63 protein-coding genes and 2 other annotated features (2 of these 65 cut by a window edge) are annotated in these 57671 nt (G+C 36.5%); of the genes, 24 read left to right on the top strand and 39 right to left on the bottom strand.

Annotated features, from left to right (window positions below; translation table 11 throughout):
• On the top strand, window positions 1-161 hold the 3' portion of the coding sequence (locus AC3WTA_RS13875; protein WP_000424503.1) for a hypothetical protein. It extends 673 nt beyond the left edge of the window; only the last 161 of its 834 coding nucleotides appear in the window; the start codon falls outside the window, past its left edge; its stop codon occupies window positions 159-161.
• Between the two features lie 14 nt (window positions 162-175).
• Here the strand turns inward: AC3WTA_RS13875 and AC3WTA_RS13870 are convergent, their stop codons facing one another.
• The 10 genes from AC3WTA_RS13870 to trpE all read right to left on the bottom strand — a co-directional run bounded on the left by AC3WTA_RS13870 (window position 176) and on the right by trpE (window position 9362).
• On the bottom strand, window positions 176-859 hold the full coding sequence (locus AC3WTA_RS13870; RefSeq protein WP_070168553.1) for a DUF2278 family protein: 684 nt from the start codon (window positions 857-859) through the stop codon (window positions 176-178).
• Window positions 860-949: 90 nt separating this feature from the next.
• Window positions 950-2449, bottom strand: coding sequence for an L-lactate permease (locus tag AC3WTA_RS13865; RefSeq protein ID WP_000996218.1), 1500 nt, complete (start codon window positions 2447-2449; stop codon window positions 950-952).
• 110 nt (window positions 2450-2559) lie between these two features.
• Window positions 2560-2919 (bottom strand): DUF4029 domain-containing protein, encoded by a 360-nt coding sequence (locus tag AC3WTA_RS13860; RefSeq protein WP_000946155.1) that lies wholly within the window; start codon window positions 2917-2919, stop codon window positions 2560-2562.
• Between the two features lie 74 nt (window positions 2920-2993).
• Window positions 2994-3770, bottom strand: coding sequence for a tryptophan synthase subunit alpha (gene trpA, locus AC3WTA_RS13855; RefSeq protein WP_000537818.1), 777 nt, complete (start codon window positions 3768-3770; stop codon window positions 2994-2996).
• Window positions 3771-3773: 3 nt separating this feature from the next.
• Window positions 3774-4967 carry a tryptophan synthase subunit beta gene (trpB, locus tag AC3WTA_RS13850; RefSeq protein WP_001105013.1) on the bottom strand — a complete coding sequence of 398 codons (1194 nt, stop codon included), beginning with the start codon at window positions 4965-4967 and terminating at the stop codon, window positions 3774-3776.
• Window positions 4964-5578 carry a phosphoribosylanthranilate isomerase gene (locus AC3WTA_RS13845; RefSeq protein WP_000865134.1) on the bottom strand — a complete coding sequence of 205 codons (615 nt, stop codon included), beginning with the start codon at window positions 5576-5578 and terminating at the stop codon, window positions 4964-4966. The genes trpB and AC3WTA_RS13845 overlap by 4 nt, the downstream gene beginning before the upstream one ends.
• Window positions 5575-6336: an indole-3-glycerol phosphate synthase TrpC gene (trpC, locus tag AC3WTA_RS13840; protein WP_000536681.1), complete on the bottom strand. Its 762-nt coding sequence runs from the start codon at window positions 6334-6336 to the stop codon at window positions 5575-5577. The genes AC3WTA_RS13845 and trpC overlap by 4 nt, the downstream gene beginning before the upstream one ends.
• 1 nt (window position 6337) lies before the next feature.
• Window positions 6338-7363 carry an anthranilate phosphoribosyltransferase gene (gene trpD / locus AC3WTA_RS13835; RefSeq protein ID WP_001067358.1) on the bottom strand — a complete coding sequence of 342 codons (1026 nt, stop codon included), beginning with the start codon at window positions 7361-7363 and terminating at the stop codon, window positions 6338-6340.
• Window positions 7360-7947, bottom strand: a complete 588-nt coding sequence (locus tag AC3WTA_RS13830) for an aminodeoxychorismate/anthranilate synthase component II (protein ID WP_000636339.1) — start codon at window positions 7945-7947, stop codon at window positions 7360-7362. The genes trpD and AC3WTA_RS13830 overlap by 4 nt, the downstream gene beginning before the upstream one ends.
• Window positions 7944-9362 (bottom strand): anthranilate synthase component I, encoded by a 1419-nt coding sequence (gene trpE, locus AC3WTA_RS13825; RefSeq protein WP_002096790.1) that lies wholly within the window; start codon window positions 9360-9362, stop codon window positions 7944-7946. The genes AC3WTA_RS13830 and trpE overlap by 4 nt, the downstream gene beginning before the upstream one ends.
• A 52-nt stretch (window positions 9363-9414) precedes the next feature.
• Window positions 9415-9659 (bottom strand) — a binding site (T-box leader).
• 42 nt (window positions 9660-9701) lie between these two features.
• Window positions 9702-9939 (bottom strand) — a binding site (T-box leader).
• Between the two features lie 306 nt (window positions 9940-10245).
• On the opposite strand from trpE, the gene putP reads away from it, so the two are divergent.
• Both putP and AC3WTA_RS13815 read left to right on the top strand, forming a co-directional pair.
• The gene (gene putP, locus AC3WTA_RS13820) at window positions 10246-11724 is read left to right on the top strand and encodes a sodium/proline symporter PutP (RefSeq protein ID WP_000107194.1); all 1479 of its coding nucleotides are present in this window, start codon (window positions 10246-10248) and stop codon (window positions 11722-11724) included.
• 162 nt (window positions 11725-11886) lie between these two features.
• Window positions 11887-12285 (top strand): Ig-like domain-containing protein, encoded by a 399-nt coding sequence (locus tag AC3WTA_RS13815; RefSeq protein ID WP_000878738.1) that lies wholly within the window; start codon window positions 11887-11889, stop codon window positions 12283-12285.
• A 24-nt stretch (window positions 12286-12309) separates the two neighbouring features.
• On the opposite strand, the gene AC3WTA_RS13810 is transcribed toward AC3WTA_RS13815, so the two are convergent.
• Window positions 12310-12705, bottom strand: a complete 396-nt coding sequence (locus tag AC3WTA_RS13810; protein WP_000395654.1) for a PH domain-containing protein — start codon at window positions 12703-12705, stop codon at window positions 12310-12312.
• A gap of 76 nt (window positions 12706-12781) precedes the next feature.
• Window positions 12782-13693 (bottom strand): DMT family transporter, encoded by a 912-nt coding sequence (locus AC3WTA_RS13805; protein WP_000808256.1) that lies wholly within the window; start codon window positions 13691-13693, stop codon window positions 12782-12784.
• 203 nt (window positions 13694-13896) lie between these two features.
• Here AC3WTA_RS13805 and AC3WTA_RS13800 point away from each other — a divergent pair, with 203 nt between their 5' ends.
• From AC3WTA_RS13800 to exsF, 6 genes are all read left to right on the top strand, one after another.
• Entirely contained in the window at window positions 13897-14628 is a 732-nt protein-coding gene (locus tag AC3WTA_RS13800; protein ID WP_001076857.1) for an alpha/beta hydrolase, read from the top strand.
• Window positions 14629-14720: 92 nt separating this feature from the next.
• Window positions 14721-15239, top strand: a complete 519-nt coding sequence (locus tag AC3WTA_RS13795) for a YjcG family protein (protein WP_000765870.1) — start codon at window positions 14721-14723, stop codon at window positions 15237-15239.
• 1 nt (window position 15240) lies between these two features.
• Window positions 15241-15663 carry a GNAT family N-acetyltransferase gene (locus AC3WTA_RS13790; RefSeq protein ID WP_000543285.1) on the top strand — a complete coding sequence of 141 codons (423 nt, stop codon included), beginning with the start codon at window positions 15241-15243 and terminating at the stop codon, window positions 15661-15663.
• Between the two features lie 99 nt (window positions 15664-15762).
• A complete protein-coding gene (locus AC3WTA_RS13785) occupies window positions 15763-17829 on the top strand; it encodes an ATP-dependent helicase (protein ID WP_000191182.1) in 2067 nt (688 codons plus the stop codon).
• 143 nt (window positions 17830-17972) lie between these two features.
• On the top strand, window positions 17973-18449 hold the full coding sequence (cotY, locus tag AC3WTA_RS13780; RefSeq protein ID WP_002096791.1) for a spore coat protein CotY: 477 nt from the start codon (window positions 17973-17975) through the stop codon (window positions 18447-18449).
• Window positions 18450-18616: 167 nt separating this feature from the next.
• Window positions 18617-19120 carry an exosporium protein ExsF gene (gene exsF, locus AC3WTA_RS13775; protein WP_000492937.1) on the top strand — a complete coding sequence of 168 codons (504 nt, stop codon included), beginning with the start codon at window positions 18617-18619 and terminating at the stop codon, window positions 19118-19120.
• 77 nt (window positions 19121-19197) lie between these two features.
• On the opposite strand, the gene AC3WTA_RS13770 is transcribed toward exsF, so the two are convergent.
• Together AC3WTA_RS13770 and AC3WTA_RS13765 are read right to left on the bottom strand one after the other, a co-directional pair.
• Window positions 19198-19383, bottom strand: coding sequence for a hypothetical protein (locus AC3WTA_RS13770; protein WP_033657682.1), 186 nt, complete (start codon window positions 19381-19383; stop codon window positions 19198-19200).
• Between the two features lie 101 nt (window positions 19384-19484).
• Window positions 19485-19844 carry a DUF1360 domain-containing protein gene (locus tag AC3WTA_RS13765; RefSeq protein ID WP_000899661.1) on the bottom strand — a complete coding sequence of 120 codons (360 nt, stop codon included), beginning with the start codon at window positions 19842-19844 and terminating at the stop codon, window positions 19485-19487.
• Between the two features lie 125 nt (window positions 19845-19969).
• Here AC3WTA_RS13765 and exsY point away from each other — a divergent pair, with 125 nt between their 5' ends.
• Window positions 19970-20428, top strand: coding sequence for an exosporium assembly protein ExsY (exsY, locus tag AC3WTA_RS13760; RefSeq protein WP_001277728.1), 459 nt, complete (start codon window positions 19970-19972; stop codon window positions 20426-20428).
• A 60-nt stretch (window positions 20429-20488) separates the two neighbouring features.
• Here the strand turns inward: exsY and AC3WTA_RS13755 are convergent, their stop codons facing one another.
• The 10 genes from AC3WTA_RS13755 to AC3WTA_RS13710 form a co-directional block, all read right to left on the bottom strand.
• Window positions 20489-21019, bottom strand: a complete 531-nt coding sequence (locus tag AC3WTA_RS13755; protein ID WP_070168550.1) for a spore coat CotO family protein — start codon at window positions 21017-21019, stop codon at window positions 20489-20491.
• Between the two features lie 141 nt (window positions 21020-21160).
• On the bottom strand, window positions 21161-21931 hold the full coding sequence (gene fabI, locus AC3WTA_RS13750) for an enoyl-ACP reductase FabI (RefSeq protein ID WP_000421885.1): 771 nt from the start codon (window positions 21929-21931) through the stop codon (window positions 21161-21163).
• A 109-nt stretch (window positions 21932-22040) separates the two neighbouring features.
• Window positions 22041-22895, bottom strand: a complete 855-nt coding sequence (gene rfbD, locus AC3WTA_RS13745) for a dTDP-4-dehydrorhamnose reductase (protein WP_000664405.1) — start codon at window positions 22893-22895, stop codon at window positions 22041-22043.
• Between the two features lie 11 nt (window positions 22896-22906).
• A complete protein-coding gene (gene rfbB / locus AC3WTA_RS13740) occupies window positions 22907-23878 on the bottom strand; it encodes a dTDP-glucose 4,6-dehydratase (protein ID WP_070168548.1) in 972 nt (323 codons plus the stop codon).
• Window positions 23879-23894: 16 nt separating this feature from the next.
• Complete coding sequence (gene rfbC / locus AC3WTA_RS13735; protein ID WP_000869423.1) at window positions 23895-24440, bottom strand: dTDP-4-dehydrorhamnose 3,5-epimerase; 546 nt, start codon at window positions 24438-24440, stop codon at window positions 23895-23897.
• Between the two features lie 8 nt (window positions 24441-24448).
• A complete protein-coding gene (locus AC3WTA_RS13730) occupies window positions 24449-25186 on the bottom strand; it encodes a sugar phosphate nucleotidyltransferase (protein ID WP_000676171.1) in 738 nt (245 codons plus the stop codon).
• Between the two features lie 14 nt (window positions 25187-25200).
• A complete protein-coding gene (locus AC3WTA_RS13725; RefSeq protein ID WP_000651509.1) occupies window positions 25201-25881 on the bottom strand; it encodes a glycosyltransferase family protein in 681 nt (226 codons plus the stop codon).
• 12 nt (window positions 25882-25893) lie between these two features.
• The gene (locus tag AC3WTA_RS13720) at window positions 25894-26580 is read right to left on the bottom strand and encodes a glycosyltransferase family protein (RefSeq protein ID WP_000100683.1); all 687 of its coding nucleotides are present in this window, start codon (window positions 26578-26580) and stop codon (window positions 25894-25896) included.
• Window positions 26577-27266, bottom strand: a complete 690-nt coding sequence (locus tag AC3WTA_RS13715; RefSeq protein WP_001087871.1) for a class I SAM-dependent methyltransferase — start codon at window positions 27264-27266, stop codon at window positions 26577-26579. Before AC3WTA_RS13715 ends, AC3WTA_RS13720 begins: the two co-directional genes overlap by 4 nt.
• Window positions 27267-27418: 152 nt before the next feature.
• On the bottom strand, window positions 27419-28519 hold the full coding sequence (locus AC3WTA_RS13710; protein WP_000932898.1) for a glycosyltransferase: 1101 nt from the start codon (window positions 28517-28519) through the stop codon (window positions 27419-27421).
• Between the two features lie 165 nt (window positions 28520-28684).
• Between AC3WTA_RS13710 and AC3WTA_RS13705 the strand changes: the two genes are divergently transcribed.
• From AC3WTA_RS13705 to AC3WTA_RS13675, 7 genes are all read left to right on the top strand, one after another.
• On the top strand, window positions 28685-29572 hold the full coding sequence (locus AC3WTA_RS13705; RefSeq protein WP_492332909.1) for a BclA C-terminal domain-containing protein: 888 nt from the start codon (window positions 28685-28687) through the stop codon (window positions 29570-29572).
• A gap of 122 nt (window positions 29573-29694) precedes the next feature.
• Window positions 29695-30540, top strand: coding sequence for a TylF/MycF family methyltransferase (locus AC3WTA_RS13700; RefSeq protein ID WP_000428853.1), 846 nt, complete (start codon window positions 29695-29697; stop codon window positions 30538-30540).
• A gap of 140 nt (window positions 30541-30680) precedes the next feature.
• Window positions 30681-31439 carry a class I SAM-dependent methyltransferase gene (locus AC3WTA_RS13695; RefSeq protein ID WP_001004746.1) on the top strand — a complete coding sequence of 253 codons (759 nt, stop codon included), beginning with the start codon at window positions 30681-30683 and terminating at the stop codon, window positions 31437-31439.
• A 6-nt stretch (window positions 31440-31445) separates the two neighbouring features.
• A complete protein-coding gene (locus AC3WTA_RS13690; protein ID WP_001059625.1) occupies window positions 31446-32381 on the top strand; it encodes a glycosyltransferase family 2 protein in 936 nt (311 codons plus the stop codon).
• Between the two features lie 146 nt (window positions 32382-32527).
• Window positions 32528-33688, top strand: coding sequence for an FtsW/RodA/SpoVE family cell cycle protein (locus AC3WTA_RS13685; protein WP_000654714.1), 1161 nt, complete (start codon window positions 32528-32530; stop codon window positions 33686-33688).
• A gap of 74 nt (window positions 33689-33762) precedes the next feature.
• Entirely contained in the window at window positions 33763-34503 is a 741-nt protein-coding gene (gene prpE, locus AC3WTA_RS13680) for a bis(5'-nucleosyl)-tetraphosphatase PrpE (protein ID WP_000667004.1), read from the top strand.
• Between the two features lie 154 nt (window positions 34504-34657).
• On the top strand, window positions 34658-36046 hold the full coding sequence (locus AC3WTA_RS13675) for a peptidase G2 autoproteolytic cleavage domain-containing protein (RefSeq protein WP_000730491.1): 1389 nt from the start codon (window positions 34658-34660) through the stop codon (window positions 36044-36046).
• Window positions 36047-36094: 48 nt separating this feature from the next.
• On the opposite strand, the gene AC3WTA_RS13670 is transcribed toward AC3WTA_RS13675, so the two are convergent.
• The 4 genes from AC3WTA_RS13670 to AC3WTA_RS13655 are packed head-to-tail and all read right to left on the bottom strand — an operon-like array spanning window position 36095 to window position 38860.
• Window positions 36095-36988: an RluA family pseudouridine synthase gene (locus AC3WTA_RS13670; protein ID WP_001079117.1), complete on the bottom strand. Its 894-nt coding sequence runs from the start codon at window positions 36986-36988 to the stop codon at window positions 36095-36097.
• Between the two features lie 15 nt (window positions 36989-37003).
• Entirely contained in the window at window positions 37004-37801 is a 798-nt protein-coding gene (locus AC3WTA_RS13665; protein WP_000673190.1) for an NAD kinase, read from the bottom strand.
• Between the two features lie 18 nt (window positions 37802-37819).
• Window positions 37820-38458 carry a GTP diphosphokinase gene (gene yjbM / locus AC3WTA_RS13660; protein WP_001081480.1) on the bottom strand — a complete coding sequence of 213 codons (639 nt, stop codon included), beginning with the start codon at window positions 38456-38458 and terminating at the stop codon, window positions 37820-37822.
• Window positions 38459-38488: 30 nt separating this feature from the next.
• Window positions 38489-38860 (bottom strand): UPF0738 family protein, encoded by a 372-nt coding sequence (locus tag AC3WTA_RS13655; RefSeq protein WP_001180000.1) that lies wholly within the window; start codon window positions 38858-38860, stop codon window positions 38489-38491.
• Between the two features lie 146 nt (window positions 38861-39006).
• On the opposite strand from AC3WTA_RS13655, the gene AC3WTA_RS13650 reads away from it, so the two are divergent.
• From AC3WTA_RS13650 to AC3WTA_RS13635, 4 genes are all read left to right on the top strand, one after another.
• Window positions 39007-39585, top strand: a complete 579-nt coding sequence (locus tag AC3WTA_RS13650) for a CYTH domain-containing protein (protein ID WP_000191104.1) — start codon at window positions 39007-39009, stop codon at window positions 39583-39585.
• Between the two features lie 180 nt (window positions 39586-39765).
• Entirely contained in the window at window positions 39766-40164 is a 399-nt protein-coding gene (locus AC3WTA_RS13645; RefSeq protein WP_000043382.1) for a globin domain-containing protein, read from the top strand.
• On the top strand, window positions 40164-41057 hold the full coding sequence (locus tag AC3WTA_RS13640) for a ClpXP adapter SpxH family protein (protein ID WP_000360654.1): 894 nt from the start codon (window positions 40164-40166) through the stop codon (window positions 41055-41057). The genes AC3WTA_RS13645 and AC3WTA_RS13640 overlap by 1 nt, the downstream gene beginning before the upstream one ends.
• A 230-nt stretch (window positions 41058-41287) precedes the next feature.
• Window positions 41288-41461, top strand: a complete 174-nt coding sequence (locus tag AC3WTA_RS13635) for a hypothetical protein (protein WP_002096793.1) — start codon at window positions 41288-41290, stop codon at window positions 41459-41461.
• Window positions 41462-41590: 129 nt separating this feature from the next.
• Here AC3WTA_RS13635 and pepF read toward each other — a convergent pair whose 3' ends face one another.
• From pepF to mecA, 4 genes are all read right to left on the bottom strand, one after another.
• On the bottom strand, window positions 41591-43417 hold the full coding sequence (gene pepF, locus AC3WTA_RS13630) for an oligoendopeptidase F (RefSeq protein WP_000003387.1): 1827 nt from the start codon (window positions 43415-43417) through the stop codon (window positions 41591-41593).
• A 50-nt stretch (window positions 43418-43467) separates the two neighbouring features.
• The gene (locus AC3WTA_RS13625; RefSeq protein WP_070168541.1) at window positions 43468-44712 is read right to left on the bottom strand and encodes a competence protein CoiA; all 1245 of its coding nucleotides are present in this window, start codon (window positions 44710-44712) and stop codon (window positions 43468-43470) included.
• Window positions 44713-44792: 80 nt separating this feature from the next.
• Window positions 44793-46337 (bottom strand): cardiolipin synthase, encoded by a 1545-nt coding sequence (locus AC3WTA_RS13620; RefSeq protein WP_000799207.1) that lies wholly within the window; start codon window positions 46335-46337, stop codon window positions 44793-44795.
• Between the two features lie 72 nt (window positions 46338-46409).
• Window positions 46410-47093, bottom strand: a complete 684-nt coding sequence (mecA, locus tag AC3WTA_RS13615; RefSeq protein ID WP_000350712.1) for an adaptor protein MecA — start codon at window positions 47091-47093, stop codon at window positions 46410-46412.
• 342 nt (window positions 47094-47435) lie between these two features.
• On the opposite strand from mecA, the gene AC3WTA_RS13610 reads away from it, so the two are divergent.
• Window positions 47436-48110, top strand: a complete 675-nt coding sequence (locus tag AC3WTA_RS13610; RefSeq protein ID WP_000362605.1) for a TerC family protein — start codon at window positions 47436-47438, stop codon at window positions 48108-48110.
• 49 nt (window positions 48111-48159) lie between these two features.
• Here the strand turns inward: AC3WTA_RS13610 and spx are convergent, their stop codons facing one another.
• On the bottom strand, window positions 48160-48555 hold the full coding sequence (gene spx, locus AC3WTA_RS13605; protein WP_000258267.1) for a transcriptional regulator Spx: 396 nt from the start codon (window positions 48553-48555) through the stop codon (window positions 48160-48162).
• 592 nt (window positions 48556-49147) lie between these two features.
• Here spx and AC3WTA_RS13600 point away from each other — a divergent pair.
• Window positions 49148-49351, top strand: a complete 204-nt coding sequence (locus tag AC3WTA_RS13600; protein ID WP_000559978.1) for a hypothetical protein — start codon at window positions 49148-49150, stop codon at window positions 49349-49351.
• 28 nt (window positions 49352-49379) lie between these two features.
• Here the strand turns inward: AC3WTA_RS13600 and AC3WTA_RS13595 are convergent, their stop codons facing one another.
• Entirely contained in the window at window positions 49380-51026 is a 1647-nt protein-coding gene (locus AC3WTA_RS13595; protein ID WP_000728618.1) for a peptide ABC transporter substrate-binding protein, read from the bottom strand.
• 353 nt (window positions 51027-51379) lie between these two features.
• Between AC3WTA_RS13595 and AC3WTA_RS13590 the strand changes: the two genes are divergently transcribed.
• On the top strand, window positions 51380-52825 hold the full coding sequence (locus tag AC3WTA_RS13590) for an MATE family efflux transporter (RefSeq protein ID WP_002096798.1): 1446 nt from the start codon (window positions 51380-51382) through the stop codon (window positions 52823-52825).
• A 131-nt stretch (window positions 52826-52956) separates the two neighbouring features.
• On the opposite strand, the gene AC3WTA_RS13585 is transcribed toward AC3WTA_RS13590, so the two are convergent.
• The 5 genes from AC3WTA_RS13585 to AC3WTA_RS13565 form a co-directional block, all read right to left on the bottom strand.
• A complete protein-coding gene (locus tag AC3WTA_RS13585; protein WP_000166352.1) occupies window positions 52957-53892 on the bottom strand; it encodes an ABC transporter ATP-binding protein in 936 nt (311 codons plus the stop codon).
• Window positions 53885-54928 (bottom strand): ABC transporter ATP-binding protein, encoded by a 1044-nt coding sequence (locus tag AC3WTA_RS13580; protein WP_000854348.1) that lies wholly within the window; start codon window positions 54926-54928, stop codon window positions 53885-53887. Before AC3WTA_RS13580 ends, AC3WTA_RS13585 begins: the two co-directional genes overlap by 8 nt.
• Window positions 54929-54946: 18 nt before the next feature.
• On the bottom strand, window positions 54947-55963 hold the full coding sequence (gene opp3C, locus AC3WTA_RS13575; RefSeq protein ID WP_000974097.1) for an oligopeptide ABC transporter permease: 1017 nt from the start codon (window positions 55961-55963) through the stop codon (window positions 54947-54949).
• Complete coding sequence (gene opp3b / locus AC3WTA_RS13570; RefSeq protein ID WP_000534165.1) at window positions 55960-56889, bottom strand: oligopeptide ABC transporter permease; 930 nt, start codon at window positions 56887-56889, stop codon at window positions 55960-55962. The genes opp3C and opp3b overlap by 4 nt, the downstream gene beginning before the upstream one ends.
• Before the next feature lie 127 nt (window positions 56890-57016).
• Window positions 57017-57671, bottom strand: the 3' portion of a protein-coding gene (locus AC3WTA_RS13565; protein ID WP_000727224.1) for a peptide ABC transporter substrate-binding protein. It continues 977 nt past the right edge of the window; only the last 655 of its 1632 coding nucleotides appear in the window; its start codon lies beyond the right edge, outside the window — the gene reads right to left on this strand; its stop codon occupies window positions 57017-57019.

The following is a 57671-nucleotide window of genomic DNA, read 5'->3' as shown; positions in this document are numbered from 1 at the left end:
TCGCAGGACTATTTCAGTACGACAGTAACCAGCTCATTGGAAAAATGATGAAGTATAATATGTATCTCATTGCATTTTCTAGTGTAGCATTGCTGTTCTCTTGTATTTCTACACTTGTTAGTTTTGGGTTTTATAAAATAAGAGAAGGGCGTTCGTTGTGAACGCCCTTCTCTTATCAATTATTTCCTTTATAATCACAATGTTCAACCGGAACACGAGCATGTCCCTCTTCATCGGTACACCATGACTGCGACTGGAAGGCAAGAAAGATACCGATCCATGATTCTTCCTTTTCGAAGTGAATGAGTATACCTCCGTCTTGCCATATACCATTATCACCTTTCCATTTCTCTACATTCCCTTGGTTCATATGAATATCGTGTATACCGTTTCCTGGTTCGAAATGGAAGTAAGAATCCGGTGTATTTTCTTCTGGCCCCCATCTTTCACCAAATGCGTAAATAATCGCTTTTTCTTCTATCGCTCGTTTTATATAACGTTCTATTTTTTCATTTAAATCATTATCAACACCTGCTTTTTCAGCAGGTAAAGGAATCATTTGTTTCGATTCAAATACATTACCTCTTACGTAGTCTAAAGCTACTTTCGGTTCATTGTTTTTTATTTCTGTAAAACCGAATGGTAATGTCGGTAAAATATTAATTGCTTCTGACCGAATATTGTCGCTCGCAAAATATAAAACTTCTGACGGATAACTTTGCGACTTTACGTTAATTGCAATACGATAATCTACTTCTGCTTCGCCTTGTAAATGAACTTGATAATGAGGTGTTTTCCCTTTTCCAATCTTTGATTGTATAACTGTACCTTTTAACACGCCGTAGTTTTTTAGGGGCATACATTTCATCTCCTATTCATTTAGTAGAAGCTTTTCATATTTAAAACATTATCCAATCATAAAGAAAATCCTCCTATGTTAGGAGGATTTTTAATTTCTCAACATATACCAAACAATAACCTCTACCACTACTAGCAAAATTGCACCAAAGATCATTAACGTCGTCTTCTTTAACAATTCATTTTCACGATAAGGAATGTTACATAAATACGCCCCTAGTGTAATCCGTGACGGGCAAGCGATTGTCGCTACTGACGATGCGGTGTTTTGCAGTGTTGTGACATATTGCCACGGAAGCGCTACGTTTTGCGCAGTTTGCATTTGTAGTTTTATAAACATCGCATTTGATCCGGCGTTACTACCTGTTAAAAAGCCACCGATTCCGCCGATAAATGGGGCAACGAAAACGAAAAACGTTCCAAATGTTTCACCAGCTGTTTTTGCCAGTAATGCATGCATGCCAGATGCACCCATTAGTTCTGAAATGGCGATAAACATCGTCGTTGTAATCGCAAAAGGAATCCATTGTTTTATCGTTTGCGAGAGTGATTGTTTAATAATATGAGATGGAATACGGAAGAAGATAATAGTAAATAAGCATGTCATACCGAGCCAAAATCCTGGTGAATATAGTAGCTCTAGCTTGTAAGAGTATGATTTCAAATCAAGAACGGCATATGATCTGAATACATCATGTAATGCTGGTACAAGGCGAGAAAGCAAAATACAAACAGTTAAGAATATATAAGGGCTAATAATTTTTATAATAGATACTTCTCTCTCCGTTGCTGCAGCATGTTCTGTTATTAAATTTTGCTCACTTTTTCCTTTTAATTTAATGATAAGAAAGCCAAATGTAATTGTAACGATAGAACTTAATATACCTGCTAGTTCAACACTTACGTATGCGTTAGAAAGATAGATTCCGAGAGAAAATAATAGAAAGAAACCAAATCCTTCTTTCCACTTTTCAATTACGGCCCGCCAGCCACCAACAACGTGTAAAGAAAGAATGACGAAATAAGCAAACATCGGAATACTTAGTAGTGCCGTATTTGTACCAAGTGTTGTAAGCGGCATATTTATTAGCTGCGAACCGATAATCGTACCAGTTGCCATTGCGCCCCACGAACTAGCTAGTAAACCGATAAATGAAAGCAGTACAGCCTGAAACGGTTTATAGCCCAATGAAAGAAAGATAGGTGCTGCAACCATGAAGCCAATTCCGAATCCACTTACTGATTCGATTAGCGGACAAATACCAAAACACATAAGGAGCATTTGTAATAAACGATCGTGCGTCACTTCTTCTAGAAAACGTGCTACTTGATCGATGTACCCCATTTTGTTCATGAGGTGAAATAAAAAAATACCGAAAAACAAAACGTACCCGACAATAAAACAAATTAACCAACCTTTAATCGTTGCGTGCACAGTTTCACTTATCCCTAGTTGAAACGTTGGCGAGAGTAAAACGATTCCAACAGACACAACGTAAGCAATTAAAGAGGACCTTAATGACGTTTGTTTAAATAAAAATAAACAAATGAAAATCATCATAATTGGGATAAGTGCCAACAATATGGCCATGTTATCATCTCTTTTCATTAAAAATACAATTTTTAACTATTATATAACAGATGTCATATTTTTCAATTGTTTTTACAACAGTTGTAAAAAAGAAGCCAAATGGCTCCTTTTCACTCCCATTTTCTATTATCCTGAAAAACCGTCTGCTGTCCGACTATTTTGTCTAACACAACAAGCACAAGATAAGCACATATTACTTGCAATACAACGTTACCAAATTTCATTAATTCAAATGCATGGATCCATCGGAATAATTCATTTAATAATACAATTGAAACGATACTAAATAGTTCTATGCTAATCGAAAATATACATATTTCTAAAATAGATTGCTCTTGAATGCGAGTTAAGTTGGAAAAGATGAATACATATCCTAAAAATAGAGCCATCAACTCTATTTTCGTCATGCTAATGAGCCAAGCGTATAGTGGTACGGTTAAAAGAAGATATAGTAGTTTTCGTCTTAGCATGCTTTTTCACCCTCTAATTTATATGTATTTTCTGTATATTTTAACATTTATTACACAAAACAAAAAGAAGAGACTCACGCCTCTTCTTTTTGTTTTACTGCCTGTATTAACTCACATATTTCTTCGCGTTTTTCATTTTCTAACAGCTCAATGACCTTACTTCCAACGACAACTCCGTCACATATTGTAATCATTTCTTCTACATGTTCCTTCGTTGAAATACCAAACCCTGCCACTACCGGTAAATGCGTATGTGATTTTACTTTTTCTAAGTAACTATGAATCTCATCTTTAAAGTTTTGACGTACTCCTGTTACGCCCGCTACTGTAACAGCGTAGACGAATCCTTCTGATTCACTCGTAATTTTTTCGATTCGCTCAATTGGGCTCGTTACTGTAACGAGTGGAATTATCGCAATGTTTGCCTCTCGAAGTAACGGGGCAATAATATTTTGTTCTTCATACGGTAAGTCTGGAACGATGATGCCGTCTACACCTGCTTCTATACAGTTTTCGATGAATCGTTCTTTTCCGAATGCGAGTACTGGATTTAAATATGTCATGAGTACAAACGGAATTTGTACTTCTTTCCTTACCTCTATTAATGCTTGAAAAATGCCTTTTAATGTTACACCGCTATCTAGCGCTCGTTTCCCTGCTCTTTGAATCGTTGGACCGTCTGCGACTGGATCTGAAAACGGGATGCCGATTTCAACGATGCTCGCTCCTGCTTCATCTAGAAAACAAATTCTTTCTTTTAATTTTTCAAGGCCACCATCTCCGCCCATTACGTACGGAATAAATGCTTTCTTACCATTTTCAAACGCTGCTTTTATTTTTTCTACTCCCATTTTTTACACCTCTTCCATATAACGTTTTATACTCTCTACATCTTTATCCCCGCGACCAGATAAACAAATGACAAGTCCTTCGTCTTTCTTCATTTGCGGCGCTAATTTTAATGCGTATGCGACAGCATGTGAGCTTTCTAACGCCGGAATAATCCCTTCTTTTTTCGTTAATAATTGAAATGCTTCTAACGCTTCATCATCTGTAATCGAATGATAAGAAACGCGGCCAATATCTTTTAGCAAGCTATGTTCTGGCCCAACACCCGGGTAATCGAGTCCTGCTGAAATAGAGTGAGCTTCTTGAATTTGTCCTTCTTCATTTTGCAGAAGATACATCATCGATCCGTGTAAAACGCCAACGCTTCCTTTCGTTAAAGTAGCTGCATGCTTTTCTGTATGAACGCCTTTTCCAGCTGCTTCTACGCCATAAAGAGCAACTTCTTCATCGTGTACGAACGGATAAAACATACCCATCGCATTACTCCCACCACCAATACATGCAACGACTGCTTCTGGTAACTTTCCTTCTAACGCTTCATATTGTTTTTTCGTTTCTTTCCCAATTACACTTTGAAAATCACGAACAATTTGCGGGAATGGATGCGGTCCAAGAACGGATCCCATAATGTAGTGCGTATCATGTACGTGTGAAACCCAGTAGCGAAGCGCCTCGTTTACCGCATCTTTTAATGTACCGCTACCTGCGGCTACGCTTTCTACTTTCGCTCCGAGTAATTCCATTCGGAACACATTTAATTTTTGACGTCTCACATCTTCTTCTCCCATAAAGATGACGCATTCTAATCCGAGTAGGGCACATACAGTAGCGGTTGCCACTCCGTGTTGTCCTGCCCCTGTTTCAGCGACAACTTTTTTCTTGCCCATTCGTACTGCAAGAAGTGCCTGACCAATTGTATTGTTAATTTTATGAGCTCCTGTATGGTTCAAATCTTCACGTTTTAAATAAATCTTTGCACCGCCGCAATACTTCGTCATATTGTCAGCGAAATAAAGCGGTGTTTCTCTTCCGATGTATGTCTTTAAATAATGATTTAATTCCTTTTGAAACGCTTCATCTTGCATCGCTTCTTTATATGCTTCTTCTAGTTCTAATACAGATTGCATTAACGTTTCTGGAACGTATCGTCCTCCGTATATACCGTAGTGACCTTTTTCATCTGGATATGCGTAATTCATTTGGAACACTCCTTCGCTTTTATAATAAATTGTTTTATTTTCTCTACATCTTTCTTTCCTTCTGTCTCCACTCCGCTACTTACATCGACCATGTATGGCTGAATAGTTCGAATCGCTTCTTCTATATTAAGAGCGTTTAATCCACCAGCTAATATCGTTTTCTCTCGCGACTCTTTTGACATATGTGCGAGTAACTCCCATGAAAATTTCTTTCCATTTCCCCCGTGAAACTTTTCTTTCGGACTATCAAACAATATATAATCCGCTTCATATGTTTGAGCGTTTTTCATATCTTCCTCCGAAGTCACTCCGAGCGCCTTTATAGACGGAATATTCAATCTTTCGATTTGATGATTATCTTCATCCCCATGTAGTTGCACATGCGTTAACCCACACTCATCTGCAATTTCCTGGATCACTTCTACTGATTCATTTACGAAAACACCAACCTTTAACACGTTTGCTGGAATCTCCTGAATGATTTCTTTCGCTAGCCTTGGAGTAATTTTTCGCTTACTTTCTGCAAAAACAAATCCGAGTGCATCAGCTCCGTATTCGCAAGCACGTTTTGCCGTTTCAACATCAGTGATACCGCAAATTTTCACTTTCATATGTTCACCTTACAATCTTCAAAAAAGGTAAGAATAGAAGATGATGTCATAAGTGCTTCTCCAACTAATACACCTTTCGACCCAGCTCGTTTGACGCGAATAATATCTTCTTTTGAATGAATCCCGCTTTCACTAATCCAAAGTAAATTCTCCTCGTTTAATCGTTTTCCAAGCTGTTCTGTTTGGCTTAAATCAACTTCGAATGTTTTTAAATTACGGTTGTTAATACCGATAACGTGCGGATTTAATTGGATCGCAATTTCTAATTCCTGTTCATCATGAACTTCAACAATTGCTTCTAATCCTTTTTCTAGTACGTAGCTATACAGTTCTTTTAACTTCTCTTTCGTTAACGCCGCTACGATTAGTAAAATAATATCTGCGCCAGCTTCATACGCCCTATCAATTTGAATCTTATCGATTATAAAATCTTTACATAAAAGCGGAATGTTGCTTTCTGCTCTTGCCGTTTGTAAATCATGAAATGACCCTTTAAAAAATTGACCGTCTGTTAAAACAGAAACTGCTCCTGCGCCGCATTCTTCATATGTTTTCACTTGTTTTCGTACATCAACGTGTAAATTGATATCTCCTTTTGATGGTGATGCTCGCTTTACTTCTGCAATGACAGTAAACTGCTGTAATGCTTCTACAAGTGAATGTGTCTTTCTATTTTCTTTTAATGGTGTATATGTTTCATATAATGCCGCAACTTCCTTTTTCTTTTGGTCTACAATTTTATCTAAAATCGTCCCCACTTTAATTCACCCTTTCTAATTTTTCATTACTTGCTGCAATTAATAAGTTTAGTTTGGCTAATGCTTTTCCTGAGTCAATACTATGCACCGCTAGTGTAATTCCTTCTTCAATCGTTTCTGCTTTTCCATTTGCGAAAAGAGCTAGACCTGCATTTAATAAAACAGTATCACGGTAAACACTCTTTTCTCCACTTAATACGCCAAGCGTAATCTTTGCATTTTCTTTCGAATCCCCACCTCTAATCTCTTCGTTTTTCACTATTGAGAAACCATATTTCTCAGGATCAATACTCGTTTCTACTATTTCATTATCTTTTAAAATGACAACATGATTCTCTCCTTGTAATGATGCTTCATCTAAAAATCCACTTCCGTTTACGACAAGCGCTTGTTTTCTTCCTAGTTTCTGTAATACTTGCGCAACTGGTAGTAACATATCTCGTTTATAAATGCCGACAAATTGTGTTTCTAAATTTACCGGATTTGTTAAAGGACCAATTAAATTAAAAATCGTCGGCACATTCAATTCTTTTCTTATTTTCATAATGCGTCTTAATGCTGGGTGCATCGCTGGCGCGAATAAAAATGCGATGCCGACATGCTCTAATAAATAATCAATTTCGTTTGGCGTACTGCTAATATTTACACCGAGTTCTTCTAATAAATCTGCACTTCCTGTTTTACTGGATACAGCACGGTTACCGTGTTTTGCAACCTTTACGCCAGCTCCTGCGAGTACAAATGCCGATGTTGTACTAATATTAAACGTTTGGGCACCGTCACCACCTGTCCCGCAATTATCCATTGCTCCTTGTATATGGTTCGAAAACGGTAATGCCTTTTCACGAAGAGCTCGAACAAGGCCGTATATTTCTTCTGCCGTTTCACCTTTCGCTTTCAGTAAGACTAAGAAAGCTGCAATTTCACTTTCTAATATGTTTTCACTTAATAAAAGTAGTCCTGCTTTATACATTTCCTCTTCTGTTAAATGTTGACCCTCTACTAATTTACGAAGATAGTTATTCATACTCTTTCCTCCTCTTTTACTTCTGTTAAAAAGGCACGTATTAACTTTCCGCCTTCTTCTGTTGCAATTGATTCCGGATGAAACTGTAGTCCGAATAGCGGATAATAATTGTGACGAACTGCCATAATTTCTCCATCGTCCATCGCTGTCGCAAGTATGTCAAAACACTCTGGCAAACTCGTTTGTGCTGCAACAAGAGAATGGTAGCGCATCGCTGTTAGCGGCTGTGTCACGTATGAAAAGATTGACGTTCCGTTATGTTTCACACGAGATGTTTTCCCATGTTTAATGCGCTCCGCTCTAACAATGTCTCCTCCGAATGCTGATATAATTGCTTGATGACCAAGGCAAATACCTAATATGGGAACGTTCTTATAAAAATGACGAATCACTTCGATACAAATGCCAGCATCCTCTGGTTTTCCTGGTCCTGGTGAAAGCACAATTCCTGTAGGATTCATCCCTTCTAGCTGTTCTATCGTTATTTGATCATTTCTTACGACTACAATATCTTCTTCGTATTCACCTAACAGTTGATACAAGTTATATGTGAATGAATCATAATTATCAATTAGTACAATCATTTCATTACCTCCAATAGTGCTCTCGCTTTATTTAACGTTTCTTCATATTCAGCTACTGGGTCTGAATCATAAACAATTCCCGCTCCTGCCTGAACGTATGCTTTTTCATCCTTTACGACCATCGTTCGAATGGCGAGTGCCATATCAAGATTTCCAGAAAAACTAACATACCCCACTGCACCGGCGTATACATTTCTTTTTTCATTCTCTAGCTCATTTATAATTTCCATCGCTCTAATTTTCGGAGCTCCCGACACTGTTCCTGCTGGTAGGCAATACGCTAATGCATCAAATCCACTCATTTGTTTTCGCAATGTTCCGTAAACTTCAGATACAATGTGCATAACGTGGGAGTATTTTTCTACTTTCATATATTTATCTATCGTCACGGATCCAATTTCACTTACTCTGCCAATATCATTTCGCCCAAGATCTACAAGCATCATGTGCTCCGCTCGTTCTTTCTCATCTTCTAACAGTTCTTTTTCAATTTCCGCATCTTGCTCCTTCGTTTTCCCTCTCGGCCTCGTACCCGCAATTGGATTCGTCATCACCTTATCTTCTCTAACTGATAACAAGCTTTCCGGCGAAGAACCGAGTACAACATAATCTTGAAAATCGATATAGAACATATATGGTGACGGATTGGCAATTCGAAGTTTTCGGTATAACGCGAATGGATCACCGATACATTCACTTTGCAAACGCTGAGATAATACGACTTGGAATATGTCCCCGGCCCCAATGTATTCTTTCGCCGTTTCTACCATCGTGCAAAATTCTTTTTCTGTTATAGAAGAAGTGAATGATAATGTTGATCTTATTTCAGTTACTTCTGCTTCTTCTCCTTGTAACACTTCCTCTTTGTATACTTGCAATCTTTCATATACTTCTTCATAAGAAGCTGCATCATCTTCCCTGCATACATATACAAATGATAATTTTTGGCGTAAGTGGTCATACACGATAAACTCACGGTACAGTAAAAGGTGTACTTCCGGAATATTCAATGGATCGTGTAAATCTTCTCCAATGTTTTCATATTGCCGAATGACGTCATAACCAATATAACCAACTGCTCCTCCGCAAAACGGGAATGGACTGTCTACTTGAGCTGACGCGATTTCTTCTTCTAACACTTGTAGTACGTTACCTTGCAACTTTTCTGTTTGGCCGTAAATCGTTCGTTCTACTTCCGTACCAACACTTTTCACTTCACCATATGGATTACATCCTAAGTAAGAATAGCGTCCTTTATCTTGATGAAGCTGCGAACTTTCTAATAAAAACTTTTTCTTTCCTTTCATACGTCTATATAAAGAAATTGGCGTAATGCTATCTCCTTCTTCTTCAGCGATTACTAAAAATGCTCTTCCCTGTTCTTTTTTCTTCATAAATTCCTCTTTTGTCATCATGCCTTTCACCTCAATCTGAAAAATAAAAAAGTCCCCTACATATCGAAAATATGTAGAGGACGATAAATTTACCGTGGTACCACCTCATGTTGGACGCAAAAGCATCCCGCTTTGTTCAGGTACAAAATATATACCTTATCCTTGTAACGGCGGAACCCGGGTTGCCTACTGAAAATAATTGTTCAGCATACCTCTCGTAAGCCCATTCCGTATATAGCACCGCACCGGGCTCCCACCTATCCCCGGCTCTCTGTAACGTCTCCAATATACGTACTCTTCTTACTTCAACGATTTCATTTATTTAATTTTTTGTACACAAAAAGGGAGTACTCATCCTATAGAAAGGACGGGTACTCCCGTGGTGCCACCTTAATTCGTTACGAATGTAACGCACTTTACCGTATCAAAAACAATACGTGTCTCTTGTATCGATGAGATCATGTCGCCAAAGCCTACTTCTTTCGTTTCGGTTTGGAAGCTCCGAAGCCCATTCCACATCAATCCCATACTGATTCGCACCAACCATCAGCTCTCTGACATGTTCATCATGTGTACTCTTCTTCATCAACGCTTGCATTTTTTTAAGTTGCACTCATTATAGACCTGACTTTTTTCACAAGTCAATACTTTTCAAAAAAAAATATTTTTCTTTCCTTTCAATATTATATTGACAAAACAACCTCTTTTTATGTAAATATAATAAATACTCTATTAAAAATAAGGTTTTTTGTATGAATATTATATATTAAAAAAATAAAATGATGTCAAAAAACGCTTACATTTCTGAAAATTCGTATTTCTGTATGGATTTTTCAGAATAATCATGATAGATTATAAATATGCATAACGCATCAAAAGACATGACAAAAGGAAGGGGAACTACATGAGTACGCAGATGTTAACTTTAACTTCTATCTCTATTTACATGCTCGGGATGTTAGTAATTGGCTATTTCGCCTATAAACGAACGTCCAACTTAACAGATTATATGCTTGGCGGGCGTACACTAGGCCCCGCAGTAACAGCATTAAGTGCTGGAGCAGCTGATATGAGTGGTTGGCTTTTAATGGGCTTACCCGGTGCAATGTTTAGCGTTGGATTAAGTAGTAGTTGGATTGCGATCGGCCTAACATTAGGCGCATACGCAAACTGGATCTATGTCGCTCCTCGCTTACGTACCTACTCTGAAATTGCAAACAACTCTATTACTATCCCAGAATTTTTGGAACACCGTTTCCACGACAAATCCCATATGCTACGCCTAGTATCTGGACTTGTTATTATGATATTTTTCACGTTTTATGTAGCTTCAGGATTTGTCTCTGGCGCTGTATTATTTGAAAATTCATTTGGACTCAATTACCATGTTGGTCTTCTTATCGTTGGTGGAGTTGTCGTAGCTTACACATTATTTGGTGGATTTTTAGCTGTAAGTTGGACAGACTTCGTGCAAGGAATCATTATGGTAGTCGCTCTTATTCTTGTTCCAGTCGTAACAATTATGCACGTAAATGGACTTGGTCCAGCATTTGAAACAATTAAATCTATCGATCCAGCATTATTAGATATTTTTAAAGGTACTTCTGTATTAGGAATTATTTCATTATTCGCATGGGGCCTTGGTTATGTTGGACAACCACATATTATCGTACGCTTTATGGCGATTTCTTCTGTAAAAGAAATTAAAAGCGCACGACGTATTGGTATGAGCTGGATGATTTTCTCTGTTGTCGGAGCTATGTTTACTGGCCTTATCGGTATTGCATACTATTCAAAAGCAGGTTTAAAACTTTCTGATCCAGAAACGATTTTCGTTGAACTTGGCACTATTTTATTCCATCCACTTATTACTGGATTTTTATTAGCAGCTATTTTAGCAGCGGTTATGAGTACAATTTCATCTCAGTTACTCGTTACTTCTAGTGCTATAACAGAAGATTTATATCGTACATTCTTTAAACGTTCTGCTTCTGATAAAGAACTTGTATTTGTCGGTCGTATGGCTGTACTTGTTATTGCATTAGTTGGGTGCGCATTAGCGTTTAAACAAAATGATACGATTTTAGCTCTTGTTGGATACGCTTGGGCTGGATTTGGTTCTTCATTCGGACCTGCTATTTTATTAAGCTTATATTGGAAACGTATGACGAAGTGGGGCGCACTTGCTGGCATGATTTCTGGTGCCACTACTGTTATTATATGGACTCAGTTTAAATTCTTAAAAGAATTCTTATATGAAATGATTCCTGGTTTCACTATTAGTTTACTAGTAATCGTAATTGTTAGTTTACTAACACAAGCTTCAAAAGAAATTGAAGAGCAATTTGAGGATTTCGAAAAACAACATAGTCATAATCTATAAAAGAAAGCTCTGCTGTTATCATATCAGCAGAGCTTTCTTTTTATGAAAGTTCGACAATCTTCTACTCGAATTTAACAATTTCTTTATGTTTCGTTAAATTAAACATAACACTACTCCTTTATAGTAGTACTATCAGCACTTATACAGAAAGGGGACTCCAACATGTTAGCAGCTTTCCAGCAACAACAAACACGAAAATTTTCACCTATTACAAATACTTCTGCGTCTTGTTTGAACGTACAACCTAATCCACCTAAAATTTCAATCGCTCCTTCTGTTATTTCAGTCATTGGTGTTCATATGGAAAAAAATAAGTTGAAAGTAAGAACTGGACAAAGCACTGATTTATCAGCTTCCGTTTTGCCAGTGCAAGCAACGAATAAAGAACTTATTTGGACAAATATGAATGCTGATGTTATCACAATGTATCCAAAAGGTGATACAGTAACGATTACTGGAAAAAGTGCCGGAAGAGCAGTCATAATTGTCACAACTGCTGAAGGAAAGTTCCGTGACTTATGTATTATTCATGTACAACCTTATATGACAAATCCAAAGTAAAAGAGTGGCTTTCTAGCCACTCTTTTACTTAATTTCAATGTGTGAATTTTTACTTGTAACAAGATTGATGAATTGGTCTTTATCTTTAGGAGAAATAATCTCTGTTTTATGTGCGCCGTAAACAATTTCAAGTCGATCAAATGACAATGCATGAGCAGCTATTGGATTTTTCGTATTTGAAATTTGTTTTATATCTTGTATAAATATGCGTTTTTTAACGAGACCTGATCTAATTGTAATTGTTTCTTCTCCGACGATGTATTTTGTCGAAAACCAACTCCACATAAATAATATTGCTAACGGAAGTGTAAAAAATAAAAGAAAATATTCTCTTCCTACAAATATGGGGGCAAAACACGCTCCAATGACAACGAAAAAAATCGGGTATAACCATACATCTTTTTTTGATGGAAATTCCACTAAACTCCCCCTCCTTCAACTAAATTTCTATAAAACAAAAAGAGAAGTATCACAACTTCTCTTTTCTCCTCTAACATTATATTTCCTGTGTATAAGCCGGTTCGTTCACTACATTTTTTGCTGTTCGTTTTTGTTGCTGTAGTAAGAAAACAGATACACCAAACAATACGAGCATGCTACCGATAATTTGCATGGCATTTAGTCTTTCACCTAGTAAAAAGAACGCTAATATAGATGCTCCAACTGGTTCTCCTAAAATACTCATTGAAATTGTTGTTGCATTTACGTAGTTTAATAACCAATTATTAATGACGTGTGACACTGTTGGCACAACTGCAAGTAAAAGAAAAACGGTCCAGTCCCACTTCGTATAACCTGTAAAAGGCACTTGCAATACTATATTATAAATCCCCATAAAAATACCTGCGAATGCAAAGACTGTAAAGCTGTAAATCCAGTGTGATACTTTCTTTACTGTCGTTTGCCCGATAAATAAATAACCAACAACCGCTATTACACTTAAAAAGGATAATATATCTCCATAAATTGCTTGTTCACTTAACCCTAAATCTCCCCACCCAATACACATTACGCCTAGTATCGCTATTCCCATTGTAGCAATGGCTGAGTATGTTGTTCTTTCTTTAAATAAGAAAAAACCTCCAACTAAAGATACGATTGGTTGAAGCGCTAAAATAATCGTCGAACTAGCAACTGTCGTATGCTTTAAAGATTCAAACCATAAAAGAAAATGAAGCGCTAAAAAAAAACCAGATCCAATTAAAAATCCCCAATCTTTTATTTGAATCTTACTAAACTCTTTCCGTTTTTTCCAAACGATAGGCAGCATAATAAGCACGATAATCCATAATCGATACATACTTAATATTGAAGATGGTGCTGAGGACATCTTTACAAAAACTGCTGCGAATGAAATGGCTATAATGGAAATTGCTAATGGTAGTGCGATTGATCTTTCTTGTTTCAAATTCAGTCTCCCCTCTCACCTGTCAAAAATCCCAATTCATTATATCCGTTTTCTTTCACAACTTAAATACTAATTTTTTAGATTCTTCGTACCATTATGGTAAAATAGAAACGAAAGCACCTATTAGTGAATATTTCTTTCTTTTTCACTACAAGCGTCGCTCTTACAATCATTACAGTAAATTTTTATTTAGGGGGATCCACATGAATCAAACAATAGGGAGAATTGAAGAAATTTCATTTTATAGCGCATCACTTCAAGAAGATGTTACACTTCTCGTTTACTTACCGGTAAATTACACACCACTGCACAAACATACAGTTGTAATTGCACAAGATGGTAGAGATTATTTTCAGCTTGGTAAAGCGCACCGTGTACTTGAGCGCCTTCGTGAAACTGAAGAAATTGACCGTACAATTATTGTCGGTATTCCATATAAAAATGTACACGATCGTAAAGAAAAATATTTCCCAAATGAAGTGAAAAACGCTGCTTATATTCGTTTCCTTGCTCATGAACTTGCACCATATATCGATGAAAATTATCCAACTTACCAAATGGGAAAAGGTCGTGTGTTAATTGGTGATTCTCTTGGCGGGACAGTTTCCTTCATGACTGCACTTATGTATCCGCATACATTCGGTAAAGTCGTTATGCAATCACCATTTGTGGATGAAACAGTGATGAGCTTAGCAAAAGACTTCAAAAATCCGGAGGCGCTAGACCTTTATCATGTCATTGGGACAGAAGAAACAGCTGTAAAACGCACTGATGGACAAGTTTCTGATTTTGTACAACCGAACCGTGAGCTCAATACGCTTCTGACAGGTAGAAATTTCATCACGCATTACGAGGAGTTTGAAGGTAACCACACGTGGAAATATTGGCAAACTGATTTACCGAAAGCTTTCTCTCATATTCTATCAATGAAATAATAGAGAGCAGTATTCAGAATAATTTGATATAATAGATTAAGAGATTTATTTTCTCAAAATCTAACTAGACTTACAAAGGGAGGAATTGGAACATGAAATTAGGCATTGTAATTTTTCCATCTAAAATGATTCAAGATAAAGCGAACGGATTGCGTAAACGTTATGATCCGCACTACGCATTAGTTCCGCCACATATTACATTGAAAACACCCTTTGAGACGCAAGATGAACAATTAGAATCGATTGTAAAAGAGTTACATACAATCGCAAGTAAAACGAACCCTTTCACCCTTCATGTCGGAAAAGTTGGTTCATTCGCACCTGTTAATAATGTTCTTTATTTTAAAGTAGAAAAAACACCTGAACTTACTTTCTTAAATGAGGAAATGCATAGCGAATTCTTTATACAAGAACGCGAGTACGCTTTCGTACCTCATTTAACAATCGGACAAGGCTTATCAGATGCAGAGCATGCTGATGTATTAGGTCGATTACGTATGAAAGATTTCTATTATGAACAACCAATTGATCGCTTCCATCTTCTATATCAATTAGAAAACGGAACGTGGACTGTATACGAAACATTCCACCTTGGAAAGGGGAACAACTAATTTGCACGCACAGATCGTACAAACGGACGAACAACTAAGAGATGCATTCTCTGTACGTAAACAAGTATTTGTAAATGAACAACAAGTTTCTGCTGACGAAGAGTATGATGAGTTTGAAGAAACTTCAACACACGTTGTTATATATGATAATGATGTTCCAGTTGGTGCTGGTCGTTTTCGCATACTGGATGGAATAGGAAAAATGGAACGTATTTGCGTACTAGCTTCCCATCGTAAAAAAGGCATTGGAAAAATTGTTATGGATGCACTTGAAGCGTATGCGAATGAAAACTCGCTACCAAAATTAAAGTTGCATGCCCAAACACATGCTGAAGATTTCTATAAGAAACTTGGATATGTAACGAATTCTGATGTATTCATGGAAGCAAATATTCCTCACATCGTTATGATAAAAGAATTGTAATTTGAAAACAGGAGGTATCCCCTCCTGTTTTTTACATTGCTATTTTCTTTTTCTTCCGCTAAAGTTAAATGTTGATGCTATAGTTTTGAAGGTGAATATATGACACAAGAAAAATTTTCACAAAAATCATTAACGCACGCTGATATTCCGCGTGCAACATACCATATTCCAAAAACATCTACCCATTTAATTATGGAAGAAGATGCAGATGCGGCGTATTTTCGCGCTCTCGAACAACAAAATGTTTTTTTAAATGAAAAACAATTAGAGGCCGTACGTACGACAGAAGGCCCTGTTCTTACATTAGCTGGTGCCGGAAGCGGGAAAACATCTGTTTTAACAACCCGCGTAGGTTATTTAGTAAATGTAAAACAAGTTCATCCACGAAATATTTTATTGCTTACATTTACACAAAAAGCAGCTGAAGAAATCCGAAACCGTGTAGCAAATTTACCAGGTATGAATCGTGCTGCAAGTAGCTACGTTGTTGCTGGTACATTCCACTCTGTCTTTTTAAAATTGCTTCGTAGTCAAGGATATAATCAGCAAATTTTAGCAAACGAAAAACATAAACAAATTATGATAAAGAAAATCTTGAAAGAATTGCGTCTAAAAGACGATTATGATGCTGAAACAATGCTCGCTATGATTTCACTTGAGAAAAACAAATTGAATCGTCCGAAAGATGTAAAAGCAAAAACACCCGTTGAACAAGAGTTTAAAGAAGTATACGAGCGTTTTGAAGAAGTAAAACAACGATATAATTATATTGATTTCGATGACATCTTATTAGAAACATATTATATGTTAGAAAATAACGTTCCTTTGCTTACCCAATTACAACAACGGTTCCACTATATTGAAGTAGATGAGTTCCAAGATACATCGTATGCACAATATGAAATTGTAAAATTGTTAGCCACGCCAAGAAATAATTTATTTATCGCAGGTGATGACGATCAGGCGATATATGGCTGGCGAGGAGCAAGTCACCAAATTATTTTATCTTTTCCAAAAGAATTTGATAACACTACGATTATCGCACTTAATACGAATTATCGATCCAATCCTTTTATCGTCGGACTTGGAAATGAAGTTATCAAACTAAATCAGGAGCGGTTTGATAAAGAGCTATATTCTGTGCGTGAAGAAGGTGTACAACCTTTTTACGCAAGACCTGCTACGACTCTTGATGAAGCAAATCAAATTTTGCAGCTCATTCAAGAAAAAGTAGATAGCGGCGAACGCAACTTTAAAGATTTTTGTTTACTGTATCGCACACATTCTGTAAGCCGTTCGTTACTTGATCAGCTTACAATTCACAAAATCCCGTTTATTAAGCACGGGGCGAGTCAATCATTTTATGAACATTCTTTAATTAAACCTGTATTAGATCATTTAAGACTGGTGATTGAACCGTTTCGACTAGAATCACTTTCAAATATATTGCCAACGATGTATATCGGGCGTGATGATTGTATTTCATTTATTGAACGTGAACAATGGAAATATGGTGAGGGGCGGTTCCCTTCTCTTCTTCATTTCTTATTATTAAATCCTAGCTTAAAACCTTTTCAAGTGAAAAAGGTAAATGAGCGTATCGATTTTATTAAATTTATAAAAGAATTAGAACCGAAAAAAGCATTAAAAGAAATTATTCATGGTAAAGGAAAGTATTTAGAGTACTTACAAAGTAACGATCGTTCTTCCTTTACGATGCATAAAGATATACAAGAAGAAATGTTAGAAGAATTAATGGAGTCAGCAACTCGTTTCACCGATATTCCAGCATACTTACAATTTATTGATGAAGCAATTCAAGGTCAAAAAGAAATGGAAGCATTAAAAACAATGCCGGAAAAAAATGCTGTTTCGCTTATGTCTATTCATAACGCAAAAGGCCTTGAATTTCCATGCGTCTTTTTACTTGGAGCGAGCGATGGTATTCTCCCCCATACTTCTTCTTTAAAAGATGCAAATGATCGTGTTACAGAGACTTCTGAAGCTTTAGAGGAAGAACGCCGACTACTTTATGTCGCAATTACACGTGCGAAAGAAGAACTTTACATTTCCTCTCCTCAATTTTTTAGAGGTAAAAAATTAGATATCTCTCGTTTTTTATATACTGCGCGAAAAGATTTATCTGAAAAGACATCCACTAAATAAGGATGTCTTTTTTTGTATTGCATTATGTACATCCCTCCTAATATAAATTACCTGTTTTCGTCATGATAATTAACGTAATATCAACCATATCTCATTCATATTGTAATAGTGTATGTCAGAACTCACGATAAGGAGTGAACATAATGAGCTGCAATTGTAACGAAGACCATCATCATCATCATCACGATTGTGATTTCAACTGTGTATCAAATGTCGTTCGTTTTATACATGAATTACAGGAATGTGCAACCACAACCTGTGGATCTGGTTGCGAAGTTCCATTTTTAGGAGCACATAATAGTACATCTGTAGCAAATACACGCCCTTTTATTTTATACACAAAAACTGGAGAACCTTTTGAAGCATTTGCACCAACTGCAAGCCTTTCTAGCTGCCGATCTCCAATTTTCCGTGTCGAGAGTATAGATGATGACGACTGTGCTGTATTGCGTGTATTAACTGTAGTATTAGGTGATACTTCTCCTGTACCACCTGATAATGATCCAATTTGTACTTTTTTAGCTGTACCAAATGCAAGATTAATATCGACCAACACTTGTCTTACTGTTGATTTAAGTTGCTTCTGCGCTATTCAATGCTTACGTGATGTTACGATTTAAAACTAAATAATGAGTTAAGCATGGATTGGGTGGCAGAATTTTCTGCCACCCAATCCATGCTTAAAAGGTATTATTATGTATTTTTTATAAAATTGGGAACTTGTCTAGAACATAGAACCTGTCCTTTTCATTAACTGAAAGTAGAAACAGATAAAGGAGTGAAAAACATGTTCTCTTCTGATTGCGAATTTACTAAAATCGATTGTGAGGCGAAACCAGCTAGTACACTACCTGCCTTCGGTTTTGCTTTCAACGCTTCTGCCCCTCAGTTCGCTTCATTATTCACACCATTACTATTACCTAGCGTAAGTCCAAACCCAAATATTACTGTTCCTGTAATAAATGATACAGTAAGTGTCGGAGATGGCATTCGAATTCTACGAGCTGGTATTTATCAAATCAGTTATACATTAACAATTAGTCTTGATAACTCACCTGTTGCACCAGAAGCTGGTCGTTTCTTCTTATCATTAGGTACGCCAGCTAACATTATTCCTGGATCAGGTACAGCAGTTCGTTCTAACGTTATTGGTACTGGTGAAGTAGACGTATCCAGTGGTGTTATTCTGATTAACTTAAACCCTGGCGATTTAATTCAAATTGTACCAGTTGAGTTAATTGGAACTGTAGACATCCGTGCTGCAGCATTAACAGTTGCACAAATTAGCTAGTAAAAAGCGGTATTTCTTCCTTAGAAATACCGCTTTTTATATTTATAATAAAAAACACTCACAGTAATATGAGTGTTTCATTCTTCATAATGTTTTATTGTGTTCTTCTTTTTCCCGCAATTACATCCCTTTTTCTTCACAAATCCTTGTTGTTGTAATTGTTCTTGGTATGCCTGTTGTTGTGCTTGGTGTTGTTGCTGTATATGATACCATTGCTGCAGGTCATATGAATTTTGCCTTGGACTATTACTCACAGCAAACATCTCCTCTACTGTCAATTCTGTCTATTTACTATATGAACAACTTTTTATTTCCGTTCCCTCATTCTTTTAAACTCCGCTTTTTCTCGTATTATGAAAATATATTATTCTCCTATAAAGTATCCTGTAATCGTTTCAATGATTGCTGCTGCTCCTGCAATAGCTAATAATGCAAGTAACGGCTCTGCAACGATAGGAATCCAATTATATAAAACTAATAAAAAAGCACTAACCCATACACCTGTACACCAATAACAGCTTAATAATTCTCCAATCCATTTTCTTAATCCTTTACCTTTTACTTTTGTAAAAGTTGATACACTTCCATCCGGCTCTGTAATCTCTAATTCATCAATAAACGGTCTTCGCAAAAAAGCTGTAATTTTATCATAAACAATTAAACGGGTGAGCCTAAAAGCAGCTAACGCGAAAATGAAAAATAAAAGCCAACTTGTAAACAGCATGATTCCACCTTCCCTTATCTTCTTTCGCCTATTTAAAAAAAAAGCTCTTGAGATTGTGACCAAATCTCCTCGACTCCAATATCTTATTAATGTAAATACAAACAAGAAGATAAGGAGTGACATTAATGAGTTGTAACGAAAATAAACACCATGGCTCTTCTCATTGTGTAGTTGACGTTGTAAAATTCATCAATGAATTACAAGATTGTTCTACAACAACGTGTGGATCTGGTTGTGAAATTCCATTTTTAGGAGCACACAATAGTGCTTCAGTAGCAAATACACGCCCTTTTATTTTATACACAAAAACTGGAGAACCTTTTGAAGCATTTGCACCAACTGCAAGCCTTTCAAGCTGCCGATCTCCAATTTTCCGTGTGGAAAGTGTAGATGATGATAGCTGTGCTGTATTACGTGTATTAACTGTAGTATTAGGTGATACTTCTCCTGTACCACCTGATAATGATCCAATTTGTACGTTTTTAGCTGTACCAAATGCAAGATTAGTATCGACTAACACTTGTCTTACTGTTGATTTAAGCTGCTTCTGTGCGATTCAGTGCTTACGCGACGTTTCTATCTAATAAGTGAAGTAAACTAAAAAACTATTGGGGTGGTAGAAGATTTCTACCACCTTTACATATTTAAAAGCCGGCCATACTAATCGATTGGATATCATCTATAGACAACTTAATATCTCTCATACTATTTTGCGGCATAATGGATACAATGCCATTACGATACGATATGATTGATCCAATATAAGAAACTGTAGCCGTTTTTATTCTGCACCTTACTTTCGGAATGTAATGAGGACGGTTTAATAAGAAATGAATTTTCTCATCATTATTCATATCCTTAAATGATTTATTATACGGAACAGTTCTAACTGGCTCTTGCTGTTCTTGTACTTGTTCCTCTTCTTCTATTTTTTCTTCTACTTGTTCTTCTTGTTGCTCTTCTTGTTGTTCTATTACTTCTTCCACAGCACTACTTACAGCATTTTCGTTTCTATTACTTCGCTCTTTTCGATCCTCATTTTCAAAGTTTGTTAAGATAATCCTTTTTATTTTCGGTGCAGCAAGTTCCATACTTACTTGCGCAATATATAACAACGGTTTTCCAACTGTTGAACTTTTATTTTTATTCTTCACACTCGTCCCTCCCACTTCCATACGTAGCTGAATAAATCGTGTACTATTATAGTTATATTCATAACGTGGTAAGAACTTTCGTTAAAAATCATTCTTTCTAAGAACAAATAAAAAGGACAATCTCAACATTTAGAGATTGTCCTTTAAAAATTAAAATTATATTTATCCTAGGATATGATACCCTGAATCAACGTGAATGTTTTCTCCTGTTACGCCGCGTGCTAAATCACTGAATAAGAATACTGCTGTATCCCCAACTTCTTCTGGAGTTGTTGTACGACGAAGTGGTGCGCGCTCCTCAATTTCTCTTAAGATTGAGTTAAAGTCGCCTACACCTTTTGCAGATAACGTACGAATTGGTCCTGCAGAAATAGCGTTAACGCGAATGCCATGTTGGCCTAAATCGTTAGCTAAATATTTTACACTCGCCTCTAATGAAGCTTTCGCAACACCCATAACGTTATAGTTTTTCACAACGCGCTCGCCGCCAAGGTATGTTAACGTTAAAATATTTCCGCCTTCTGTCATTACTTTCTTCGCTTCTCTTGCTACAGCTGTTAAAGAGAATGCACTAATATTTTGTGCAAGTAAAAATCCATCGCGAGAAGTATCTACAAATTCACCTTTTAAATCATCACGATTTGCAAAAGCAATACAGTGTGCAACACCGTGAATTGTACCAACCTCTTGCTTGATTGTTTCAAAGCAAGCTGTAAGTTCTTCATCATTTGTTACATCACAAGGTAATACAAGTGATTCTTGTCCTTCTAATGTGTCCGCTAATTCACGAACGTTTCTTTCTAAACGTTCTCCTGCATATGTGAATATTAATTTTGCACCTGCATTATGCAAAGAGCGAGCAATTCCCCACGCAATACTTCTTTGGTTCGCAACGCCCATAACAACAAATGTTTTCCCTTGTAATAGTTCCATGATATATCCTCCCAGAATTACTTATACTTGTTATTAGTACCTGATACTATAATTATAGTACCATAAAACCTCTTAAAGGCAAACAAAAAAGTCATTAACTTAAATTTTGTTAATGACTTTTTGTTTCTATAAAAAACCGCTCTAATCCTTCTTCCCAAGAAGGCATTTGTGAAAAACCATTTAATCGTAGCATGTTATGTTGGAAAACAGAATATTTCGGTCTCGCTGCCGCCGCTCCAAATTCTTCGGTTGAAACAGGTAATACATTCACTTTCATATTTGCATCCGAGAATATTTTTTTTGCAAATTCAAACCAAGAACATGAGCCTCTATTTGATACATGATACGTACCGTATAAAGAAGTGTGAATGAGCTTATTAATCATCACATTTAAATCCGCCACATAAGTAGGAGAACCAATTTGATCCGCTACAACAGATAATTCTGCTCTTTCTTTTCCTAACCGCATCATCGTTTTCACAAAATTGTTTCCATACTTACCATATAACCACGATGTTCGAACGATAAAATATTTATTATGTAACTCTTTGACAAACTGCTCTCCCGCATACTTAGAAGCCCCGTATACATTTATCGGTGATGGATTATGAAACTCATGATAGCCATCTGGTCTGTCACCTTGAAATACATAATCGGTACTAATATAAACTAACTTTGCCCCTACTAATTGTGAAGAAACCGCTACATTGCGAGCTCCTATTGCATTTATTACATAAGCAAGGTCTTGTTCTTTCTCAGCATGATCAACCTTCGTATACGCTGCACAATGAATAATTATATGTGGCCTTATCTCTTGTACCACTTGCTGCATTCGGGATATATTTGTTATATCTAGTAACTTTTTATCAAATGGATATATGTCATATTCTTCAGGATTTAACTCTTCTTGTAGTTGCTTTCCCAATTGACCATTTGCTCCCGTTATGATAATCCGTTCTTTCATTTATATGCCCCTTATTTTTCTTTTAGTGGTTTCCACCATTCTATATGATGTTCATACCATTCCACCGTTTCTTTTAGCCCCTGTTCAAACGTATACTGCGGTTCCCAACCGAGCTCATTCTTCATCTTTTGTGCATCAATCGCATAACGACGATCATGACCTAAACGATCTGTAATATACGCAATATCTTCTTTCGTTTTTCCTAAGAGAGAGATAATTTGTTCCACAACATCTATATTCGTTTTTTCATTATTTCCACCTATATTATATACTTCTCCTATACGTCCCTTATGCAGAACAACGTCAATCGCACTACAATGATCCGTTACATGTAACCAATCTCTTACATTTAATCCATCGCCATATAACGGTAGTTTTTTTCCTTCCAGCGCATTCGTAACCATTAACGGAATTAACTTTTCAGGATATTGATACGGCCCATAGTTATTGGAGCAACGCGTTACTATAACTGGTAATTGATATGTTTTATAATAAGATAAAGCTATCATGTCGGCGCTCGCCTTGCTTGAAGAGTATGGACTATTTGGAGCTAACGGGGTTTCCTCGGTAAATCGCCCTGTCTTCCCTAAAGAGCCGTACACCTCATCTGTTGATACTTGCACGAGTTTGATATGTGGATATTTTTTTACTAATTCTAATAAGGTGACTGTCCCAATTACATTTGTATCATAAAAAGGGATCGGATTTTCAATACTACGGTCCACATGTGATTCAGCTGCGAAATTTACAATCACATGGACGTCTCGCTCTTTTATGACATGCTCTAGCAGCTCTCCATTTTGAATTTCCCCTTTTACAAAAGAGTAATTCGGATGCCCTTGAAGAGACTTCACATTATTTAAATTCCCGCTATATGTTAATGCGTCAAAATTAATAATTTTATATGTTTCATATCTTTGTAACATGTAATTAACAAAATTACTTCCAATAAATCCGGCCCCACCTGTTACTAATATATTCATATAACAACTCTCCTACTCAAAAGCTATCTTCACATTCCTGAAGTAACGGTAATATTCGATCTTTATCAGACAAAATAGGACTCGTTACCGGCCATGGAATTGCTAATTCTTTATCTTCCCAAAGTAACCCTGAGTCATGTTCGGCACTATAATACTCATCTACTTTATACATAACAATAGTATGCGGGACAAGTGTACAAAAACCATGTGCAAATCCTTTTGGCACTAATAGTTGCCGGTGATTATCCGCGCTTAAAATATATCCTCTCCACTGTTTAAACGTTGATGAATCTTTTCGCAAATCAACGATAACGTCATAAATTGCTCCTTGCATAACTTGAATAAGTTTCGTTTGTGCTTTCGGATTCTTTTGAAAGTGTAATCCTCGAATCGTTCCCGACCTAGCTGAATAAGAGACATTATCCTGTACAAACGAATACGTAATCCCTAATATTTCTAGCACCTTCTTATTATAACTTTCTGTAAAAAAGCCACGCTCATCTCCAAACAACCTCGGTTCTAACAATTTCGCGTCGGTAAAATTTGTTTCTACAACTTTCATATTCTCACCTATTCTCCGTTAAACTGTTTCCCAAAGTTTATATCCTGCGCTAACGTATTCGCCCTTTGAAGTGAACCATGAGTTCCTGCATCAGTCCACCAACCGCTCATTTCATTATAAGTAAGTACCCCTCGTTTTAAATACCAATTATTGATATCTGTAATTTCAAGTTCTCCCCTCGCGGAAGGTTTTAATTCTTTTATATAAGAAAAAACTTTCGAATCATACAAATAAATTCCTGTAACTGCATAGGAACTTTTTGGCTCTTTCGGCTTTTCTTCAATTTCAATTATTTTTCGGTTTTGAATATTTGCTACACCAAATCTCTCCGGATCATCTACAGATTGTAGCAGTACTTTCGCACCTTCTTTTTGATTTGCAAACTCTTCAACGTACGGACGAATATCATCTGAAAAAATATTATCCCCTAATATAACTACCATACGATCTTTCCCGACGAAATCCTCACAAAGCCCTAATGCTTGTGCAATTCCCCCAGCCTTATCTTGCACACGATACGTAAAGGACACGCCAAACTCTTGACCGCTTCCTAAAAAACTAACAACATCTCCCATATGCTCTTTACCTGTAATAATCATAATATCTGTAATCTCGCATTGTTTTAGCTTATATACCGCATGATATATCATTGGATAACGTCCAACAGGAAGCAAATGTTTATTTGTTACTTTCGTTATTGGATATAATCTCGATCCAGTTCCACCTGCTAAAATAATTCCTTTCATCCTGCATCTCTCCCTTATGATGGAGATAGTATATCTTTGTAATGTTCTACAAACACTTTCCGATACTTCTCATATGTATCCGCATCAAACTCATCCCCGTTGTAATGAATACACCATAAATTTGCTTGATTAGGGATACCAATTAAATAACCCGCCTTTTGAAACTCTAAAGACTGCGACACATCATAAAAGTGGAATCCTTGAAACAAGTCTTCTCGCCATGGAATATCATATTGTGTGGCCATTAATAATCCATCAATTGCCTGAACTGACATAAATGATTGATTCTTATAAAACAGCTGATCCAAATTTAATAATTGATAATTCTGTCTTCTGTACTCAATCACTTTCCCTACCAAATTTTTTCCTTCCCACCATATCCCGTTGCTCGGTAAAAATTGAGCACCAGCTACGCCAATTAAACCAAGTTTTTCATTATCTTTAAAAAGAGAAATGAGTGTATAAAACATCTCTCGATTAATAAGATAAGTATCTTGATGTATATAAACCTTATACTTCGCGGGATATGAAAGTGCTCGGTTATATGCACTTGCCATACTTTTCGCATCTCGTATCGGAAAAATTTGTACGACATAACCAGGGGGAACAAAAAGGTTTTGTATTTGTCTCTCGCATTGTTCAAATAGCTCTTCATTATTTATACAAACAACGACTAATATTGTATGATCCTTCATCTTGTAGCCCCTCTATTCGTCTTGATTTACATCTGACATATAGTGCTCTACAAATATCTTTCTGTACTTTTCATAGTTGGTCATATTCACATCAATATGATAATGAATGCACCACGCATCACGCTGTACAGGAACCCCAACTGTATAGCCAGCTTTTCTAAATTCAAATGATTGAGATACATCATAAAAATCAAACCCATCAAACAAGTCTTCCCGCCACGGAATATCGTATTGCGTTGCCATTAATAATCCATCAATACATTCTACAGGCATAAATGTTTTTGACTCATGGTACGGCTTTTCTTGACTTGCCATATAATATAAATCATTCATATAACCAATTACTTTCCCAACAACTCCTCTGCCTACATTCCATGTTCCATTTGGAGGAACATATTGGGCTCCAACCATACCGATCATTCCAAGATGCTCATGTTCCTGAAACAATTGAAGTAATCCATATAAAAATCCTACATTTACAATGAAAACATCTTGATGTATATACACTTTATATTTTGCTGGATGCGAAATTGCTTGATTATATCCGCTCGTCATACTTTTCGCATTCCGAATCGGCATAAACTGTATCGTATATCCTGGAGGAACTGGCAATTGTAATATATGTCGCGCACATTGTGCATACATTTTTCGATCATTTATACACGTAACAAATAATATTGTTTTATCTGCCGTACTCATAATTGTGATTTTTCTGCTTCAATAATATATTGAAATACAACCGTCTCAGCCATGAAGCCACTTCCAAGACGATATTTTTTACAAATTCCATATAATTCCTCAATAAGCGGTTCATACATTTTATGATCAACATATACACGATCTACTTTACTAATTGAATAGCCTGCTTTTAAAAACATTCGTAGCATTTCATTAAATGTAAAGAAACGAATATGTGTTTTATCTAATAAACCATATTCTGTATACGTCCAATTTCCAGCGAGTAGGGGCGCTAATACTGAAATGTGAGAAACGTTCGGGATACTAGCCAAAATTACACCATTTTGCTTTATATATGGTTTTACTTTTTCTATTACAGCCCACGGATCAAATAAATGCTCTAGTACGTCACCAAATATAACGCAATCAAATTGCTCCTCCTCATACGGCATATCCATTGTTTCTATATCACCTAAAACAACATGATCTAGTTTTTCTTTTGCTTGTTCTGCCGCCTCTTGGAATGCCTCAATTCCTGATACACGTGTGCCATTTTCTTTTATGGCAGCTCCCAATGCACCACTCGAGCAACCGATATCAAGAACTTCTTTCCATTCCTTTTTTATATGCTTTAATAAATTCGGATTCACTGCATTATAATAATGCCCGGACTTTTCTTCGTATAAAGAATTTTTTGGGGAATTCATTTTACACACTCCTTATGCAAATTGAATTTGAAATATAAATCTCATCTAAAGTCTATAGATATAACCAGTACTGGTTACATTGCCGATACTTTACTATATAGCCAATCTATTAGAGTTAGAATCGTGCTACATCATTTCTAGAAAAACGCAACCTATAACGATTTATATTGTTTATCAAAAACACTCCGAAAATATTTGCGGTTATATTCAATTGCAGCATTATTTGGAACATAAGAAGCTGCTAATTCATTGTAATAATAAGCTTTATCTTGCTCGCCTAACTTGCTATAACAAATACACATTTGTAAATAGGGAATCCATGTGTAGCTAGCTGGACTGTGAAAAGGACTCTCTGTTGCCATTGTCACTTCTGTTGCAAGTTTAAACCAAAAAATTGCTTCATTGTATTTTTGTTGATCCATATATATATATCCTATTCTTGTACAATTCTCTCCTCTAGGGACATCATACCGAAATGACTTTACACAAGATTCAACTGCCTTCTCCCACATTCCAAGCTTTGCATAGCAATCTCCTAATTTACCACATGCATAAATTTTCTCTTCATACCAACCTTCATCTTGATTAAGAAATGTTTTATAAAGTAAAACTGCATCATCATATTTTTGATTATCCATAGATTCATTCGCGTAATAAAACAAATCTCTCGGACTCAATTCTTCTCCAGCTGCTACAGCATCCTGAAAAATTTTCAAATTGCGGTTCGTTACTTTCTTTTCTTTTTTATGCGTAACCGCAACATTACTATTAAAAATCTCACCAAAAATAGCTAAATACTCATGCACCTTTCCAAACCATTGAAATTCTTTTTCACGCTTTACAAGCCGATATCTTTTTGTACAATATAAAGGTTTCCCATTAGAATCCATTACAAGATGATAAGGCATCGAAACAGCATCCACATTAGAATCTAATTCTTTTTTTAATAGCTTCAATGCCTCTTGAGCATCTTCTAATAACACATCATCAGCATCTAGCCATAATATATATTCTTGCGTTGCTTTTGAAAAAGAAAAATTTCTAGCTGCCGCAAAATCATTAATCCATGGAAAGTCATATATGTTAGAGGTATATTGAGCTACAATTTCTTTCGTTCGATCAATGGAACCTGTATCAACTATAATAATTTCATCAACGATTTTTTCTACTGCGTCTAAACATCGACCGATTGTATCTTCCTCATCTCGAACAATCATACATAAACTAATTGTAATTCCTTGCTTGTTCAACATAATCACCCTCTTCCAAATCAATCATATGTTATACATACAATAAACTTTCCACTTTTTTAACTTGCACAAGCAGTTTAAGATTTCTTTTCAATAATTCAAATGTCCGTGTCATTTTCTTCCGGTTTTGCATCTACTATATAATGAACGCTTTATGGAGGTGAATTTATGTCAAATAATAATTATTCAGATGGATTAAATCCCGATGAATCTTTATCAGCTAGTGCATTTGACCCTAATCTTGTAGGACCAACATTACCACCAATACCACCGTTTACCCTTCCTACCGGGCCGACTGGACCGACTGGACCAACTGGGCCGACTGGGCCAACTGTACCAACTGGACCTTCTGGACCGACTGGACCAACTGGACCAACTGGACCAACTGGGCCGACTGGACCGACTGGACCGACTGGACCGACTGGGCTAACTGGACCGACTGGGCTAACTGGACCGACTGGACCGACTGGGCCGACTGGACCGACTGGGCCGACTGGACCGACTGGACCGACTGGACCGACTGGACCGACTGGACCAACTGGGCCGACTGGGCCGACTGGGCCAACTGGTGCTACTGGTGCTACTGGACCGACTGGCGCTACCGGACCGACTGGACCAACTGGACCAACTGGACCAACTGGGCCATCTGGATTAGGACTGCCAGCAGGATTATATGCCTTTAACTCAGCTACAGTTTCTTTAGCTCTTGGAATTAATGATCCAGTACCATTTAATACCGTTGGATCTCAGTTTGGTACAGCAATTTCTCAAATGGATGCCGATACTTTCGTAATTAGTGAAACTGGTTTCTATAAAATTACTGTTATTGCTTATACAGCGGCAGTAAGTTTATTAGGAAGTCTTGGAATTCAAGTTAATGGAGTTAATGTACCAGGTGCGGGCACAAGCTTGATTTCACTTGGAGCTCCTATCGTTATCCAAGCCATTACACAAATTACTACAACACCATCACTCGTTGAAGCAATTGTTACAGGAATTGGATTATCACTAGCTCTTGGTACAAGTGCATCAATTATTATTGAAAAAATCGCTTAATTTTGTACTTAGCAGTAAAACTGATATCAGTTTTACTGCTTTTTCATTATTAAATTCAATCATTAAATCTTTCTTTTCTACATAGTCATAATGTTGTATGACATTCCGCAGGAGGCACTTATATGGAAAATAAATCAGCTGTCCAGCTTTATCTCGAGTTATTAAAGAAAACAATTTTATTTGAAATATGGTTAGAATACGAACCATACTTACCTGCTTCGTTACATATATCTAAAGAGCTATCATATGAACCAGTTACAGTTCCACTTCCTTTATTTCTTAAGCAATACGTAGAAAATCACAATTTAAAAATCGTTGATCCTAACGTTTCAAAAAATGCGCGTCAAGGTGGCAAGGATTGGCCAAGAGCAGCACACAGTATGGTTGGCCGAAAACGTATGAATCAATTACATGAGGCTATGGAAACTGTTGTAAGGGAAAATATAGAAGGTGATTTTATTGAAACTGGTGTATGGCGCGGAGGATCATGCATTTTTATGAATGGTTTTTTACAAGCAAACAACATTACGGATCGTACTGTGTGGGTTGCCGATTCGTTTGAAGGTCTGCCAGCACCTAACTTAGAACAATATCCGAAAGATTATGGTGATTATTTGCACACATTCGATTACTTACGAGTTTCTTTAGAAACAGTGCAAGAAAACTTTAGAAAATACGATTTATTAAATGATCAGGTGAAATTTTTAAAGGGTTGGTTTAAAGATACATTGCCTTCAGCACCGGTAGAAAAAATTGCAATTGCTCGCCTTGATGGTGATATGTACGAATCAACGATGGATAGTCTTGTAAACTTATACGATAAAGTTTCAACAGGTGGCTATATTATTATTGATGATTACGGATTGGTAACATGTGCAGAGGCTGTAATTGATTTCAGAAAGGAAAGAAACTTACAAGCTCCTATTACTAAAATTGATGATTTCGGTATTTATTGGCGAAAAGAATAGAATATAACTTTATTTTTTGAGGGGTCCTATTACACTACTTATTCATAAAAACTAATTGTGTAAAGTTCCCCTCACTATAAATGATTAACTTATATATACAATAGAAATCCCCTACTTTACTACAAGGACGGAGTGAATGTATGAACGAAAACGAGAAAAAAATCACATTAATTCCACCACCAGAACTCGTTCAATATGTAGGTGGTAATTTTGAAGAAGTTGGAAAAGAGTTTATGCAGTATTTTATTGAAATTGGCAATTTAAAATCAAATGAAACAGTGTTAGATGTAGGCTGCGGCATTGGCCGAATGGCGGTTCCATTAATGAACTATTTAAGCGATGAAGGTACTTATTATGGATTTGACTTATTCAATGCGGGGATTACATGGTGCAAAAATAACATTTCTACACGCCGTAACAATTTCCATTTTGAACATGTCGATATATATAATCAATTCTACAATCCCGATGGAAAAGAAGATGCTTCCCAATACAAGTTTCCATATGAAGATGAATCATTCGATTTTATTTTTTTAACGTCTGTATTTACCCATCTCCTTCCGAAAGAATTAGAACATTACGTATGCGAGATCGCACGAGTTCTGAAAAAAGATGGGAGATGTTTTATTACTTTCTTTTTAATTAACCCTGAATCATCCTATTATTTAAATGCAGGACTAAGTACGTTAGGTTTTTATCATCAAATTGACAATTGTTATGTTCTAAATAAAGATATCCCTAATTTCGCAGTTGCCTATCCTGAGGACGATATTCGTACCCTATTAAATAAATATGGGTTAGAAATACCGTCCCCTCCTCACTATGGTTCATGGTGTAGCAGAACTGAACACACAAGTTATCAAGATATTATTCTTACACAAAAAACTTCTGAAAGGTAGTTGTATATGAATAATATAAAAAATCCGCCTCTCGTTTCCATCCTTATTCCCACCTATAATCGACCACATTATTTTAAAATTGCTTTAGAAAGTGCATTAGCGCAAACGTATTCAAATATTGAAATTATTATAGGGGACGATAGTACAAATAATGAAACAGAAAAATTAATATACAGACATTATTTACATAAGCATAAACATATAACATACATTCGAAATGCCTCTACTCTAGGACAATTTAATAACGCCCTTATGCTCTTAGAACAGTCAAATGGAGAGTACATAAATTTCTTAATGGACGATGATACATTTTATAATAATAAAATCGAAAAAATGATGTTTTATTTTCAACAAGACCTCAATAAAAATCTCGCACTTATCACATCCTATCGCGCTTGGATTGATGATAATGGAGATATAATTGAACAACATCCCTCCATGAAAAAATTATATGATGAAGATACTCTACTAAATGGGAAAGATTTTGGAAACCGTATGCTTATGTCAGGACAAAATATTATCGGTGAGCCTACAATCGTACTCTTTAGAAAAAGCCTATTAACGGAACCTTTCGGCACTTTACATGGCAGAAAATATGGTTGTAGTGTTGATATGGCCTCTTGGCTAAGTTTACTTTCAAAAGGTGATGCGATGTATATAACTGAGCCCTTAAGTTCATTCCGTCTTCATACTGGACAGCAAGTACGTCACAAATTCCTTGAGGGCTGTGAAGATTTTTCTCAGCTCGTTTTAGCTTCGAAAAAGTATGGTTTCTTACAAGACACTAAATATTATAAAAAAGGTTTGATAAGAGCTTACGGATGGTATAAAAATGCGGTCAAATTTTACGATCTATTTCCAAACCTCATTCCAGATAAAAATACACATGCACGACTTTCTTATTGTTTAAATATCATTACAAAAGAGCTCCGTGCAATATAGTCCATCACAAGGGAGGAGCTATTCCTTCCTCGTGATGTATGACTTCCCACAAATAGTGGAATAAATGTATGCATAGTCTGCTTGTATATTATTTTTATCATGACATGATCCATATACTTACTAGGCGATAGAAAGGAATACATACATTGAAAGATCCAAATTCTCAATATCAAATAGACTACGTATTACTATTCATCTTATTTGCCATTGGGACTGTTAGTTGCTTTGCAATTGCAAGTGCACAAGCCTCTTTACCACCATTTTTGCAAAGCGTAAATTTTGTATTAAAGCAAATCCAATGGTACTTCATTGGATTTATAGCCATTGGTATGATTATGATTATTGATTTCGATCGTTATCAAAAAATTGCTTGGTATTTATATAGCTTTGCATTGGTACTACTAATTGGACTAGAACTTCAAGTACCAGGTGCCGTTACAATAAAAGGTGCGACCGCTTGGTACAGGCTTCCAGGCTTCGGAAATTTCCAGCCTTCTGAAATTATGAAATTGTTTTTAATTATCGTCACCGGACGAATTATAGCAAATCACAATGAGAAACATTTTTTCCGAACAATACACGGCGATTTTTTATTACTCGGAAAAATATGTGCAACAAGTTTGCCACCCCTACTACTTATTGCAAAGGAACCTGATTTAGGAAACACAATGGTAATTTCAGCTATGCTCGCAGCAATGATACTAGTTTCTGGTATACGTTGGCGGTTTATTTTCGGATTAGTTTCCGGTATTTTTGCAGCTGGCGTTACATTAACGTATATTTTTTTTACTCATACAAAATTCTTTAAAGCACACATTTTACAAGAATATCAACTAAATCGCTTCTACGGCTGGTTAGCGCCATACAAATATGATGCGCAAGGCTATCAATTAAGACAAGCTTTCTTAGCTACTGGATCAGGGGAAATGCAAGGAAAAGGTTGGGAAAATGGACAAGTATACTTTCCAGAACCACATACAGATTTTATTTTCACCAATGTCGCTGAGCAATTCGGCTTTTTAGGCGCAAGTGTCATTATTTCACTTTTTTTCCTACTTATTTTCCGCATGATTCATATCGCTTTAGAAAGTAATGACCCTTTCGGTAGTTACATCTGTGCTGGTACAATCGGAATGTTTACTTTTCAAGTATTTCAAAATATCGGGATGACCATCGGATTACTACCTATTACAGGAATTACATTACCCCTTATGAGCTACGGAGGAAGTTCCTTACTCACATACATGATAGCGATTGGATTCGTTTTAAACGTTCGCTCAAGAACGAAAATCTTTATGTTTAAATGACGAACAAAAACAGTATATTTTTATCTCTATCCTTTTTTAGATATACTAATGAAAAATATGGTGGAGGTTTAAATATGAAATTTGACATTATAGGGGATATTCATGGATGCTTTCAAGAGTTTCAAGATTTAACGACGAAACTCGGATACAACTGGAATAGTGACCTGCCGTTTCACCCTGACCAACGTAAGCTTGCATTTGTTGGTGATATTACAGATCGCGGCCCTCATTCATTACGTATGATTGAAATTGTATGGGAACTTGTCATAAATAAAAAAGTAGCTTATTACGCTCCGGGAAATCACTGTAATAAACTATACCGTTTTTTCCTTGGGCGTAATGTGACAATCGCTCATGGACTCGAAACAACTGTTGCCGAATATGAAGCACTGCCTTCTCATAAACAAAACATTATAAAAGAAAAATTTATCACCCTTTACGAGCACTCTCCTTTTTATCACGTACTCGATGAGAAAAGGTTAATTGTATGTCACGCTGGAATTCGGCAAGATTACATAGGAAGACAAGATAAAAAAGTACAAACCTTTGTATTATATGGCGATATTACAGGAGAAAAACATGCTGACGGCTCTCCTGTCCGTCGCGACTGGGCACAAGAATATAAAGGAAAAGCTTGGATTGTATATGGACATACACCCGTTAAAGAACCTCGCTTCGTAAATCATACAGTCAATATTGACACTGGCGCTGTATTTGGTGGCAAACTAACCGGACTACGTTATCCTGAGATGGAGACCGTTTCCGTCCCTTCCTCCCTGTCTTTTGTCCCTGAGAAATTTCGCCCAATTTCATAACGATCCTTATTTAGATATCATTCACAAATTACGAGGATTACCGTATCATTTAGGCGGCTCTCCTATAAAAACTAGGTAAAGTAATTAAAAAAAGATGCAATAAAGTGCATCTTTTTTTAATTACACGGCATATACTGTCGCAGGAGGTGACAGAATGAAGAAAAAATCTTCTAAACAAAAAAGAAAATGCCCGCCTTTTTATCTGCCCATGTACGGAATTAACAACTGGTGCAGCATTCGAGCTGCAGCTTTAGAAGAACCGGACGGACAAGGGGCTTCCCCCAAAAACAAAGCTAAACCAAAATATGTCTCTTTAGAAAATGCTGTAATGAGCCGCATAATCGATAATAGAAAAACAAAGATGCAGCAAAAAAATAAACCTCTTTCTACTCACACTGAACAGATTGTGCCTTCTGAGCAAACAGAGAAAAATACAGAAGAAGACATCCCTGTAGCAATAAATAAAAAAGCAGAATCAGAAATTCCAGCTGCTATTATAAATCAAGTGAAAAAAATAAGAGAAGCATTAGCACCATCCAATGATATACAAACAGAAAAAACGATCATAATTCAAACTCCTACACCTGAAAATACAAAAGTAAAAAAAGGGGGACGTTATGCACATGCAGAGGGGCTTCACTCTAATGCAGAGGGTACAGCTTCACATGCAGAAGGACTTCTTACACACGCAAAAGCTTCTTTCTCTCATGCGGAAGGATCAAAAACGAAAGCAACTGGACATAGTTCCCATAGTGAAGGAAGTGAAACGACAGCAGGTGGCTCTTATTCTCATGCGGAAGGTAAACATACAATCGCTTTAGGCGAAGCAGCACATGCAGAAGGAACCGCGACTATCGCTAACGGATTCTCTTCTCATGCGGAAGGTAATCATACATCAACAGCTCATTTTGCAGGTAGCCATATTATGGGGCGCTTCGGCACAGCAGAAGAATCTTATTCTTGGTTTATTGCAAACGGCACAAATGAAACCGATCATAATATCGGTGCAAAGTGGCTTGCTCATAATGGGGAAATGTATATTGATGGCGCTTCTTACAATGCAAGTGGAACTGATTTTGCACAAATGTTTGAAACAACAGACAATAATTTTATTGATGTAGGTTATTTCGTTACATTTAGTAGCGAAGAAAAAATTCGGATCGCTACTTCAAACGATTCATTCATTTTAGGAATATCTAGTGCAACCCCTGCCCTTATAGGAAATAGCGGTGCTTTAAGTTGGCAAAAACGCTATAAAACAGATAACTTTGGAAAACGCCAATATGTGCGTACGGAATCGCAAGACATACAACCTCTTTTAAATACAGGATGGGATCCGACTTGCAAATATATAGCAAGAAAAGATCGTACCGAGTGGCTTCCTGTCGGATTAATTGGACAAATGTTAGTACGTGATGACGGCACTTGCGAAACGCATGGATATTGTCGTCCAAATAACGATGGCATTGCTACAAAATCCGAAAGTGGCTTTTTCGTTATAAAGCGCACGGGTGAAAATCAAATTTTAATATTATTCCGCTAAGAAAAAAGGGAACAAAATTCTTCGTTACATAAGAATTTTGTTCCCTTTTTAAGTATGCCTTAATACCTCTTCCATATCGCTTGGAATCGTTGTAGTGAAAGACATTTCCTTCTCTAAAATAGGATGATAAAAAGTCAAAGATGTACTATGAAGTGCTTGACGTTTTATCACATCTCTTCGTCCTCCATATAAATCATCACCAAGTAACGGGTGGCCTATATGAGCCATATGTACACGAATTTGATGCGTTCTTCCGGTCTCAAGCTCAAGTGATACATGCGTCTTGTGATTGGCGCTATCCATCACTCTAAAATGAGTAACTGCTCTTTGCCCATTTTCACAAACGGTTCGCTCAATAATGCTATCCGATTTTCGTCCAATCGGTGCATCAATCGTTCCTTCTCGTTCTATCATCTCACCGTGAACAATTGCTTCATATGTTCTTTTCACAGCTTTTTGTTGATGCTGTTTCGATAAAAGATGATGCACGAAACGATTTTTTGCAATAAGCATAAGCCCTGAAGTATCACGATCTAATCTTGTTACGATGTGCACCGTACTTGCAAGATGCTGCTTATCATAATGAGATAAGAGCGCATTCGCAACACTCCCTGCCGGATGTTCTCTAGACGGAATCGTTGACATGTTCGCCTCTTTGTTTATGACAAGAACCGCATCATCTTCATATACAATACATAAAGGGATATCTTCTTTAATCATCCCTTCACTTCTTTCTTCCACTGGAAAAAAGACACGTAATTCTTCACCAGCTTGCAACTGATGACGAACACTCGCATGTTGATTATTTACTTCAATAGCTCCGCCGCGAAATTTTATATCCGTTAAGGCGGCTTTAGAAATCCCTTTTGTTTTTAAAAATTCTCTAACTAAAGTTCCCTCTTCGGCCGATTCAATATCCCATTTCAATGTAAATCTGTTCAAATATATAAACCCTTTCTATTTATCTGCAACAAACGAGTCACGAACTCGTTTCCAGAACGGGAACGGACGGAAACGAACAAATCGTACTTTCTCGTTTGCAACGCGATACTGGATTGATTTCACATCTTGATGAACCATCGTTAAATGGTCCACCGTAATTTGTAAGTTCATTCCTGCAGCCGGCTTCAACACACATGTATGATGCTTCGGCAATACGAGTGGCGAGCCTACAGTACGAAACACGCGGTTATTAATAGATGCCATTTCTGCAATTTGAATCGCTTCAATAGAAGGGTGAATAATCGCTCCGCCAAGCGCCTTATTATACGCAGTACTTCCCGAAGGAGTAGAAATACAAAGGCCATCTCCGCGGAATGTTTCAAAGTACTCTCCGCGTATTTCTACTTCTGTTACTAATGTACCTTCTGCACTTTTTACAGTTGCTTCATTCATCGCCAAATACTGTGATTCTTTACTCCCATTCACATAGCGAATAATCACTTCTAAAAGCGGATATTCCACCACTTGGAATGGTGTTTTAGCAATTGCAATTACTAATTTCTCTACTTCTGTCGGTAACCAATCTGCATAGAAACCTAAATGCCCTGTATGTACACCAACAAATGCTGTTTCATCCAATCGATTATAATAACGATGAAACGCATATAAAAGCGTTCCATCTCCCCCAACAGAAATTACAATATCGGGTTCCTTTTCATCCATTATAAATCCAAAATCTAGCAAGTATTCTTTCATCGTGCTTGCCAGTGTATCTGATGATTGATCTCCCTTTGACATAATTGTAAATTTCATCGCCCAACACCCTTTAGTTTATGATTCGGAATCTTTCGTTTCTTGTTTTCTTGAAAAAGCTTTCTGCGCTTCTTGAATCTCAAGACGAATAGAAGACATTTCTTCATCTAATAAAAACGCCGCTTCCGCTGCGCGTTGCAAGCGTATTTTAATATCTTCAGGAAAACGTCCACTATATTTATAATTTAAAGAATGCTCAATTGTTGCCCAAAAATTCATTGCTAACGTGCGTATTTGGATTTCTACCAATACTTTTTTTTCTCCCTGAATCGTTTGAACGGGGTAACTAATGACAACGTGATAAGAGCGATAGCCGCTATCTTTCTTTTGCGTGACATAATCACGTTCTTCCACGATTTCAAAGTCATTTCGTTTTCGAAGATATTCTACAACAGGCTTAATCTCATCAACAAATTGACACATCATTCGAAGGCCCGCGATGTCTTGCATATCTTCTCTCAGCCGATCTAGCGGTACATTTCTCTTCTCCGCTTTATCAATAATACTAGCAACCGACTTTACCCTTCCTGTTACAAACTCAATTGGAGAATGCTCTGTTAACATTGCAAATTGAGTACGCATTCCTTTTAGTTTCACTTTCAGCTCTGCCACCGCTTGATGGTAAGGTGCTAAAAATTCTTCCCAATTTCGATTCATTTCAACCACCACCAAAATCAATCCATTTGCTTATAGAAATACTTTTTCTACAGCAGTTACTAGTTCTTCTCCGTAATTTGCATTACCTTCAATATTTTCAACTAAATATTCTACTTCTTCTTTTAAATTTTCTAATTCCATTTCAACGTCATTCACACGAACGAACATTACTATATCGTTATTCATCGCTTCATGCATTGCTTCCCAGCATGTGTGCGGAATACTTACATAAATGAAAGATGATTCGTTTTCTAAAATATATAAAAATGATAAATTGTCTGAGTCTACAAGTACGTGATTACGCGCACTTAACTCCTTTACCTCTATTTCACTATTTTCCGCACAAAAAATAAGCGCATTCTCTCTCTTTTCTACGCTCTTAACTTGAATTTTATTTTGCATGCTCTAACTCCTCCATCTCAACTTCCTGTCTTACTTAACAGTATTATTGTATCATAACATGGACGCAAACAAATAAAACATTGAACCAAATTTATGAAAAAGCGATAATGTGTAAAGAATTATTTTTTAAAAGGAGCGCGCATACAATGACACAAGAAATTGAAATTGAATTTAAAAATATTGTTACAGAAGAAGAATTCGATACATTATGTAAATCATTCTCTATTGAAGTATTTACGAAACAGGTGAATCACTACTTTGAAACACCGGGCTTCTCGTTAAAAGAAGCTGGCTCTGCACTTCGTATTCGTCATAAAGGAGAAACTTATACATTAACATTGAAACAACCTGCAGAAGTCGGCTTGTTAGAAACGCATCAAGTCGTAACAGAAGCCGAAGCAAGAATGATGATGGAAACAAACGTAATCATTTCAGGGGCTGTAATGGATCAACTACACAAATTACAAATTCCTGTTTCCACTTTAACTTATATGGGTAGTTTAACAACTGAAAGAGCCGAAACACTATTTGAAGGCGGAACGCTTGTCTTTGATCATAGTTTCTATTACAATCACGATGATTATGAAATTGAATTTGAAGTGCAAGATGAAGAAACAGGAAAAGCTGCATTTATTCATTTATTAAAACAGCACGACATACCAATCCGTCATACAAATAATAAAGTAAAACGCTTTTTCCTTGCCAAACAAAACAAAGCACGCTAAAGTGAAAATTCCACTAGTGAATACGTTCTACTAGTGGATATATCTCACTTTTTAAAAGGAAAAGATTCTTTTACATTTGAAAAATAAGCAAAGAACGTTATGAAGGCTGTTTATTTGCCCTCTAGAACATTCCATTGCTACAATAGATATACATTTCATGGAAAAAGGAGTTTATAAAGGATGAGCAAGCAACCGATGACACCATTTGAAGCAATTGGCGGTGAACAATGCATTGCAATATTAGTAGACACGTTTTATTCCTATGTCAGTAAACACCCTGACCTCTCTCCCATCTTCCCGGATGATTTAACAGAAACCGCTAGGAAGCAGAAACAATTTTTAACGCAATATTTAGGTGGTCCTAATTTGTACACTGAAGAACATGGTCATCCTATGTTAAGAGCACGCCACCTTCCGTTTGAGATTACTCCAAAACGAGCAGAGGCTTGGCTATCATGTATGGAGCAAGCAATGGATGACACAGGAGTGCACGGTCATATAAGAGAGTTCGTTTTTGAACGTTTAGCGTTAACTGCTCAGCATATGGTTAATACTCCAAACGAAACAGGTGAAGTGTAATGGATAAGCAGGAAGCAAAGCATATAAATATGCCATCTCCTTCCGCATGTGAGCATAAGTCTGTAGAAGCATATTTATTTATTGATCCACTTTGTAAAGATTGCTGGGAAATTGAGCCCTTTATTATTAAACTATGGCTTGAATACGGGAAATACTTCTCTATTCGTCATATCGTAACTGGAAAAGTGGACGGAACGAACGCTTCCTCACACAAATGGAATAAACCTGCTAATATTCGATTTGTGTGGGAAAAGACAACAAGTTTACAAGGTTTTTCATGTGATGGAAAGGTACATATGCAAGAAGCATCGTCAACACCATATTTAGTTTCGATGGCAATTAAGGCAGCGGAGTTACAGGGCCGAAAAGCAGGTTCGAAGTTTTTGCGAAAACTCCAAGAATACATTTTCCTTGAAAATGTATCCAACCCTGACTGTGAATTATTACTTGCATGTGCAAGAGATAGCGATATTGATGTAGAAGAATTTAAAAAAGACCTACATTCCGCTAGCGCAAAAAAAGCTTTCCAATGTGACTTGAAATTTACAAATGAGATGCATATTACAGAAATACCTTCTCTCGTATTCTTTCATGCGAATTCAGATGAAGAAGGTATTAAAATCGCTGGAACTTATTCCTACGACGTATACGTACAATTATTGAAGGAACTTGTAAAATGTGAAATTGAGCCAGAACCATTACCACCTTTAGAAGTGTTACTAGAAGCAACGCAATTTATATCTTCAAAAGAAGTAGCATTTATATATGACTGCTCACAGCAAGAGATCGAGCGTGAACTGAAAAAATTACAACTGAAACGAAAAGTACAAATGATTGACGTAAAATGTGAGCGTTATTGGAAATGGATAGCAAAAGAAAAAGACCTGGTGTAAAACACCAGGTCTTCTTCTTTACGGCTTATAAAAATATTAAAGGGGATGGGAGAAATTTTCACGTTCAAACAAAGGGGTATATGTTTGTATGTGAATTCGTTCACGCTTATTATATTACAAGATTCGACGTCAGATGACAACCCCTTTTGTCGAATTTCACACTTTTGTCACATTCTAAACGTTTTCATTTCTGAATAAGCTATAAAAAAGCTATTTTGGAGGTGTTCTGTATGAAAAAAACGTATATTTTACTTATCTTACTAGCTGTCATCGTTTCTTTTTTCTTGTACATCCTCTCTCTACTACAAGCTTTTCCTAAAATTATTGCCTTCCCTCTTTTATTTGTAGTCATTGTCATCGCTCTCTCTTATTTCAACCATAAAAAACGATTTAAAGGGTTTTAACTACAAAAATCACCTGTAAAAATGCCTTCTAATTTAGAAAAAAGAAAGAAATTCACCTTATTTTTTCGACAAATATCGACAAAAATATTTAAAACAAAAAAAGACGAGGTAAATTCCTCGTCTTTACAATTACTTCTCTTCAAATAATAATGCTTCTAATTCATTTAATTTCTCTTCAAATACTTGTAGCGCTTCTTTTACCGGTTCTGGAGATGCCATATCTACTCCAGCTTTTTTCAGCACTTCAATTGGATAATCTGAGCTTCCTGCTTTTAAGAACTCATTAATGTAACGTTCTACTGCTGGTTGCCCCTCTTCTAAAATTTGTTTAGATAAAGCCGTTGCTGCACTAAATCCTGTTGCGTATTGGTATACGTAATAGTTGTAGTAGAAGTGCGGAATACGAGACCACTCTAAACCAATTTCTTCATCGATTACTAAAGCATCACCGAAATATTTCTTATTTAAATCATAGTAGATCTCCGTTAACATGTCTGGCGTAACCGCATGTCCTTCTTGTACTTTCTTATGAATAATATGCTCAAACTCTGCGAACATCGTTTGACGGAATACAGTACCACGGAATCCTTCTAAATAATGATTTAATAAGTATAGACGCTCTTTCTTATCTTCTGTCGTTTTTAATAAATAATCGTTTAGAAGTGCTTCATTACAAGTTGATGCTACTTCCGCAACGAAGATTGAATAATCACCGTATACGTGCGGCTGCGTCTTTCTTGTATAGTAACTATGCACGGAATGACCGAACTCATGAGCAAGTGTATATAAATTATTTACATTATCATGCCAGTTCATTAAAATATACGGATTTGTTCCATATGCACCAGATGAATATGCTCCGCTTCGCTTTCCTTTATTCTCATACACATCTACCCAGCGATTTTCATATGCTTCTTTTAAAATGTCAACATACTCATCACCAAGTACGTTTAAAGACTTTAATAACATGTCTTGTGCTTCTTCATACTTCACGTTCATTTTCACTTCTGGTACAAGTGGTGTATATAAATCATACATATGAAGCTCATCAAGTCCTAGTGCACGCTTACGAATATCAATGTAACGATGTAGCAAGTGTAAATTATCATTTACAGATTCAACAAGTTGATCATACACCGCTTCAGGAATATTATTATTACTTAATGCAGCTTGACGTGCAGAATCGTATTTACGAACACGCGCATTGAAATTATTACGTTTCACAGCTCCGCTTAACGTGCTTGCAAATGTGTTCTTATATTTCCCGTACGTTTCATATACAGCTTTGAATGCATCTTCACGCACACGACGATCATCACTTTCTAAAAACTGAATGTAACGACCATGTGTAATTTCCACTTCTTCTCCATCCTCACCTTTAATAGATGGGAATTTCAAATCCGCATTATTCAACATACCAAATGTATTACTTGACGCACTCATTACTTCAGATGCTTCTGCTAATAGAGCCTCTTCCGCTTCAGATAATACGTGCGGGCGTTGACGCGTAATTTCTTCTAATGCATGTTCATATACACTTAAGTCTCTATTTTCTTTCAAGAATGTTTGCAGTGTATCTTCTGAAATCGATAAAATTTCAGGCACAATATATGCTGTGCTACTAGATACTTGTGAATATAAATTTGTTGCGCGGTCATTTAACGCTTGATACACAGAGTTTGTTGTATCTTGATCGTAACGCATATGTGCATATGTATATAGCTTACCTAATCGCATTGAAATTTCGTCTTCATATTGCAATGCTTCAAGTAAATTGTTCGCAGAGTCACCAAGTTTCCCTTTAAATTCAGTTAACTTCGGTAATAGCTCTTTAATAGCTTGGAATTCTTTTTCCCATTCTGCATCTGTTTGGAAAATATCTTCTAATCGCCACGTACTTGATTCTTCAATTTCTTTGCGATCTGGTAATGTTTTTGCTGTGTTTTGTTCAGACATCCTTTAAGCCCTCCTTTAAATATCTCTACTTACATACAATTCGATTTTTCTTATGTAATTCCTTCACGATCAGTCTTTATTATATCCCCTTTTCCTTCTCTCATGTTGTACTTTGCCTCAAATAAAGATAAGGCATACGCTAAGCAAATTTCATCATATTTCATAACTTCCTCCTCTGTTTTTAACATAACTACCTCTCTTTTTTTCCGGTACTTATAAGTCCCTACTTTCTGCAATACACCTGTATAACATAAAAATGTCATATATTCAGCAACTGCTACTTTCCATATATGCCGTGAAAAGTACGGGAGCATGCGCCTTTTCACATACATTTTCACATAACTACATACATATTGAAGGGAAATACAATCCCCTACCGCAAGCTCACCTATACACTTTATATATAGAAAAGCTTGCCATATAAATGGATTTGTTTGAAAAGCAAATGAGGACGGGAGTGGCACACCGATTTCAGAAGGAAAATTTGCTGGGGTACATTTACATTGATATAAGAGGCGTAATAGTGACTTATGATTGTAATTCCAAATCGGCAGAGCATTTTGCCGAAAATAGCTCTTTCGCTTTTTCCATTCCTCACCTAATGTTTCTTTTCGGAAAGAGACGGGAGAAAAGAGCATTTCAAAAGTAGTCGTTTCAGTTGGTAAATAGATAATATGTGAGAAAGAGACGCTTGTAGAAAATGAAGTGAGAAACGCGCATTTCATAAATGATTTTTGTTTCGAACAGAAGAAAATAAGAAATGGCTGAGGATAAGATTGTAAGGAGAAAGCCATAAGTGAGGAGAATTTCATCCAATATGCTGATTGCCTTTTCAATTGATTTCCACCAATGATCCAAATGACCTGTATACCAGCTCGCCAATACGAATAGGTTCGTTTGTACAGCTGCTCTATAGAGAGATTAGCGCATTGGTATTCAATCGCAATTGTTCTCCCTGCTCTCTCTATGAAAATATCTGGTCGTTGCTGAATTTCTGGAAGATAGTGCTCTATATACACAGGAAAGTTTTGACGTTTGAACCACCTATATAACAATTCTTTACCGTGCATATGATACATAGATTCTGCTTCATAAAAGGCAAGACACGCGTCCATTTTCTTATGAGCAAAATGCCAACTTTTTTGTTTCCCTAATTTCATTTGCACTTCCTTCCCGCAAGCTATGCAAAAGAAGCTTTCCATTTTACGCATACGATGTAAAAGCTCTTCATCATGATGATAGAGTAGATGAATTTTTTCTCCGTTTTCTCTTTTGGCGATAAACATCGGAATCACACCCTTTCAGCTCCTTATATTCTACAATTTATTACAAATTCCTTTTAAAAAAGAGATGTCCCAATTTCGGACATCTCTTTTTATAATAAAGGTGATAATAATCGATACGTCGATTCAACAATTCGTCTATGAAGACGCCTTTTATGAAAACGATCGACATGAATTTCACTTGATTCTTCTATATCCTCTTTATAATCTTGAACAAGTTTTCGAATGCTGTCTGTATCATATAAAAAGGCATTTACTTCAAAGTTCAAATGAAAACTTCTCATATCCATATTAGCAGTCCCAATTGAAGCTAAATCAGAATCGACAATGACAACTTTACTATGGAGAAAGCCTTTTTCGTATTCATATATCTTTACCCCTGCATCTAAAAGCTCTGGAAAGTACGATCTCGATGCGTAAAAGACGGTGCGCTTATCAGGCTTACTCGGCATTAACAAACGAACATCAATACCAGCAAGTGCCGCTACCTTTAATGCGGATAAAATATCATCATCCGGAATGAAATACGGCGTCGCAATCCAAATGGATTTCCGCGCAGAAGCAATCATGGCAAAGTATAAATGTTTAATTGTTTCCCATTTATTATCTGGTCCACCTGCAACGAGCTGTACGCCTCCCCAATGATCACCCTCAACTGCTTTCGCTTGTAAATATTCAGGGGCCAGCACAGCCTCACCAGTCATATAAAACCAATCTTGAAGGAAAATAAGTTGCAAGCTTTGAACAGCTTCACCACGCAAATATAAATGCGTGTCTCGCCAAAAACCGAAATATTTATCCTTTCCTAAATATTCATCACCAATATTTAATCCACCGACAAACCCTTCGTTTCCATCAATAATAACGATTTTCCGGTGGTTTCGATAATTAATCTTATCGTTTAAAATCGGAAAGCGCACAGGGAAAAACGGAATCATTTCTACTCCTGCATCATTCAATTCTTCAATATATGAATTCGATAATCTAAAACTTCCAACCGCATCATATAAAAAACGAACGACAACACCTTCTTTTGATTTCTGTATTAAAATATCTTTAATTTCTGTTCCAAGCTTATCATCACGCACAATGTAATATTCCATATGAATGTGGTGTTTCGCTCGTTTTAATCCATCTAAAATGGCCTGAAACGTTTCATCTCCATTTGTTAATGTTCTCGTTTCAGTTTGAAATGAAATATTTAAAGCGCCTAAGCGGTCCGCTAAACGAAATAACAGCTCTTGATGCTTATGATTGCGCAAAATCCGTTCTTCGTAATCTTCATGCCCCTTATACTGTAAAAATGCTTGTTCATCGAGCAACGCCTTCTTTTGGAACATTCTCTTCCTCCGAAAGTTCTGTCCAAATAATAAATAAGCGAAGAATCCAAATACCGGAAAAATACCTAACACAATGAGCCATGTAAGTGTTTTAGACGGATGACGGTTCTCTAAGAAAATAACGCAGCCAATTAAAAATGCAGATACCGTAAATAAAATACTAATAATACCTAAAATCGAAACATCTTTTATCCCAATTACATCCGAATAAAATGCTACATCAATAAACATACGTAACGAAACAAATAATGCGAACAATAGTAGAACAAAGAAAATCAACTTTAATGTATTTTTCATCTCTTACCTCCTTACTAAGAAAGCTTTCCTATTCTTCATATAAAAAGCCGATTTCATACTACAGAAATCGGCCTACGTTTTAGCAGGAAAATTATTGCGAATTGTTTCAAGCGCACGCTCTTTCACAATTTGTTTCCCATACTCACTTACACGATGAATTGTTAAAGTTGATTCTTCTCCGTATTCTAAAACAATACTTAAAATACGATCAATTTCTTCTTCATCATGTAGCACTTCATCGAATTCCACATATACATAATAGCGGTTCTCAAATGAATACAGCTCATCTTTTATATCTTCAAAGATAAGACGGTGGCTTAATGAAATTACATCTTCAAAATCATTAAACTTAATTAAAAAGCCAAACGTACCATCTTCGTTAAAGTTTGTTCCTGCTTGTTCTTCTACCTCTTCCACTAATTCTTGCTGGAATAATGATTCAATGCCTTCATCTAGAGGAATGTCTATAATTTTATCTACACCTATTGGTAGTTCTAGCTTTTGTCCATCCTTTGAAAGCTCTGCTTTCGTTACAAGTACTTCAATCCCTTTATCGACTGCTTGCACTTGAATCCATAACGGTCCATCAATAAAGAAATCATCATGATCACGAGCTTCGTCCATCATCTCCCAAAAGAGCTCTTCACTTCGTTCGCGGTCATACCAAATTTCTTCACGATTAAACCCTCTATCCTCTATATCAATGTACGTAATAAAAAATTTCATCGTATGGTCATTAATTCTTTCAATATCCAAAATACAACTCTCCCTTCCTGCTTAGAATTGTTATGAAGGGATTCCCCACTCATATGACAAATCAATAGATTCTTGTACTCTCATTTTATGATAAGATTCTCCAGAATGGAAATAAAATCGATTTATTTTACAAAAATAGTTATATGCCTATCTTCATTCGACCACCTACACAAATATATCATTATAGCGATTTCTCACTTATGAAAAATTTGGACATACATTTCCACCCTCCCCCGTACACTGTAATAAAGTGAAACTTTTATTAGAGAAGATTATTTAGTCTCTCTCTTCACCACATACATACAGTTCGCTTATTAAAACATCATAAATGGAGGCAGACGAATGGACTTAGAGTTTTTAACATCTGTACTAATGATTGTCGGTATCGATGTTGTATTAGGTGGTGACAACGCAATCGTCATCGCACTAGCTAGCCGAAATTTACCTGAATCGAAACGAAATAAAGCCATTTTGATTGGTACTCTTTTAGCAATCGTACTAAGAATTATCCTTACTATACTAGCTGTCTATTTACTCGACATTCCATTTCTACAACTTATCGGGGGCGTTTTACTTACATTAATTGCAGTAAATTTACTAACTGATAATAGCAACGATCTTTCTGCTATTCAGGGGAAAACAACTTTATTTCAAGCTGTGCGTACAATTGTATTCGCGGATCTCGTTATGGGGTTTGACAACGTTATTGCCATTGCAGGTGCAGCTCACGGAAGATTTTTACTCGTAATAATCGGCTTACTCATTTCTATCCCGATTATTATTTGGGGTAGCAAACTTATTTTAATACTTATGGAACGCTTTCCATTCCTCATTTATTGCGGAGCAGCGATTCTCGCCTATACAGCAGGAAAAATGGTTACACATGAAGACAGGCTTGCAACGTTCTTTCATAATAATCCAAATTTCACCACAAGCATGCCTTTCTTATTCATTTTCACTGTTCTATGCATCGGTATTATCGTGCAACAAGTTCGATTACGAAACGTGAAACATTAAAAAAAACCTTCTACTATATAATAGGTAGAAGGTTTTCATATTATTATAATTAATTTACAAGACGCTGTGCTTCACGTAATTGAAACGTTCTTACTGTACGTGGTAAGAAACGACGGATTTCGTCTTCATTGTAACCTACTTGAAGGCGTTTCTCGTCAATCATAATTGGACGACGTAAAATCCCTGGATAGTCACGAATCATCTTATATAAATCTTGAAGTGGTAAAGACTCTAAGTTTACATTTAATTCTTGGAAAACTTTCGAACGAGTAGAAATAATCTCATCCGTTCCGCTTTCTGTCATACGTAAAATCTCTTTAATTTCCTCAATCGTTAATGGATCTGAGAAAATATTACGTTCTGTATAAGGAATATGATTTTCCTCTAGCCATAATTTCGCCTTTCTACAAGACGTACAGCTTGGAGAACTATATAATGTTACCATACAAAGCTCACTCTCCTTAAAGAGTACAAATTCTGTACTAATTACAGTTTAAATTTCTAAATTCAGCAATTTTTTGCGATACCTTGTCTTAAAACAAAGTGCAAAAATCGCATTTCATGTAAGCAACAACTTTTAGCAAACAACAATTACTTTTAATAAGTAACTTCTATAATCATTATACAATAGATTTTGCAAGAAATATACAGTAAATTTCCTTCTAATTGAGAAAACTCTTCCGTGTATTCCACTGCTATGTAACATGATCACACTCACTTCATCTGTACTTTAACAATACCTCCAACCCTCTTAACGCTTGCTTTTCATAGATTATTCATATGATATATAGTTATTTTCCCAGAATCTTTCCTATAAAAAAGAGAACGTTTTCTTACCTTTTCTTGATAAATCAATTAAGAAATGTAAGACTATACAATTGAGAATTAAAAGGAACATTTGTTCTTATTTTAACAAATATTCTCATTCATGTCTATACGATTTCTAAAATAAATCAATTATTTTTCTGACATTTCTTTCTTTTTTACCTTTTATCTCATACAATAAAAATACAGACAGGCAAAGGGGGAATTTGCAAATGATTGCTTTTTTTATTGATTTTGTCACGGTTGCTGCCCTCATCATCGGAATAACAGCATTGATTGGTGTCATTACAAATAGCATTGGTGAAAAACTCTTTGGCGGAAAAGAAAAGATGAAGTTTGTTAATAAAAGTTTGGATGTGCAATCCGGCTGGAATCAAGTTGGCGGGAAAGGTATTTATAAGAAACGTACGTATTAAAAAAAGCAGGCAATCACCTGCTTTTTTCTTATTTCTCTACTGACGCCCATTTAAAGCTTAAATCGCCGCCATATTTATGGTTGTACATATTTTTAATTGATTCCCTTTGTATATATGCTCTACCACGTTGATATACTGGAACAATTGCAGCGTCATCAAGTAACATTTTCTCTGCTTCTAGTAAGTTTTTCCAACGAGCATTTACATCGCTTCCATCTTTCTTCGCTTTCATGATAATTTCATCATATTTCGGATTAGAGTATTTCATTTTATTTTGCGATCCGTCCGTCACAAACATATCAAGGTATGTAACTGGATCTGGGAAGTCTGCACTCCATCCAGAGAATGACATCACATAATCGCCCGCATCTTCTAGTTTTAGTTTTTGCGCAAATGGTTGTTGTTTAATTTTCACTGTTAAACCTGGTAAATTCTTTTCTAATTCACCTTTTAAATATTCACCTGTTTTCTTCGATAATTCAACATCTTCATTTAATAACTCTAATTCGATTTCATTTTTACCAAGCTCTTTTTTACCAGCTTCCCAATATTTCTTCGCTTCTTTCACGTTTGGTTTTACAATATCTCCATTTACAGCACGGAAGTCTTTCTTATCTGGCCCTTTAATGAAGTTATCAGGAATTAATCCTGTTGCTGGCTTAGAACCGTTATTTAATAATGTATCAACGAACGGCTTACGTTCAAAAGCAAGTGAAATTGCTTTACGAATATTTTTATTTGCTAAAGCTGGGTCTTTTTGATTTAAACGAAGGAAGAATACAGATGTATCTTCTACTGTTTGGAAATCTGGTTTTCCTTTATATTTATCGATGAACTCTGCTAATAACGTCGCTCGATCGACTGCGTTTGTTTCATATAAATTAATTGGCGTAGACGTATCTTTTACAATATTAAAGTTTACTTCCTCAATCTTCACTTCTTTATTGTCCCAATATGACGCGCTCTTTGTCATTTTAAAGCTACGTTCATGTTGCCAATCACTTAATGTAAATGGTCCGTTATAAAGTGTTGTATTCGCTTCCAAACCAAACTTCGTACCTTGCTCTTTCACAAACTTTTCATTCACAGGATAGAAGATTGGATATACCATTAAATCTACAAGGTATGGAATTGAATTGTCTAATTCCACTTCTAATGTATGATCATCAATCGCTTTTACGCCTAATTGATCTGGACTCATCTCTTTTTTATTAATTTTCTCTGCATTTTTTATATCATACATAATGTACGCTGATTTCGCAGCTGTATCTGGGTTAATCGCTCTTTGCCATGCGTATACGAAATCCTTCGCCGTCACAGGTTCACCATTTGACCATTTTGCGTCTTCACGTAATTTAAATGTATATTTTTTACCGTCTTCTGACTTTTGGAATTCCTTCGCTACACCAGGAACTAGCTTATCATCTTTTCCTAAACTGTATAAGCCTTCCATCGTATTAGTCATTACTCTTGAAGAAACTGCATCAGCTGATAACGCTGGATCCATCGTTGGAATTTCTTGTGTTTCAATTAAGTTAATAACTTGCTTCGCACCGCTTTTCCCGCTATCCCCTTTTGCGTTCGCTTGCGGCTCATCTTTTTGGTAGCTACATGCCCCTAACATCATGCTCATCGCTACTGTTGATACTACAAAAACTGGCATCTTTTTTTTCATACTTCCACCCTCCACAAAAAATGTTAGCCCTTTCATTTTCAAACAAATAGAAATATATATATGTTCTAACAATTCATATTATACATACAAATATATTTTTTGTATATTTATATTTCTATTTTATTAAAATTTTCTGTAAAAAAATAAACCTTTGTACACGTTTCATATTGCCGATTATCCTTACTAAAGTGTTAATAATAACTGTTTTTATATTTTTCTAAATTATCAGAGAAAAATAAATTTTATATATCATAATACTTTGTGCATAATTATCCTTCTCTATTTATCATAAAATGGCGCTCCCTTCATAATAAAGATATGTAGGTTAAAATGAGTGCAAAGGATAAGAAAGTATGTTACGATACACTTTGCTAAAAATAGATATCGGTAAAGAGGGGACGGACATGACAGCAATTCAGGCAAAAAACGGGCCGACAGAGAAATTAAGTTTATTCTTATTAACATGGCCTATTTTTCTAGAAGTTTTTCTATTTATGTTAATGGGGATCGCTGATACTTTCATGTTAAGTGCATTATCAGACGATGCTGTATCTGGGGTTGGTGCAGCGAATCAATACCTCCATATCGCTATTTTGGTACTTGAAGTCATCGGGAACGGCGCAGCTATCGTCGTATCTCAATACCTCGGTTCCAAACGTTTTATGGAAGCATCTAAAATATCAGCTTTAGCCGTCACATTAAATTTAGTGGTCGGACTCGTTATAAGCGCTGGTTTTCTATTATTTTCAAAACATATGATGATGACAATGAACTTACAAGGCGATGTACTCATGTATGCACAAAACTATTTATCCATCGTCGGAGGAGCTATTTTTCTTCAAGCTATTATTAATTCATTAGCTGCAATTATCCGCGTACACGGCTTCACAAAGCAAGCGATGTTTATTTCACTTGGAATGAATATTATTCATATCGCTGGAAACTACGTACTCATTTTTGGGAAATTTGGTTTCCCAGAGCTCGGTGTACAAGGGGCTGCCATTTCTTCTGCTGTCAGCAGATTAATCGCACTTATCGTTTTCTTCTGGTTACTGTACCGCGTTATGGAATACCGTGTGAAATTACAATATTACTTCACCTTATCTAAAGAATACATCGGGAAAATTTTAAAGATCGGGATTCCATCTGCATTTGAGCAGGTTATGTATCAAGCTTGTCAAATTGTCTTCTTATACTATGCAACATACTTAGGAACGGAATCATTAGCGGCTAGACAATACGCTACGAACATTTCTATGTTCACTTATTTATTCGCGATTGCGATCGGTATGGGAACAGCCATTATTATCGGACGCCTCGTTGGCGGTGGTGAAAAAGACGAAGCGTATGAACGCGTATGGAAAAGTGTAAAGTGGGCAATTGGAGTCACTTTATGTATGGTCGCTCTCGTTATTACATTCCGTACACAATTAATGGGACTATTTACAGATAATCCGCACATTATTACGTTAGGTGCATCAGTTCTTTTACTAAGTGTACTACTTGAAACGGGACGTACAATGAATATCGTCATTATAAATTCACTTCGCGCAGCTGGTGATGCAAAGTACCCCGTTTTAATCGGTGCATTCTCTATGGTGTTAATGAGTTTACCACTCGGCTACTTTTTCGCCTTCCATTTAGATATGGGGCTCGTTGGTATTTGGCTAGCGATTGCTATTGATGAATGGACACGTGCCATCATTATGTTCTTCCGCTGGAAAAGTAGAGCGTGGGAACGTTATGCACTCGTTAAACCTGAAGAACAAGAGGAGAGTGTTTCTGTTCAGGCACAGTAATACTCGTTTAATTAAAATGCATTCATCGGAAAATAACATTTATATTCACTTACCGACAAATGTTAACAATACAACTGTTTATAGAATAGAAAAAGAGCCATCCTTCTGTAGCGGAAGAATGGCTCTTTTTCTTATTGATAAATCTCTTTATATTTCTTATACTCTGCTTCAGAACATAATACGAAATGTCCTGGGCGAATTTCACGCATTGTTGGTGCTTCACTAGCATAATCATGCTGAGATGGATCGTATACGATACGTTTACGATTGCGCTCATAATCTGGATCTGGAAGCGGAATTGCTGATAATAGTGATTTCGTATATGGATGAATTGGATTCGCATATAACTCTTCACTTGTTGTTAGCTCAACGATTTGACCACGGTACATTACGCCGATGCGATCACTAATGTATTTTACCATTGATAAATCATGGGCAATGAATAAGTATGTTAAACCTTTTTCTTTTTGTAACTTTTTCAGTAAGTTTACAACTTGCGCCTGGATTGAAACATCAAGTGCTGAGATTGGCTCATCGGCAATGATAAATTCAGGTTCTACAGCAAGTGCGCGAGCGATACCGATACGTTGACGTTGTCCACCTGAGAATTCATGCGGGAAACGGTTTGCGTGCTCTTTATTTAAACCAACTGTGATTAATAATTCATGAACACGGTCCATACGCTCTTTTTTGCCTTTTGCTAATCCGTGAATATCAATACCTTCTGCAATAATATCCCCTACTGTCATACGAGGGTTTAATGATGCATATGGATCTTGGAAAATCATTTGCATTTTACGGTTGAACTTCTTCAGTTGTGCGCGTGATTTTTTACCATGTACATTTTCACCATCGAACAATACTTCACCAGCAGTTGCATCATATAAACGAATAATCGTTCTTCCAGTTGTCGATTTACCACAACCTGATTCTCCTACAAGACCAAATGTCTCTCCGCGGTAAATATCAAATGAAATATCATTAACCGCTTTGACAACACCACCACTCACGTCGAAGTGCTGCTTTACATTTTTTACTTCAATTAATTTCTCACGTTGTTTAGTCATGTTGTTCACCTGCTTTCATTTGAAGAATGCGTTTTTCAACAACTGCCGGCGGTCTTACTTCTGGAGCTTGCTCGTGAAGTAACCAAGTTGCCGCGTAGTGTGTATCACTTACTTTAAATAAAGGTGGGTCCATTTCAAAATCAATTTTCAGTGCCTGCGGGTTACGTGGTGCAAAAGCATCTCCCTTTGGCGGCTTTAATAAATCTGGAGGCGTTCCAGGGATTGCATATAACTCTTCTTCTGAACCATCTAAACTTGGCATAGATGCGATTAGGCCCCAAGTGTACGGATGTTTTGGATTGTAGAAAATTTCATCAACCGTTCCAATTTCAACAACTTTACCAGCGTACATAACTGCTACGCGGTCCGCAACGTTTGCCACTACACCTAAGTCATGCGTAATGAAAATGATTGCCGCTTCTGTTTTTTGCTGAATGTCTTTCATAAGCTCTAAAATTTGCGCCTGAATTGTAACGTCTAACGCTGTTGTCGGCTCATCGGCAATTAATAATTTCGGGTTACAAGCTAACGCCATCGCAATAACTACACGCTGTCTCATACCACCTGAGAATTGGTGAGGATATTGTTTTAAGCGCGCTTCTGGATTCGGAATACCTACAAGGTCGATTAATTCTAACGCAACTTTACGTGCATCTGCTTTACTCATCCCTTGGTGTTTAATAAGGCCTTCCATAATTTGATTTCCAATGGTCATCGTTGGGTTTAATGATGTCATTGGATCTTGGAAAATCATCGCGATATCTTTACCGCGCACTTGTTGCATTTCTTTTTCTGTTAATTTCGTTAAGTCACGACCTTCAAATACGATTTCACCGTTTTTAATACGTCCTGGAGGATTCGGAATTAATCCCATTAACGCTTTAGAAGTAACTGATTTACCAGAACCAGATTCTCCTACAATCGCTAATGTTTCTCCTTTTTTCAAATCAAAAGTAACACCGCGTACAGCTTGTACTTCACCTGCATGTGTATCAAAGGAGACTTGCAAATCTTTTACCTCTAGCAATGTTTTCATTTTTACTTCTCCCCTCTTTTACTTACGCATTTTTGGATCTAACGCGTCGCGTAATCCGTCTGCCATTAAGTTGAATGCTAAGATTAACATACTGATGACAACCGCTGGGATGAACATCATATGTGGATACGTTTGAATTGATTTATAACCATCGTTTACAAGAGAACCAAGTGATGCGAATGGTGGCTGAATACCTAAACCGATAAAGCTTAAGAACGCCTCACCAAACACTGCTGTTGGAATTGTAAACATTGTCATTACGATAATTGGTCCCATTACGTTCGGGATTAAGTGTTTTACAATTAACTGTGTATTTGTTGCACCTAATGTACGAGATGCTAATACGTATTCTTGATTTTTTAATTTCAGGATTTGTCCACGAACGATACGCGACATCCCTATCCAACCTGTAATCGCCATTGCGAGTGTAATTGACCATATACCAGATCCCATAATGATTACCATTAAAATAACGATGATTAAGTATGGAATACCGTTAATAATCTCCATAATACGTTGCATAATATTATCTACTCTACCGCCATAGAACGCTGAAATACCTCCATAAGCAACTCCAATTACTAAGTCAATCGCCGCTGCTAAAAGAGCGATATATAATGATACACGCGTACCTTCCCATGTTCTTGTCCATAAATCGCGTCCAAGATCATCTGTACCAAACCAGAAATACTCTTTAATATCACGTTTTTCATATTGGTCAACACCATATTGATCTGTACCGTCAAATGGTAGCCAATGAACATTTTCAATAACAGGAATTTTCGGTGGTAATTTCGCACGACCTAAGTCTTGCTCTTTATAAGAATGCTTACTTACCATCGGTCCTAAAACTGCTAGTAATATAATAAGCGCTAATAAAACGAAACCGAACATCGCTCCTTTATGTTGGAACAAACGTCTTCTTACATCTTGCCAAAACGTTAAGCTTGGACGGGCAATGACTTCATTATCCACATTATTTTGATTGGCTTGTTGAAATAAATCTGGAGATAATTTTTGTACATCTTTCATCATTTTTTCCCTCCCGCTAAACGAATTCGAGGATCAATAATTCCGTATAAAATATCGACAATGAAAATAACTAAGATGAAAATCGCACTATAGAAAATTGTAGTTCCCATAATAACTGTATAGTCATTTACTGTAATAGATTTAACGAACTGTTCCCCCAGTCCTGGTACAGCATATATTTGCTCAATAACTAATGTCCCTGTAATTAAACCTGCAACCATTGGTCCTAAAATTGTTACAACTGGAATTAACGCGTTACGAAGTGCGTGTTTGATAATGATAACGCCTTGGCTAATTCCTTTCGCTTTCGCTGTTAAAATGTAGTCAGCTTGCATAACTTCAATTAACTCTGCACGAGCGAAACGTGCGATTGTTGCGATAACTGCCATCGATAAAGCGATTGTAGGCATTACGGTAAACTCTGGTCCTTTCCAGAATGCTACTGGGAACCATCCAAGTTTTACCCCTACGAAATATTGTAGTAATGCGGCGAATACGAACGATGGTACCGACATCCCGAGTACGGAAATAATTGTCGCCCCATAATCGACCCACGTATTGTTACGAAGTGCCGCAACGATTCCTAAAATTAAACCGATAAATGTTCCTAATATAATCGCCTGTAAACCAAGTTGTGCTGATGGTCCAATGCGATCCACAATCATATCTGTTACTGGACGGTTATCATATTGGAATGATACCCCTAAATCACCTTTTGCTAAGTTACCTAAGTAACGTGCATATTGAACTGGTACTGGATCATTTAAACCATATTTTTCAAGAATGATTTCTTTTTGTGCCGGTGATAGTTTCTCCTGGTTTTTAAGCGGAGAACCCGGAAGTAATTTCATCAAAAAGAAAGTCAGTGTAGTAATTAAAAATAATGTCAAAGCCATGTACACGAAACGTTTTAATACATAACGTCCCATAGTCAAGCACCTCCCCGTTTTTCTCAAAAGCAATAAGATAGTTTAAAATATTCTTACTTTTATTTTTTTAAAATAAGAGCATATGCCCATCATAGGCATATACCCTTATTCATGATGGAAACCATTTTTAGTTTTTGAGTTCAACCCACTTATAGCTAAATTCTCCGCCATATTTATGTTCTAATAGGCCAGTAATTGAGCCACGTTGTAAATAAGCTTTTCCTGGTTGATATACTGGAGCAATCGCTGCATCTTCAAGCAGTTGTTTTTCCGCTTGTAATAATGCATCCCAACGTGCTTGTACATCAACTTCTGTTTTCGCTTTTTTAATTAAATCATCATACGCTGGGTTTGCATAATTTACTTTGTTTTGCGCATTACCTGTCGTATACATTTCAAGGAATGACATTGGATCCATATAATCTGGACTCCATCCCGCATATGACATTGCATAATCTCCACTTGCTTCAAGTTTTAATTTTTGTGCAAATGGCTGCATTTTTGTGGAAACTGTTAAACCTGATAAGTTCTTTTCAAATTGACCTTTTAAATACTCTCCGATTTTTTTAGCATCATCAGTATCAAAGTTTAATAGCTCTAACTCTACTTTGTCTACACCAAGTTCTTTTTTACCAGCTTCCCAATATTTTTGAGCTTCTTTCATATCCTCTTTTATAAGCTTTCCGTTCTCTTCACGGAAGTCTTTTCCATTCGGACCTTTTGCTAAGCCTTTCGGAACAAAACCATATATACCCTCTGAACCATCGTTTAAGATAACTTTC

The organism is Bacillus sp. EB106-07-01-XG149 (assembly GCF_058791555.1).
This window is presented reverse-complemented; position numbering and strand designations above follow the sequence as displayed.

What these genes read in the sequence shown, in the direction of transcription:
- AC3WTA_RS13870 (WP_070168553.1), bottom strand. Translation starts at nt 859, where the DNA reads ATGCCCCTAAAAAACTACGGCGTGTTAAAAGGTACAGTTATACAATCA.
- AC3WTA_RS13865 (WP_000996218.1), bottom strand. Translation starts at nt 2,449, where the DNA reads ATGGCCATATTGTTGGCACTTATCCCAATTATGATGATTTTCATTTGT.
- AC3WTA_RS13860 (WP_000946155.1), bottom strand. Translation starts at nt 2,919, where the DNA reads ATGCTAAGACGAAAACTACTATATCTTCTTTTAACCGTACCACTATAC.
- trpA (WP_000537818.1), bottom strand. Translation starts at nt 3,770, where the DNA reads ATGGGAGTAGAAAAAATAAAAGCAGCGTTTGAAAATGGTAAGAAAGCA.
- trpB (WP_001105013.1), bottom strand. Translation starts at nt 4,967, where the DNA reads ATGAATTACGCATATCCAGATGAAAAAGGTCACTACGGTATATACGGA.
- AC3WTA_RS13845 (WP_000865134.1), bottom strand. Translation starts at nt 5,578, where the DNA reads ATGAAAGTGAAAATTTGCGGTATCACTGATGTTGAAACGGCAAAACGT.
- trpD (WP_001067358.1), bottom strand. Translation starts at nt 7,363, where the DNA reads ATGAATAACTATCTTCGTAAATTAGTAGAGGGTCAACATTTAACAGAA.
- AC3WTA_RS13830 (WP_000636339.1), bottom strand. Translation starts at nt 7,947, where the DNA reads ATGATTGTACTAATTGATAATTATGATTCATTCACATATAACTTGTAT.
- trpE (WP_002096790.1), bottom strand. Translation starts at nt 9,362, where the DNA reads ATGATGACAAAAGAGGAATTTATGAAGAAAAAAGAACAGGGAAGAGCA.
- putP (WP_000107194.1), top strand. Translation starts at nt 10,246, where the DNA reads ATGAGTACGCAGATGTTAACTTTAACTTCTATCTCTATTTACATGCTC.
- AC3WTA_RS13815 (WP_000878738.1), top strand. Translation starts at nt 11,887, where the DNA reads ATGTTAGCAGCTTTCCAGCAACAACAAACACGAAAATTTTCACCTATT.
- AC3WTA_RS13800 (WP_001076857.1), top strand. Translation starts at nt 13,897, where the DNA reads ATGAATCAAACAATAGGGAGAATTGAAGAAATTTCATTTTATAGCGCA.
- AC3WTA_RS13795 (WP_000765870.1), top strand. Translation starts at nt 14,721, where the DNA reads ATGAAATTAGGCATTGTAATTTTTCCATCTAAAATGATTCAAGATAAA.
- AC3WTA_RS13785 (WP_000191182.1), top strand. Translation starts at nt 15,763, where the DNA reads ATGACACAAGAAAAATTTTCACAAAAATCATTAACGCACGCTGATATT.
- cotY (WP_002096791.1), top strand. Translation starts at nt 17,973, where the DNA reads ATGAGCTGCAATTGTAACGAAGACCATCATCATCATCATCACGATTGT.
- exsF (WP_000492937.1), top strand. Translation starts at nt 18,617, where the DNA reads ATGTTCTCTTCTGATTGCGAATTTACTAAAATCGATTGTGAGGCGAAA.
- AC3WTA_RS13770 (WP_033657682.1), bottom strand. Translation starts at nt 19,383, where the DNA reads ATGTTTGCTGTGAGTAATAGTCCAAGGCAAAATTCATATGACCTGCAG.
- AC3WTA_RS13765 (WP_000899661.1), bottom strand. Translation starts at nt 19,844, where the DNA reads ATGCTGTTTACAAGTTGGCTTTTATTTTTCATTTTCGCGTTAGCTGCT.
- exsY (WP_001277728.1), top strand. Translation starts at nt 19,970, where the DNA reads ATGAGTTGTAACGAAAATAAACACCATGGCTCTTCTCATTGTGTAGTT.
- AC3WTA_RS13755 (WP_070168550.1), bottom strand. Translation starts at nt 21,019, where the DNA reads ATGGAAGTGGGAGGGACGAGTGTGAAGAATAAAAATAAAAGTTCAACA.
- fabI (WP_000421885.1), bottom strand. Translation starts at nt 21,931, where the DNA reads ATGGAACTATTACAAGGGAAAACATTTGTTGTTATGGGCGTTGCGAAC.
- rfbD (WP_000664405.1), bottom strand. Translation starts at nt 22,895, where the DNA reads ATGAAAGAACGGATTATCATAACGGGAGCAAATGGTCAATTGGGAAAG.
- rfbB (WP_070168548.1), bottom strand. Translation starts at nt 23,878, where the DNA reads ATGAATATATTAGTAACAGGTGGGGCCGGATTTATTGGAAGTAATTTT.
- rfbC (WP_000869423.1), bottom strand. Translation starts at nt 24,440, where the DNA reads ATGAAAGTTGTAGAAACAAATTTTACCGACGCGAAATTGTTAGAACCG.
- AC3WTA_RS13730 (WP_000676171.1), bottom strand. Translation starts at nt 25,186, where the DNA reads ATGAAAGGAATTATTTTAGCAGGTGGAACTGGATCGAGATTATATCCA.
- AC3WTA_RS13725 (WP_000651509.1), bottom strand. Translation starts at nt 25,881, where the DNA reads ATGAAGGATCATACAATATTAGTCGTTGTTTGTATAAATAATGAAGAG.
- AC3WTA_RS13720 (WP_000100683.1), bottom strand. Translation starts at nt 26,580, where the DNA reads ATGAGTACGGCAGATAAAACAATATTATTTGTTACGTGTATAAATGAT.
- AC3WTA_RS13715 (WP_001087871.1), bottom strand. Translation starts at nt 27,266, where the DNA reads ATGAATTCCCCAAAAAATTCTTTATACGAAGAAAAGTCCGGGCATTAT.
- AC3WTA_RS13710 (WP_000932898.1), bottom strand. Translation starts at nt 28,519, where the DNA reads ATGTTGAACAAGCAAGGAATTACAATTAGTTTATGTATGATTGTTCGA.
- AC3WTA_RS13705 (WP_492332909.1), top strand. Translation starts at nt 28,685, where the DNA reads ATGTCAAATAATAATTATTCAGATGGATTAAATCCCGATGAATCTTTA.
- AC3WTA_RS13700 (WP_000428853.1), top strand. Translation starts at nt 29,695, where the DNA reads ATGGAAAATAAATCAGCTGTCCAGCTTTATCTCGAGTTATTAAAGAAA.
- AC3WTA_RS13695 (WP_001004746.1), top strand. Translation starts at nt 30,681, where the DNA reads ATGAACGAAAACGAGAAAAAAATCACATTAATTCCACCACCAGAACTC.
- AC3WTA_RS13690 (WP_001059625.1), top strand. Translation starts at nt 31,446, where the DNA reads ATGAATAATATAAAAAATCCGCCTCTCGTTTCCATCCTTATTCCCACC.
- prpE (WP_000667004.1), top strand. Translation starts at nt 33,763, where the DNA reads ATGAAATTTGACATTATAGGGGATATTCATGGATGCTTTCAAGAGTTT.
- AC3WTA_RS13675 (WP_000730491.1), top strand. Translation starts at nt 34,658, where the DNA reads ATGAAGAAAAAATCTTCTAAACAAAAAAGAAAATGCCCGCCTTTTTAT.
- AC3WTA_RS13665 (WP_000673190.1), bottom strand. Translation starts at nt 37,801, where the DNA reads ATGAAATTTACAATTATGTCAAAGGGAGATCAATCATCAGATACACTG.
- yjbM (WP_001081480.1), bottom strand. Translation starts at nt 38,458, where the DNA reads ATGAATCGAAATTGGGAAGAATTTTTAGCACCTTACCATCAAGCGGTG.
- AC3WTA_RS13655 (WP_001180000.1), bottom strand. Translation starts at nt 38,860, where the DNA reads ATGCAAAATAAAATTCAAGTTAAGAGCGTAGAAAAGAGAGAGAATGCG.
- AC3WTA_RS13650 (WP_000191104.1), top strand. Translation starts at nt 39,007, where the DNA reads ATGACACAAGAAATTGAAATTGAATTTAAAAATATTGTTACAGAAGAA.
- AC3WTA_RS13645 (WP_000043382.1), top strand. Translation starts at nt 39,766, where the DNA reads ATGAGCAAGCAACCGATGACACCATTTGAAGCAATTGGCGGTGAACAA.
- AC3WTA_RS13640 (WP_000360654.1), top strand. Translation starts at nt 40,164, where the DNA reads ATGGATAAGCAGGAAGCAAAGCATATAAATATGCCATCTCCTTCCGCA.
- AC3WTA_RS13635 (WP_002096793.1), top strand. Translation starts at nt 41,288, where the DNA reads ATGAAAAAAACGTATATTTTACTTATCTTACTAGCTGTCATCGTTTCT.
- pepF (WP_000003387.1), bottom strand. Translation starts at nt 43,417, where the DNA reads ATGTCTGAACAAAACACAGCAAAAACATTACCAGATCGCAAAGAAATT.
- AC3WTA_RS13620 (WP_000799207.1), bottom strand. Translation starts at nt 46,337, where the DNA reads ATGAAAAATACATTAAAGTTGATTTTCTTTGTTCTACTATTGTTCGCA.
- AC3WTA_RS13610 (WP_000362605.1), top strand. Translation starts at nt 47,436, where the DNA reads ATGGACTTAGAGTTTTTAACATCTGTACTAATGATTGTCGGTATCGAT.
- spx (WP_000258267.1), bottom strand. Translation starts at nt 48,555, where the DNA reads ATGGTAACATTATATAGTTCTCCAAGCTGTACGTCTTGTAGAAAGGCG.
- AC3WTA_RS13600 (WP_000559978.1), top strand. Translation starts at nt 49,148, where the DNA reads ATGATTGCTTTTTTTATTGATTTTGTCACGGTTGCTGCCCTCATCATC.
- AC3WTA_RS13595 (WP_000728618.1), bottom strand. Translation starts at nt 51,026, where the DNA reads ATGAAAAAAAAGATGCCAGTTTTTGTAGTATCAACAGTAGCGATGAGC.
- AC3WTA_RS13590 (WP_002096798.1), top strand. Translation starts at nt 51,380, where the DNA reads ATGTTACGATACACTTTGCTAAAAATAGATATCGGTAAAGAGGGGACG.
- AC3WTA_RS13585 (WP_000166352.1), bottom strand. Translation starts at nt 53,892, where the DNA reads ATGACTAAACAACGTGAGAAATTAATTGAAGTAAAAAATGTAAAGCAG.
- AC3WTA_RS13580 (WP_000854348.1), bottom strand. Translation starts at nt 54,928, where the DNA reads ATGAAAACATTGCTAGAGGTAAAAGATTTGCAAGTCTCCTTTGATACA.
- opp3C (WP_000974097.1), bottom strand. Translation starts at nt 55,963, where the DNA reads ATGATGAAAGATGTACAAAAATTATCTCCAGATTTATTTCAACAAGCC.
- opp3b (WP_000534165.1), bottom strand. Translation starts at nt 56,889, where the DNA reads ATGGGACGTTATGTATTAAAACGTTTCGTGTACATGGCTTTGACATTA.